The sequence below is a fragment of the Flavobacterium sp. genome (assembly GCF_031381455.1).
GTDB lineage: Bacteria > Bacteroidota > Bacteroidia > Flavobacteriales > Flavobacteriaceae > Flavobacterium.
In genome coordinates, this window is sequence record NZ_JANMXZ010000038.1 from 57,672 (window position 1) to 115,342 (window position 57,671).

General features: G+C 34.3%; 59 protein-coding genes, 1 tRNA gene and 1 pseudogene (2 of these 61 cut by a window edge). 21 read left to right on the top strand and 40 right to left on the bottom strand.

Translation table 11 applies throughout. The annotated features are described in order from the left end of the window. From RMN97_RS08975 to RMN97_RS08985, 3 genes are all read left to right on the top strand, one after another. Window positions 1–162, top strand: the end of a protein-coding gene (locus tag RMN97_RS08975; RefSeq protein ID WP_309614179.1) for a hypothetical protein. Its footprint begins 195 nt before the window's first position; 162 of the gene's 357 nt are visible here — the last part of the coding sequence; its start codon lies off the left edge, out of view; its stop codon occupies window positions 160–162. A gap of 112 nt (window positions 163–274) precedes the next feature. Continuing rightward, window positions 275–1,294 carry a phenylalanine--tRNA ligase subunit alpha gene (locus RMN97_RS08980; protein WP_309614180.1) on the top strand — a complete coding sequence of 340 codons (1,020 nt, stop codon included), beginning with the start codon at window positions 275–277 and terminating at the stop codon, window positions 1,292–1,294. 257 nt (window positions 1,295–1,551) lie between these two features. Continuing rightward, on the top strand, window positions 1,552–1,959 hold the full coding sequence (locus RMN97_RS08985; protein ID WP_309614181.1) for a hypothetical protein: 408 nt from the start codon (window positions 1,552–1,554) through the stop codon (window positions 1,957–1,959). Between the two features lie 76 nt (window positions 1,960–2,035). Here RMN97_RS08985 and RMN97_RS08990 read toward each other — a convergent pair whose 3' ends face one another. From RMN97_RS08990 to RMN97_RS09020, 7 genes are all read right to left on the bottom strand, one after another. Further along, window positions 2,036–3,031: an NAD(P)H-dependent glycerol-3-phosphate dehydrogenase gene (locus RMN97_RS08990; RefSeq protein ID WP_309614182.1), complete on the bottom strand. Its 996-nt coding sequence runs from the start codon at window positions 3,029–3,031 to the stop codon at window positions 2,036–2,038. A gap of 61 nt (window positions 3,032–3,092) precedes the next feature. Beyond that, complete coding sequence (gene nadD, locus RMN97_RS08995) at window positions 3,093–3,674, bottom strand: nicotinate (nicotinamide) nucleotide adenylyltransferase (RefSeq protein WP_309614183.1); 582 nt, start codon at window positions 3,672–3,674, stop codon at window positions 3,093–3,095. After that, window positions 3,674–4,261, bottom strand: coding sequence for a hypothetical protein (locus tag RMN97_RS09000; protein ID WP_309614184.1), 588 nt, complete (start codon window positions 4,259–4,261; stop codon window positions 3,674–3,676). The genes nadD and RMN97_RS09000 overlap by 1 nt, the downstream gene beginning before the upstream one ends. A 2-nt stretch (window positions 4,262–4,263) precedes the next feature. Then, window positions 4,264–4,833 carry a guanylate kinase gene (gene gmk, locus RMN97_RS09005; RefSeq protein ID WP_309614185.1) on the bottom strand — a complete coding sequence of 190 codons (570 nt, stop codon included), beginning with the start codon at window positions 4,831–4,833 and terminating at the stop codon, window positions 4,264–4,266. 86 nt (window positions 4,834–4,919) lie between these two features. Then, window positions 4,920–5,780: a YicC/YloC family endoribonuclease gene (locus tag RMN97_RS09010; RefSeq protein WP_309614186.1), complete on the bottom strand. Its 861-nt coding sequence runs from the start codon at window positions 5,778–5,780 to the stop codon at window positions 4,920–4,922. 91 nt (window positions 5,781–5,871) lie between these two features. Beyond that, window positions 5,872–6,765 (bottom strand): DMT family transporter, encoded by an 894-nt coding sequence (locus RMN97_RS09015; RefSeq protein WP_309614187.1) that lies wholly within the window; start codon window positions 6,763–6,765, stop codon window positions 5,872–5,874. Then, window positions 6,765–7,118: an ArsC/Spx/MgsR family protein gene (locus RMN97_RS09020; protein ID WP_309614188.1), complete on the bottom strand. Its 354-nt coding sequence runs from the start codon at window positions 7,116–7,118 to the stop codon at window positions 6,765–6,767. Before RMN97_RS09020 ends, RMN97_RS09015 begins: the two co-directional genes overlap by 1 nt. 69 nt (window positions 7,119–7,187) lie before the next feature. Here RMN97_RS09020 and RMN97_RS09025 point away from each other — a divergent pair, with 69 nt between their 5' ends. Both RMN97_RS09025 and RMN97_RS09030 read left to right on the top strand, forming a co-directional pair. Continuing rightward, window positions 7,188–7,643 carry a DinB family protein gene (locus tag RMN97_RS09025; protein WP_309614189.1) on the top strand — a complete coding sequence of 152 codons (456 nt, stop codon included), beginning with the start codon at window positions 7,188–7,190 and terminating at the stop codon, window positions 7,641–7,643. A gap of 59 nt (window positions 7,644–7,702) precedes the next feature. Then, window positions 7,703–8,845 (top strand): cystathionine gamma-synthase, encoded by a 1,143-nt coding sequence (locus RMN97_RS09030; protein WP_309614190.1) that lies wholly within the window; start codon window positions 7,703–7,705, stop codon window positions 8,843–8,845. Window positions 8,846–8,902: 57 nt separating this feature from the next. On the opposite strand, the gene RMN97_RS09035 is transcribed toward RMN97_RS09030, so the two are convergent. The 6 genes from RMN97_RS09035 to RMN97_RS09060 form a co-directional block, all read right to left on the bottom strand. Beyond that, window positions 8,903–9,796, bottom strand: coding sequence for a DUF3078 domain-containing protein (locus RMN97_RS09035; RefSeq protein WP_309614191.1), 894 nt, complete (start codon window positions 9,794–9,796; stop codon window positions 8,903–8,905). A 76-nt stretch (window positions 9,797–9,872) separates the two neighbouring features. Continuing rightward, the gene (locus tag RMN97_RS09040) at window positions 9,873–10,379 is read right to left on the bottom strand and encodes a DUF2480 family protein (RefSeq protein WP_309614192.1); all 507 of its coding nucleotides are present in this window, start codon (window positions 10,377–10,379) and stop codon (window positions 9,873–9,875) included. Between the two features lie 66 nt (window positions 10,380–10,445). After that, a complete protein-coding gene (locus tag RMN97_RS09045; RefSeq protein ID WP_121314956.1) occupies window positions 10,446–10,769 on the bottom strand; it encodes an SUF system Fe-S cluster assembly protein in 324 nt (107 codons plus the stop codon). A 43-nt stretch (window positions 10,770–10,812) separates the two neighbouring features. Continuing rightward, a complete protein-coding gene (locus RMN97_RS09050) occupies window positions 10,813–11,232 on the bottom strand; it encodes a SufE family protein (protein WP_309614193.1) in 420 nt (139 codons plus the stop codon). Then, complete coding sequence (locus tag RMN97_RS09055) at window positions 11,229–11,666, bottom strand: hypothetical protein (protein WP_309614194.1); 438 nt, start codon at window positions 11,664–11,666, stop codon at window positions 11,229–11,231. The genes RMN97_RS09050 and RMN97_RS09055 overlap by 4 nt, the downstream gene beginning before the upstream one ends. 12 nt (window positions 11,667–11,678) lie before the next feature. Next, entirely contained in the window at window positions 11,679–12,899 is a 1,221-nt protein-coding gene (locus RMN97_RS09060) for a cysteine desulfurase (protein ID WP_309614195.1), read from the bottom strand. A 214-nt stretch (window positions 12,900–13,113) separates the two neighbouring features. Here RMN97_RS09060 and RMN97_RS09065 point away from each other — a divergent pair, with 214 nt between their 5' ends. Further along, window positions 13,114–14,523 carry a serine hydrolase gene (locus tag RMN97_RS09065; RefSeq protein WP_309614196.1) on the top strand — a complete coding sequence of 470 codons (1,410 nt, stop codon included), beginning with the start codon at window positions 13,114–13,116 and terminating at the stop codon, window positions 14,521–14,523. A gap of 74 nt (window positions 14,524–14,597) precedes the next feature. Here the strand turns inward: RMN97_RS09065 and sufD are convergent, their stop codons facing one another. The 4 genes from sufD to RMN97_RS09085 form a co-directional block, all read right to left on the bottom strand. After that, window positions 14,598–15,914, bottom strand: coding sequence for a Fe-S cluster assembly protein SufD (sufD, locus tag RMN97_RS09070; RefSeq protein WP_309614197.1), 1,317 nt, complete (start codon window positions 15,912–15,914; stop codon window positions 14,598–14,600). Between the two features lie 78 nt (window positions 15,915–15,992). Further along, complete coding sequence (gene sufC / locus RMN97_RS09075; protein WP_309614198.1) at window positions 15,993–16,742, bottom strand: Fe-S cluster assembly ATPase SufC; 750 nt, start codon at window positions 16,740–16,742, stop codon at window positions 15,993–15,995. A 30-nt stretch (window positions 16,743–16,772) separates the two neighbouring features. Further along, window positions 16,773–18,221 carry a Fe-S cluster assembly protein SufB gene (sufB, locus tag RMN97_RS09080; protein WP_309614199.1) on the bottom strand — a complete coding sequence of 483 codons (1,449 nt, stop codon included), beginning with the start codon at window positions 18,219–18,221 and terminating at the stop codon, window positions 16,773–16,775. Window positions 18,222–18,305: 84 nt separating this feature from the next. Continuing rightward, complete coding sequence (locus RMN97_RS09085) at window positions 18,306–18,635, bottom strand: iron-sulfur cluster assembly accessory protein (protein WP_309614200.1); 330 nt, start codon at window positions 18,633–18,635, stop codon at window positions 18,306–18,308. 170 nt (window positions 18,636–18,805) lie between these two features. Between RMN97_RS09085 and RMN97_RS09090 the strand changes: the two genes are divergently transcribed. The 8 genes from RMN97_RS09090 (at window position 18,806) to RMN97_RS09125 (ending at window position 27,495) form a co-directional block, all read left to right on the top strand. Continuing rightward, complete coding sequence (locus tag RMN97_RS09090) at window positions 18,806–19,666, top strand: MBL fold metallo-hydrolase (RefSeq protein WP_309614201.1); 861 nt, start codon at window positions 18,806–18,808, stop codon at window positions 19,664–19,666. Window positions 19,667–19,740: 74 nt separating this feature from the next. Then, window positions 19,741–21,309, top strand: a complete 1,569-nt coding sequence (locus RMN97_RS09095) for a S8 family peptidase (protein WP_309614202.1) — start codon at window positions 19,741–19,743, stop codon at window positions 21,307–21,309. 51 nt (window positions 21,310–21,360) lie between these two features. Then, window positions 21,361–23,223, top strand: a complete 1,863-nt coding sequence (locus tag RMN97_RS09100) for a M1 family metallopeptidase (RefSeq protein ID WP_309614203.1) — start codon at window positions 21,361–21,363, stop codon at window positions 23,221–23,223. Between the two features lie 79 nt (window positions 23,224–23,302). Next, on the top strand, window positions 23,303–23,713 hold the full coding sequence (locus tag RMN97_RS09105; protein ID WP_309614204.1) for a hypothetical protein: 411 nt from the start codon (window positions 23,303–23,305) through the stop codon (window positions 23,711–23,713). A 2-nt stretch (window positions 23,714–23,715) separates the two neighbouring features. Then, window positions 23,716–24,105: a ribonuclease P protein component gene (rnpA, locus tag RMN97_RS09110; RefSeq protein ID WP_309614205.1), complete on the top strand. Its 390-nt coding sequence runs from the start codon at window positions 23,716–23,718 to the stop codon at window positions 24,103–24,105. A 61-nt stretch (window positions 24,106–24,166) separates the two neighbouring features. Next, on the top strand, window positions 24,167–25,060 hold the full coding sequence (locus tag RMN97_RS09115) for a DUF4349 domain-containing protein (protein WP_309614206.1): 894 nt from the start codon (window positions 24,167–24,169) through the stop codon (window positions 25,058–25,060). Continuing rightward, complete coding sequence (locus tag RMN97_RS09120) at window positions 25,044–26,681, top strand: S41 family peptidase (protein WP_309614207.1); 1,638 nt, start codon at window positions 25,044–25,046, stop codon at window positions 26,679–26,681. The genes RMN97_RS09115 and RMN97_RS09120 overlap by 17 nt, the downstream gene beginning before the upstream one ends. A gap of 1 nt (window position 26,682) precedes the next feature. Further along, entirely contained in the window at window positions 26,683–27,495 is an 813-nt protein-coding gene (locus tag RMN97_RS09125; RefSeq protein ID WP_309614208.1) for an OmpA family protein, read from the top strand. A gap of 76 nt (window positions 27,496–27,571) precedes the next feature. On the opposite strand, the pseudogene RMN97_RS12895 reads toward RMN97_RS09125, so the two are convergent. From RMN97_RS12895 to RMN97_RS09160, 8 genes and pseudogenes are all read right to left on the bottom strand, one after another. Then, window positions 27,572–27,634, bottom strand: a pseudogene (locus tag RMN97_RS12895) (hypothetical protein); the annotation flags it as partial. Window positions 27,635–27,640: 6 nt separating this feature from the next. Further along, window positions 27,641–28,243 (bottom strand): hypothetical protein, encoded by a 603-nt coding sequence (locus RMN97_RS09130; RefSeq protein WP_309614209.1) that lies wholly within the window; start codon window positions 28,241–28,243, stop codon window positions 27,641–27,643. Further along, window positions 28,180–29,061, bottom strand: coding sequence for a hypothetical protein (locus RMN97_RS09135; RefSeq protein ID WP_309614210.1), 882 nt, complete (start codon window positions 29,059–29,061; stop codon window positions 28,180–28,182). The genes RMN97_RS09130 and RMN97_RS09135 overlap by 64 nt, the downstream gene beginning before the upstream one ends. 20 nt (window positions 29,062–29,081) lie before the next feature. Beyond that, window positions 29,082–29,642, bottom strand: a complete 561-nt coding sequence (locus tag RMN97_RS09140; protein WP_309614211.1) for an outer membrane beta-barrel protein — start codon at window positions 29,640–29,642, stop codon at window positions 29,082–29,084. Window positions 29,643–30,051: 409 nt separating this feature from the next. Further along, window positions 30,052–30,498: a GNAT family N-acetyltransferase gene (locus tag RMN97_RS09145; RefSeq protein WP_309614212.1), complete on the bottom strand. Its 447-nt coding sequence runs from the start codon at window positions 30,496–30,498 to the stop codon at window positions 30,052–30,054. Between the two features lie 4 nt (window positions 30,499–30,502). Continuing rightward, complete coding sequence (locus RMN97_RS09150) at window positions 30,503–31,474, bottom strand: DUF4837 family protein (RefSeq protein WP_309614213.1); 972 nt, start codon at window positions 31,472–31,474, stop codon at window positions 30,503–30,505. Window positions 31,475–31,513: 39 nt separating this feature from the next. Then, window positions 31,514–33,763 carry a LysM peptidoglycan-binding domain-containing protein gene (locus RMN97_RS09155; protein ID WP_309614214.1) on the bottom strand — a complete coding sequence of 750 codons (2,250 nt, stop codon included), beginning with the start codon at window positions 33,761–33,763 and terminating at the stop codon, window positions 31,514–31,516. Between the two features lie 100 nt (window positions 33,764–33,863). Beyond that, complete coding sequence (locus RMN97_RS09160) at window positions 33,864–35,051, bottom strand: phosphoglycerate kinase (RefSeq protein WP_309614215.1); 1,188 nt, start codon at window positions 35,049–35,051, stop codon at window positions 33,864–33,866. Window positions 35,052–35,270: 219 nt separating this feature from the next. On the opposite strand from RMN97_RS09160, the gene RMN97_RS09165 reads away from it, so the two are divergent. After that, the gene (locus RMN97_RS09165; RefSeq protein WP_309614216.1) at window positions 35,271–36,419 is read left to right on the top strand and encodes a DNA polymerase III subunit delta'; all 1,149 of its coding nucleotides are present in this window, start codon (window positions 35,271–35,273) and stop codon (window positions 36,417–36,419) included. A 5-nt stretch (window positions 36,420–36,424) separates the two neighbouring features. After that, entirely contained in the window at window positions 36,425–36,811 is a 387-nt protein-coding gene (locus tag RMN97_RS09170; RefSeq protein WP_309614217.1) for a DoxX family protein, read from the top strand. A 98-nt stretch (window positions 36,812–36,909) separates the two neighbouring features. Here the strand turns inward: RMN97_RS09170 and RMN97_RS09175 are convergent, their stop codons facing one another. From RMN97_RS09175 to RMN97_RS09200, 6 genes are all read right to left on the bottom strand, one after another. Next, window positions 36,910–39,171, bottom strand: a complete 2,262-nt coding sequence (locus RMN97_RS09175) for a helix-turn-helix domain-containing protein (protein WP_309614218.1) — start codon at window positions 39,169–39,171, stop codon at window positions 36,910–36,912. Between the two features lie 99 nt (window positions 39,172–39,270). Next, window positions 39,271–39,840, bottom strand: coding sequence for an OmpH family outer membrane protein (locus tag RMN97_RS09180; RefSeq protein ID WP_309614300.1), 570 nt, complete (start codon window positions 39,838–39,840; stop codon window positions 39,271–39,273). A 237-nt stretch (window positions 39,841–40,077) separates the two neighbouring features. Next, window positions 40,078–40,923: a class I SAM-dependent methyltransferase gene (locus tag RMN97_RS09185; RefSeq protein ID WP_309614301.1), complete on the bottom strand. Its 846-nt coding sequence runs from the start codon at window positions 40,921–40,923 to the stop codon at window positions 40,078–40,080. Between the two features lie 101 nt (window positions 40,924–41,024). Next, a complete protein-coding gene (gene mnmG, locus RMN97_RS09190) occupies window positions 41,025–42,896 on the bottom strand; it encodes a tRNA uridine-5-carboxymethylaminomethyl(34) synthesis enzyme MnmG (RefSeq protein ID WP_309614219.1) in 1,872 nt (623 codons plus the stop codon). A 1-nt stretch (window position 42,897) separates the two neighbouring features. Then, a complete protein-coding gene (gene ybeY / locus RMN97_RS09195; protein WP_309614220.1) occupies window positions 42,898–43,320 on the bottom strand; it encodes an rRNA maturation RNase YbeY in 423 nt (140 codons plus the stop codon). Further along, window positions 43,313–46,696 (bottom strand): DUF4175 family protein, encoded by a 3,384-nt coding sequence (locus RMN97_RS09200; protein WP_309614221.1) that lies wholly within the window; start codon window positions 46,694–46,696, stop codon window positions 43,313–43,315. The genes ybeY and RMN97_RS09200 overlap by 8 nt, the downstream gene beginning before the upstream one ends. Before the next feature lie 134 nt (window positions 46,697–46,830). Here RMN97_RS09200 and RMN97_RS09205 point away from each other — a divergent pair, with 134 nt between their 5' ends. Together RMN97_RS09205 and gltX are read left to right on the top strand one after the other, a co-directional pair. Further along, window positions 46,831–47,862 (top strand): alkane 1-monooxygenase, encoded by a 1,032-nt coding sequence (locus RMN97_RS09205; protein ID WP_309614222.1) that lies wholly within the window; start codon window positions 46,831–46,833, stop codon window positions 47,860–47,862. A 63-nt stretch (window positions 47,863–47,925) separates the two neighbouring features. Continuing rightward, entirely contained in the window at window positions 47,926–49,446 is a 1,521-nt protein-coding gene (gltX, locus tag RMN97_RS09210) for a glutamate--tRNA ligase (protein ID WP_309614223.1), read from the top strand. Window positions 49,447–49,479: 33 nt separating this feature from the next. On the opposite strand, the gene RMN97_RS09215 is transcribed toward gltX, so the two are convergent. After that, complete coding sequence (locus RMN97_RS09215; RefSeq protein WP_309614224.1) at window positions 49,480–50,106, bottom strand: PorT family protein; 627 nt, start codon at window positions 50,104–50,106, stop codon at window positions 49,480–49,482. Between the two features lie 75 nt (window positions 50,107–50,181). Between RMN97_RS09215 and RMN97_RS09220 the strand changes: the two genes are divergently transcribed. Then, on the top strand, window positions 50,182–51,171 hold the full coding sequence (locus RMN97_RS09220) for an SPFH domain-containing protein (protein WP_309614225.1): 990 nt from the start codon (window positions 50,182–50,184) through the stop codon (window positions 51,169–51,171). A 28-nt stretch (window positions 51,172–51,199) separates the two neighbouring features. On the opposite strand, the gene RMN97_RS09225 is transcribed toward RMN97_RS09220, so the two are convergent. From RMN97_RS09225 to RMN97_RS09240, 4 genes are all read right to left on the bottom strand, one after another. Beyond that, complete coding sequence (locus tag RMN97_RS09225) at window positions 51,200–51,454, bottom strand: DUF6327 family protein (protein ID WP_309614226.1); 255 nt, start codon at window positions 51,452–51,454, stop codon at window positions 51,200–51,202. Between the two features lie 2 nt (window positions 51,455–51,456). Continuing rightward, on the bottom strand, window positions 51,457–51,810 hold the full coding sequence (locus RMN97_RS09230) for a competence protein (protein WP_409024887.1): 354 nt from the start codon (window positions 51,808–51,810) through the stop codon (window positions 51,457–51,459). Continuing rightward, complete coding sequence (locus RMN97_RS09235; protein WP_309614228.1) at window positions 51,807–52,103, bottom strand: YtxH domain-containing protein; 297 nt, start codon at window positions 52,101–52,103, stop codon at window positions 51,807–51,809. Before RMN97_RS09235 ends, RMN97_RS09230 begins: the two co-directional genes overlap by 4 nt. 279 nt (window positions 52,104–52,382) lie before the next feature. After that, window positions 52,383–54,080: a glutamine--tRNA ligase/YqeY domain fusion protein gene (locus RMN97_RS09240; RefSeq protein WP_309614229.1), complete on the bottom strand. Its 1,698-nt coding sequence runs from the start codon at window positions 54,078–54,080 to the stop codon at window positions 52,383–52,385. A gap of 124 nt (window positions 54,081–54,204) precedes the next feature. On the opposite strand from RMN97_RS09240, the gene folB reads away from it, so the two are divergent. Both folB and RMN97_RS09250 read left to right on the top strand, forming a co-directional pair. After that, the gene (folB, locus tag RMN97_RS09245; RefSeq protein ID WP_309614230.1) at window positions 54,205–54,564 is read left to right on the top strand and encodes a dihydroneopterin aldolase; all 360 of its coding nucleotides are present in this window, start codon (window positions 54,205–54,207) and stop codon (window positions 54,562–54,564) included. Between the two features lie 98 nt (window positions 54,565–54,662). Next, window positions 54,663–54,733, top strand: a tRNA-Cys gene (locus tag RMN97_RS09250). 45 nt (window positions 54,734–54,778) lie between these two features. Here RMN97_RS09250 and RMN97_RS09255 read toward each other — a convergent pair. From RMN97_RS09255 to rnr, 4 genes are all read right to left on the bottom strand, one after another. Further along, the gene (locus RMN97_RS09255; RefSeq protein ID WP_309614231.1) at window positions 54,779–55,453 is read right to left on the bottom strand and encodes a GldM family protein; all 675 of its coding nucleotides are present in this window, start codon (window positions 55,451–55,453) and stop codon (window positions 54,779–54,781) included. Continuing rightward, window positions 55,443–56,138, bottom strand: a complete 696-nt coding sequence (locus RMN97_RS09260) for a LysE family transporter (protein ID WP_309614232.1) — start codon at window positions 56,136–56,138, stop codon at window positions 55,443–55,445. The genes RMN97_RS09255 and RMN97_RS09260 overlap by 11 nt, the downstream gene beginning before the upstream one ends. Before the next feature lie 156 nt (window positions 56,139–56,294). Next, window positions 56,295–56,960, bottom strand: a complete 666-nt coding sequence (locus RMN97_RS09265) for a head GIN domain-containing protein (RefSeq protein WP_309614233.1) — start codon at window positions 56,958–56,960, stop codon at window positions 56,295–56,297. Between the two features lie 73 nt (window positions 56,961–57,033). Beyond that, window positions 57,034–57,671, bottom strand: partial view of a ribonuclease R gene (rnr, locus tag RMN97_RS09270; RefSeq protein ID WP_309614234.1) — the 3' portion only. It continues 1,543 nt past the right edge of the window; only the last 638 of its 2,181 coding nucleotides appear in the window; the start codon falls outside the window, past its right edge — the gene reads right to left on this strand; its stop codon occupies window positions 57,034–57,036.

The following is a 57,671-nucleotide window of genomic DNA, read 5'->3' on the forward strand; positions in this document are numbered from 1 at the left end:
CTCGAGCCTTATGGTTTCTACGAATTTGATTTTGTAGATAAAGATGGTTGGCCGCATTATAAAATCAAAGAGGAATTACCGCCATTAAAAGCCGGAGAACAATCCGTTTTGATGAAAGAAGCCATTGTGAATTATTTTCTGGAAAAAGAAGTAATTGAATAGGTGTATGAGGTTTATCAGGTTTATGATGGTTATAAATTGCATAAACTTATAAACCTCATAAACTATATAAACTATATAAAAACACTAAATTTGCACCTTTACAAAATGACAGATGATAGAAAAGATTAAAGAACATATTGAAGAAGCTAAAGCATTCAACACCAAAAACAAGGAAGCTTTAGAACATTTCCGTATCAAATATTTGGGTAGTAAAGGTTTGTTAAAAGAACTTTTTACCGAATTCAAAAACATTCCAAACGACCAGAAAAAAGACTTCGGGCAGGTAATCAATACGCTGAAAACCGTTGCCGAAGAAAAGGTAAAAGCCATTCAGGAAGAACTTGAAAGTAAAGAAGAAGTAAAAGGTTTTTATGGCGATTTATCGCGTCCGTCAGAACCTATAGTAATTGGTTCCCGTCATCCTATATCCTTAGTAAAAAATCAAATCATCGATATTTTTTCAACCATTGGATTCAATGTTTCTGAAGGTCCGGAAATTGAAGACGACTGGCATAATTTTACGGCTTTGAACTTACCAGAATACCATCCGGCGAGAGATATGCAAGACACATTTTTCATCCAAACCAATCCGGATGTTTTGTTGAGAACACATACTTCATCGGTTCAAGTGCGTTATATGGAAAACAACAAACCGCCAATCCGTACTATTTCACCGGGAAGAGTTTTCAGAAATGAAGCGGTTTCCTCGCGTTCACACTGTATTTTCCACCAAGTGGAAGGTTTGTATATTGACAAAGATGTTTCATTTGCCGATTTGAAGCAAACGCTTTTATATTTCACAAAAGAAATGTTTGGTAAAAGCAAAATTCGTTTGAGACCAAGTTATTTTCCGTTTACCGAACCAAGCGCTGAAGTTGATATTTATTGGGGTTTAAAAACCGAAACTGATTACCGTATCACCAAAGGAACCGGTTGGTTGGAAATTATGGGTTGCGGAATGGTTGATCCAAATGTTTTGAAAAACTGTGGCATCAATCCGGACGAGTACAACGGATTCGCATTCGGAATGGGAATTGAGCGTATTGCCATGTTGTTATACCAAATTGGTGACATCAGAATGTTCTATGAAAACGATGTTCGTTTCTTGGAGCAGTTTAAATCGAGTATATAGTCATTTCGAGGAGTTGCGAGGCACGAAGCAAAGCAATCTCATTAAGTGAGAAGCGAATGGCTTGCGAATTTTTGTGATCCCTATTCCCGCTTTCTGTTGCAATCTTTTTTGGTTTGTGCTTCGACAAGCTCAGCATGACAAACAAAAAAAGGATTTACACTGCAATCGGGGCTAAAAGACAAACCATTTTTGTAAAAATAAAATTCTTAACAACCATAAAGTAAAGTACTAAAGATTGCTTCGTACCTCGCAATGACATGAAATCCGACATCAACATCCCAGAAGTAGAAAACGTATTCTTCGCCGCCGTTCAGGAATGGAGCGATGACTTTATGGAAAACATTTGGAATGTTTATTTGGTCAATGATTCTGACTTCGATTTAGACAGCGTAATGGTCGTTTCTAAAGCTTTTGGTACTCTTGATGGTGAAATGAAGAAAACGTCGCTCCTGCGTCACGCTTTTGTTCAAATCCCAGCTGTTTCTGTGGTGAAAATTGAGATGGTTGAAAAAAGTGTACTCCAACTCAACAATGAGTTTATGGTAACCTATTTCATAGGCAACACACTTTACGACAAAAAATTTACTTTTATCAAAGATTCAATCAACGAAAAGAATATGGAAGAAGTGCCAATTTTGTTTGTGGATGGTGTTATTGTGAGGTAAAGAAGAAAAAAGAAAATAGATAATAGAACATAGAGCAATCTCTATTTTCTATTATCTATTTTCTTTTTTCTAAAAATTAATCCAATTGCTCCGTTAGTTTTTTAAAAACCGCTTTTGCTTCTTTTCCTTCATACAAAATTTGATAAACCGCATCAATAATTGGCGTTTTCGCTTTGTATTCCTGATTCAATTTATAAGCACTTTTCACGGCATAATAACCTTCAGCAACCATTGACATTTCCATCATGGCCGATTTTACGGTGTACCCTTTTCCAATCATGTTTCCGAACATTCTGTTTCGGGAAAACACTGAATAACCTGTTACCAATAAATCGCCCAAATAAGCAGAATCATTAATATTTCGTTTCATCTTATGCACTTTCTTGATGAATTTTCTCATCTCCCGAATCGAATTACTCATTATCACCGATTGGAAGTTATCGCCATAACCCAAACCATGTGCAATTCCGGCAGCAATAGCATAAATGTTTTTCAGCATTGCAGCATATTCTGTCCCGATGATGTCATCTGAAATTTTGGTTTTAATATAATTACTAGAAAGAACATCTGCAACAACTTTAGCTTTATCCGAATCGCCACAAGCAATGGTCAAATAAGAAAGGCGTTCCAGTGCCACTTCTTCTGCGTGACACGGTCCAGTTATTACACCAATATTTTCAAAAGGAATACCGTATTTTTTATTGAAATGTTCTCCTACTATCAGAAACGTTTCAGGAACAATTCCTTTGATGGCAGAGAAAATAACTTTGTCCTTTAAACTCACTGTTAACTTTTCCAATTCGGCATTTAGGAACGCTGATGGAATAGCAAAAATTATATAATCTGCATACGATACCGCTTCATTAATGTCTGATGTTAATCTGAGTTTTTTAATATCAAACTCAACGGAACTTAAATAATTTGGATTGTGTTTTTGGGTTTTTATATGGTCAATTGCCGATTCATTTCGCATGTACCAAGCAATTTCGTCCAGATTAACACATAACATTTTCGCAATGGCTGTTGCCCAGCTTCCGCCACCAATTACGGCAAATTTCGGAAATTTATTCATCTAAATAAACATTTATATCTATCAAAAATACTCATTTTAAAATCATATTTTAGAAAAATAATTACTTCTTATAAAACGCACTGCTATCAATATATTCCCAAACTTTTTGAGGTAACATTGGTGCTACATTCTTTTTGTTTTTGATACTTTCACGAATAAATGTAGATGAAAGTTCAATTACTGGAGCACCAACACGATGGATTTTTGGGTGATTCACAAACTGCTCATCTATTTCACCGGAATTTAATCTTGGATACACATAAATGTGATGATTTTCCAAAATGACTTCGTAGTTTTTCCATTTGTGAAGTGAATTCAGATTGTCTTCGCCCATAATTAAGGCAAACTCATACTTTGGATGTCTTTCTTCCAAATGCGCCAGAGTATTCACGGTATAATTGGGTTGCGGCAATTTAAATTCAATATCCGATGGTTTAATTTTAGTAAAATCTTCGGTTGCCAAAGTTACCATATGCAAACGTTGGTAATCATCTAGTAAAGTAGTCTTTTGTTTGTGTGGATTGTGTGGCGTCACTATCATCCAAATCTGATCCAAATCGGAATGCTCCGCCATGTGATTTGCAATAATCATGTGCCCAATGTGAATTGGGTTAAATGTTCCGAAATAGAGGCCGATTTTCATTATTTAGGGGAGCAGTTTTGATTGTAGAAATCTACAATTTCCATATAATGCTTTTTCCTGAATTCGCCATTAGCATATTTATCCTGAATGGCTTTACAGTCTTTGAAATAACTTTCAATTACGTTCGTAAAATTAATTTTCGAAATATACCCAAAGCATAAATACCATTGACCCAACTTATCGTTCTTTTTCTTCAGGTAATAAGTACTTGTAGAACCACCTCCCATTCCCATTCCTCCACCGGGCATGCCTGCTGCAGGTCCTGCATAATAACTCGAACTATCTGAATAAAGTGTAAGATAACCTTCTTTTTCAACCTTGAGAAGAAGAGGAGTTTTTCTGAAATCGAAATAAACATATTCGTATTTTATCTGTTCTCCTTTGTCATTCGTTAGTGACACTCCTGTAGCACCTCCATAGTCATACACATCAGGCTTTGCGGTTGGCGAAGCCCAATATTTGATATCTCCCGAAGTGACCTTAACAGTTCCTGAAATAGAAGTTCCATCCAAAAAATAGATGGTTCCCGGTGCCTTTTGAGCCAACCCAAACAAAGGGAAAAGCATTAATAAAATTAATCTTCTCATAATTATTTAATAAATTTTTTTACCAGTTCGTATGCCTCCTTTTTCGCGATATCCAAATCATAATTCTTGATTATCATATCAAATTGTGGTGCAGTAGCTAATTCTACGTGAGCTTTCGCAATACGCATATTGATTTTGTCTTCGCTTTCTGTGGAGCGTTCTTTTAATCGTCGTTTTAGTTCGTCAACACTTGGTGGTTTTACAAAAACTGCTAACGTTTCAATCGGAAATTTATGTTTGATTCGCAATCCGCCGGAAACATCAATATCAAAAATTACGTTTTTGCCTTTGGCCCAAATGCGTTCTACTTCGCTTTTCAATGTTCCATAAAAATTATCGCGATACACTTCTTCCCATTCTATAAAATCATCCGCTTTGATATGCTTTTTGAAGTCGGTTATCGACATGAAGTAATAATCTTTTCCATGCACTTCTTCACCTCGAAGTTCACGCGTCGCAGCCGAAATGGAAAACTCCAAATTCAACTCTGGTTGTGCTAATAAATATCTTACTATGGTGGTTTTTCCCGAACCGGATGGTGCTGAAAATACTAATAATTTTCCTTTGTTCATTAATGCTGAATTTATTTCAATTTCTTTTTTTGCCACGAATTACACAAATTTTCACAAATTAATTCGTGCTAATTTGTGGCTAAATATTATAACACATTCAAAACTTGCTCCTTGATTTTCTCCAACTCATCTTTCATCATCACCACCAATTTCTGCATTTCGGTGTGATTGGATTTAGAACCCATGGTGTTTATTTCTCTTCCCATTTCCTGCGTGATAAAACTTAATTTTCTTCCGTTGGCTTCTGTTCCTGCAATTGTTTCGATAAAATAGTTTAAATGGTTTTCCAAACGTACTTTCTCTTCGGTGATATCGTATTTTTCTAGATAGAAAATTAATTCTTGTTCAAAACGATTTTCGTCTACGTTTTCTTTTAATTCATCTAAAGCGGTGCGCAATCTGGTTTTTACTGTTTCAACACGTTCGGCATCATACGAAACCGCATTATTCATCAACGTCATGATGTTGGCAATACGATGCAGAAATTCCCTTTCCAAGGATACGCCTTCATCTTTTCTAAATTGCGCAATGTTTTCTAATCCTTCATCAATTACGGTTTGAATTTTTTTCCATTCGTTTTCATCAATTTCGTCACGCTCCGTTTTTAGTGCATCAGGCATTCTGACAGCCATTTTCATCAATTCGGTTTCATCTGCATTCGGAATCACGGCTTTCATTTGGTTGATATAACCTCGGACAATCGGCACGTTTATTTTAGATGAAGTTTCTTCACCAGTAATTTCAATATACAGGGAGAAATCTATTTTTCCGCGCTCCAATCTCGACGAAAGTTGGTTGCGCAGACCCAATTCCATTTCTCTAAAAACAGAAGGCATTCTGGTATTTAAATCCAATCCTTTAGAGTTCAGTGATTTGATTTCTACGGTAATTTTTTTTGTTGGTAATTGCAAGGTTGCTTTCCCAAAACCAGTCATTGATTGTATCATTGGTGTATTTTAATAGACCTCAAATATATGAAAAAGTGTTCAGTGTTCAGTGAATAGTATTCAGTTCTAAAATAGCTTTTCTGCCGACTATTTACTGTTTACTGACCACTTGCTTTTGTGTTACCAAATAAACGCCGACAAATATCAAAACTGCAGAGACTATTTTAACCAAAGTCAACTCGTCTTTTCCTAAACTGATAGCAAAAACAGTTGCGAAAAGCGGTTGCAAATAAATAAAAACAGCAACCGTAGTTGGATTTAATTCGCGCATTGAAATTAAGTTAAATAAATACGTGAAAAAGGTCGTAAATACAACTACAAAACCTATTTCCCAAAGAATAGTTGTCGGTAGTAATGCCCATTTAATTTCTTGATATTCACTCCAACCAAAAGGCAAAACCATTAACAACCCAAAGGTGTAAATCCATTTAACAAACGTAAATGCATTGTATTTATCCATTAATTTTTTAACGATAATCAGATAAAAACCATAAGCTGTTGCATTAATAAAAACCAACAGATTCCCTAACGAAGCATTAGTTGCGTTTCCGACTGATTTACCATACAGAATCAAAAATGCGGTGCCAAAAAGTCCTAATAAAATTCCGAAAATCTTTTTGAATTTTACTTTCTCTTTTATAATAATTGCAGACAAGATTAGCACAATTATTGGCGAAGTAACCATGATTACTGCTGCAGAAATGGGAGAAGTTAAACTCAAGCCTTTGAAAAATGTCAACATATTCAAAGCCACACCAAAAAAAGCTGCAACTATAATTCGGGGAAAATCTTTTCGCTGAATTTTTTCCTTTGGCCCTAAAAAAGAGATTGCCCAAAACAAGATAGTAGCGCCAGTAACACGCAGTATAATAAATCCGTAGGGTTTGACGTAGGCTGGCATTACATCTTTGGCAATCGTAAACGATACACCGTAAATTAATGAAACCAGCAAAGCGGCAATTAATGCCCAAGTTCTTTTTGACATTAAGAAAGTGCTTTTACAACTTCAATTATATATTTTTGTCCGTTACCAATGTATATCTTATCGTCGATAATAAAAACCGGGCGACTTAAAAACGTGTAGTGTTCCAAGATATATCTCTTGAAATCCACTTCGGTCAACGACTTGTTTTTCAAATCCATTGATTTATAAAGCTGTGCTTTTTTGCTGAACAAAGCTTCGTAGCTGCCAGAAAGTGCATGCATTTCTTCCAATTCATTTTCTGTAATTGGGTTTTGACGAATGTCTTGAAATTCCAATTTATCAGAATTTGGTAATGATTTTATGATTTTTCTGCAAGTGTCACAGGAAGCTAAATAGTAAATTTTATTAGTCATGGGATTTCTTTTTGCAAAGGAAATTCATTTAAAATTTATAATCTGTATTTTTGATAAAAATTTAAAATCATGGATGCCACTTTCAAAATTTGGGAAACCAGCAGAAAACTTTATCTCAAGCTAATCGAAAACTATTCATTAGAACAATTGAACAAAATTCCGGAGGGATTCAGTAATAATTTAGCTTGGAATTTAGGTCATATTATCGTTGCGCAACAAGGTTTGGTCTATCGTCTTTCAGGATTGCCAATTTATGTTAATGACGAAATGAATAATACGTATAAAAATGGTTCCAAGCCTACCGGAACAACTACACAAGCTGAAATTGATGAATTAAAAGAGCTTCTTTTTTCACTTATCGAGAAGACAAAAGAAGATTATGCCAACGGCAAATTTGTTACCTTTACCGAATATACAACTGGCACCGGATTTCATTTGGCATCAACATTGGAAGCCATGAATTTCAATAATTATCACGAGGCTTTGCACATGGGCTTTATGATGAATATTAGAAAGTTTATATAACGTTAAACTCACTCTAGCATCCAAAAAATTAAAATATCTTTGCCAAAAATTAATTCAGAATGAAATTCAATACTAAAGTTATACATGGTGGCCAACACCATGAAAAAGTTACCGGAGCAGTAATGCCACCCGTATTTCAAACCTCAACATACGCACAAACTTCACCCGGAAAACCTGTTGGTGATTACGAATATTCAAGAGCTGCAAATCCAACACGTCAGGCTTTGGAAGATGCTTTGGCTTCGATAGAAAATGGTTCTCGTGGTTTGGCCTTTTCATCAGGGTTAGCGGCAACTGATTGCTTGTTGCGATTGTTTAAAGCAGGTGACGAAATCATTGCAATGGACGATTTATATGGCGGAACGTATAGAATGTTCACTCGTATTTACAAAGACAGCGGTCTTAAATTCCACTTTGTGGACATGAATGATATTGCGAAATTCCAATCGTTAATCAATGAGAACACGAAGTTAGTTTGGGTAGAAACTCCAACCAATCCGTTGATGAAATTAGCCGACATTCAGGAAATCGCGAAAATTACTAAAGCAAAAAATATTCTTTTTGCAGTTGACAATACGTTTGCGACACCTTATTTACAAAAACCCTTGGATTTAGGTGCCGATATCGTAATGCATTCGGCTACTAAATATCTTGGAGGACATTCAGATGTCATTGCCGGAGCTTTGATTATAAAAGACAAAGCACTTGGTGATGAATTACATTTCAAACAATTTGCTACTGGCGCAACATTGGGGCCAATGGATAGTTTCTTGGTTCTACGCGGAATAAAAACATTGCATTTGAGAGTACAACGTCATTGTGAAAACGGAGAAAAAGTGGCTGCTTTTTTAAGCAATCATCCAGAAGTACAAACGGTTTATTATCCAGGATTACCAAGTCATCCGTTTCATGATATTGCCAAAAAACAAATGAGCGGTTTTGGTGGAATGGTTTCGTTCACGTTTAAATCAGGCAAAAAAGAAGATGCTGTTGCTTTCTTAGAAAAACTTAAAGTATTCACTTTAGCCGAATCGCTTGGTGGTGTTGAGAGTTTGGCAAATCATCCAGCATTGATGACACACGCTTCAATTCCGGAAGACAAACGTGCGGCAATTGGAATTACTGATGATTTAGTTCGATTAAGTACCGGCGTTGAAGATATCGCCGATTTATTAGCCGATATTGAACAAGCGTTTAGATAAAACAAAAAGCTCTCTCGTCAAAATAACAAGAGAGCTTTTTTTATACTTATAATTGGTTTATAAACCGTAATTCACACCAATTCCGATAACTTCTCTTGTTTGAAATCCGGGAAAAGCATTGTCATCATAAATCGTTTGAAACGATATATTAGTTGACAAATATTTATTGACTTTCATTACGATGTTTAGTGTATAATCAATGTCTACATTTTGACCGTCTTCTAAATAATTAGTATATAAATTCAGGATGTTCTCCGCGGTTACATTTTCTATCATATTAAATTTATAATAACCGTTCAGAGCGGCTCCAAATTCGCAACGTGAACTATCACCTTGCGCCACACCAAAGGATGGTCCCGCATCGGTGAAATGTTTATGAACCATAATCAATTTAGAAGTTGCCGGCGCAAAGTTTATTTTCAAATTATCGCTTTTCTTCCACAACATACCAATTCCCAATTGGAAATAAGCCGGAGAGAAAAAATGGGAAATTTTCATTGTATTATCTGCAGGGTCAAAACCTGAATCGAATTGCGTTTTGAAGTTGAAAAAAGCGGAGTAATACCATTCTCCGGTAGCTTTTTTACCAAGAAGCGAATTGAATTCCACCCGATCATCGGTTTTTTGGAGATCTTGCCCTTGAAGTTTAGTCAAACCGTAGTTAGCGAAAAATTTGTTGTCCCATGTCCAGGTATCGCTTTTATAATTGAAATCGTATTTCACTCCGGCATTTCCCGAAATGCTACTTTGTCCACCAGCTAACCAATTGTTGAAATTCGCTTGATTAAGTAAAAAAGTAAACATCCCTTTTTTGACCCAGCCATTAGGTTTTTCTTCTTGAATTTTAGCTACAGCTTCTTCTGTTTTCTTTAATAACTCTTTTTCGCTTACTTGAGAAAAAATACTATTCATTGAAAAAATCAATGCGCTTGCCAGTAAAATTTTTTTCATTTTTTCTGATTTTAAAATTTTTAAGGCGCAAAGATAGTAATCAATTTGTTTAATCCAAATCTTGTTAAAATCTAAACTATTTCCCTTTCTTGAATAAAGGAACCGCGGAACATGCTTCTCCATACATAATGCTTTTGGCGAAGGGTTGTAGTTTTTGAATCGCCATGATATAAGCACTTTCGGGAACAGGTTTTTTAGAACAGCCTTTTAAAATGACTGGCTTGTCTTGATATTTTGAGTAATCCAAGGTTGGAAGAATTTCTTGGTAAAGTGCCGTTTCTAAATCGGAAAGCTTGCCCATAACCACTTTTTTGGCAAAAGGAAAAAGATAAACCGTAACCAAAATGCTTGCCCAAGCAGGAATTATGGCATCTGTTGAACAATTAATAGCGACAAAATGATTTTCATATTGTTCCCAATCATGATTTTTCAAAGCTTCGCGAAAGTCTTTTTCTTTCAATAAAAAACTTTCGAAAAGCCATTGGGATATATCAATCTGCGTTCGAATTCCGTTTGGATAATAATCCTCCAAATCGAATACTTCGAGTGCTGAATTGGCAACTTTATTAATTATCTCGCCCATTTTTTTAGTTTGCAGTCGCAGTCGCAGTCGCAGTATCTGAAAACTGGGACTGAGACTGAATACTATTTAAAGCATTCCCAGTTCTAACTTTGCTTCCTCGCTCATTAAATCCTTGCTCCATGGCGGATCAAAAGTAATTTCTACTTCACAAGATTTAACGGTATCTATTTTTTTTATTTTTTCTTCTACTTCACGAGGCAAAGTTTCTGCCACTGGGCAATTTGGCGAAGTCAATGTCATCAATACTTTTACTTCATTATCTTCATTAATCATCACATCGTAAATCAATCCTAATTCGTAGATATCAACAGGGATTTCCGGGTCGTAAATGCCTTTCAGCGTTTTCACCACATTTTCTCCTAAATTGATATCGTCTTTAAATTCTTCCATAGTGTCATTGCGAGGCACGGAGCAATCTCGCTGTATTTAATTATTAATTTTTTGCTTGAAATGCCAATGCATACATTTTTATTTTTTTTATCATAGAAACCAATCCATTGGCGCGTGTTGGTGATAAGTGTTCTTTTAGCCCAATTCTGTCAATAAAATCGGTATTGGCTTCCAGGATATCGGCTGCCTTTTGATTGGAAAAAGCACGAATCAGAATTGCAATAATTCCTTTGGTCAGAATCGCATCGCTATCTGATGTGAAAACTATTTTATCTTCATTCTGTTCGCCGTGAACCCAAACTTTCGACTGACAGCCTTTGATAATATTGTCTTCGGTTTTGTATTGTTCATCAATCAGAGGCAATGATTTCCCTAAATCGATTATGTATTCGTAGCGTTGCATCCAATCGTCAAACATTGAAAACTCGTCAACAATCTCGTCTTGTATTTCTTGTATTGTCATTCTTTTACTTTAGCTAATGAAACTATTTTGTTAACTAACTTTTCAATTTCAGCAGGCGGAAATCCGTGATCAAAATCTATTGTTTCATAGTTTTTATCTTTGTACCGTATTTTCAAATTGGCAATCGCTGCTCCATCATAAAATCTTTTTTGAGTTGGGTCTTTTAATGTTGGTACTTTTTCTAAATCAATCTTTTCAAAATAGCTAATAATTTCTTTCCAATCTTTATCAGAAATGGTTATTTCTTCAGGAGATTTTTCACCATCTCTATCACTTGAAACTGAAGCTTTTTGATTGATAACAACAATTTTTTGGAAAAACCCGCGTGTATTGGCCGTGTATTGCAATGTGGCATTGGCAATATCGTTTTGAGCTTCATTGCTACAACTTTTCCCTAGGAAAATGGTCAGGAAAATCATGGTAATTGCTTTCATATTTTGTATTTTTTAAGATAACATCGTTTGTGCTTTTTTCAATGCTTCAATCATCAAATCTATTTCTTCTTTGGTATTATAAAAAGCAAAACTTGCTCTAATTGTCCCTGGAACTTTATAAAAATCCATAATTGGCTGTGCACAATGATGTCCGGTTCTGACTGCAATGCCCAGTTTATCGATAATCGTGCCAACATCATAAGGATGAATTCCTTTAAGATTAAACGAAATTACGGATGCTTTTTTATTCAAATCTTTTGTGCCATAAATTTCAAGGCCTACGATTTCTAATAACTTTTTTGTCCCATATTCCAACAATTCTCTTTCATAAGTCGCAATATTGTCAAAACCAACTTTATTCATATAATCGATGGCAGTTCCAAAGGCAATTCCGCCACAAATATTTGGCGTTCCCGCTTCAAATTTATGAGGCAAATCGGCATAGGTTGTTTTTTCAAAAGTCACCGTTGCAATCATTTCACCTCCGCCTTTGTATGGTGGTAATTTTCGGAGCCATTCTTCTTTTCCATACAGCATTCCAACGCCTGTTGGACCACACATTTTGTGAGCCGAAGTTACATAAAAATCAACATTCAATGCTTGAACGTCTGGTTTTAAATGTGGGCATGCTTGTGCGCCATCAATCAAAACCGCAGCGCCAGCTTTATGGGCTTTCTCGATTATAAATTCAATTGGATTAATTGTTCCCAAACCATTTGAAATGTGATTGCAAACTACCAATTTGGTTTTATCCGAAAGCAATTTCTCGTATTCATCTATCAATAATTCACCGTCATAATTCATCGGAATGACTACTAACTTTGCGCCTGTGTGCTCACACAACATTTGCCAAGGCACAATATTACTGTGATGTTCTAACGCAGAAACAATGATTTCGTCATCTTTTTTTATCAAAGACGCAAAACCATTGGCTACCAAGTTTATACTTTCGGTGGTGCCGGAAGTAAAGATGATTTCATAATTATGCTTGGCATTAAAATGCTGTTGAATTTTATTTCGGGCTTGCTCATAAGCATCCGTTGCCAGTTGGCTCAACGTATGAACGCCACGATGAATGTTGGCGTTGTAGCGCGAATAATAATCTACGATAGCATCAATGACAACTTGTGGTTTTTGTGAAGTCGCGCCATTATCAAAATAGACGAGCGGTTTTCCGTTTACCTTTTGATTAAGTATTGGGAAATCGGCTCTGATTTTATTTATATCTAACATTTCTTTATTTAGAAAAATTCTAAATACAAAAGTAGAAAAATTGGACTTTAAAAAGCCACGAATTCACGAATATTTATGATTTGTTTGTGCTAAGATTGAAACAAAAAAGGCACAAAAGTTCTAGAAGTAACAAAAGCTTTGCGCCTTTGTATTCTTTGTTTCTTTTGTGGTTAACAAGATTTTATTTTTATAACTTGCTTTAAAATTGATTCCCATGAAAAAATTCCTCAAAGTTCTTGCTGTCTTATTACTTATTATTGTTGTCTATTTACGTATTGCCATTTATCCACAGCTCGATTTGATTTCTGGATTTTCAGCCAAAAGTGTTGCTTCCGGGCATTTTATTGATAGTAGAAGTTTGGAAACTATTGAAAAAGGTGACAACGATATTGATAAAGTAGATTGGGCAACAAATGAAATTAATGATGTCAAAAAAAATGTTACCTCATCCGTTTATGGCTTAAAAGAGCGAAAAGCTATTTACCGTCAAGGTTTGGGAGCTACTTTAATTAATAATGATTTTGATGTTACAAAACAATATAAAGTTCCACAGCGTTATTCTTTTAAAAATGGTCGCGAATATCCGTATGGTGACATTGAACCAAAGGATACTCTTTTCTCGAATATTGATTATACCAAATTAGAAAAAGCAATTGCAAATGCTTTTGATAAGAAAGGAGAAAAAAAGAAGCAAACTCGCTCTGTTGTTGTGTTATACAAAGGAAAATTAATTGCCGAAAAATATGCTGTTGGTTTCAACAAAAACTCTAAAATTTTGGGGTGGTCAATGACTAAAAGTTTGACGGCTACTTACTTTGGCATTCTTCAAAAACAAGGTAAAATAGACATTATGAAATCGGCACCAATTGACGAATGGAAGAATGACGAACGTTCCAAAATTACTATCAATGATTTATTGCACATGAATTCAGGTTTGGAATGGGAGGAAGATTATACTAAAATTTCGGATGCGACCAAAATGCTTTTTCAAGCGGAAGATATGACGAAGTCACAAATAGAAAAATCGGCTAAATACAAACCAAATACACATTGGAATTACTCTTCAGGAACTACAAATTTGTTATCAGGAATATTGCGAAAACAATTCAAAACACATCAGGACTATTTAAATTTTTGGTATTCATCGTTGATTGATAAAATAGGTATGAACTCTATGATTGTAGAAACCGATATGGCCGGGAATTTTGTGGGTTCGTCTTATGGTTGGGCAACAACAAGAGATTGGGCAAAATTTGGTTTATTGTATTTACACAAAGGAAATTGGAATGGCGAACAGCTTTTTGATGAAAGTTGGGCGAAATATGTAGCAACGCCAACAAATACTTCAAACGGACAGTATGGCGCGCATTTTTGGCTAAATGCTGGTGGCGTTTATCACGATGTGCCGAGAGACATGTATCGTTGCAGCGGTTTTCAAGGGCAAATGGTGTTTATTATTCCTTCGCTGGATTTGGTTGTGGTGCGAATGGGATTAAGTGAAGACTTTGATTTTAATGGGTTTTTGAAGAATGTTGTTGGGAGTTTAACTATAATTGATGATGATACTTACTTGAAAGAAAGTTTAAGAAAAAAAGAAAAACTTAACCGCAAAGACACAAAGTAAAAAAATCGCAAAGTGCGCAAAGCTTTAAACCTTGCGAACTTTGCGTATATCTCAGCGAACCTTGCGGTAAAACATTACAAATCAAATCCTAAATTCACGCCCAATTTTGTTGCAATGATTTTGGTAATTCGCTTTTTGAGTTCGGGTATTTTGATGCTTTGGATGACTTCGTTGGAAAAAGCATACATCAACAAAGCTTTGGCTTCTTTCTTTGGAATACCGCGTTGTTGCATATAGAACATAGCATTTTCGTCCAACTGTCCAATCGTGCAACCGTGAGAACATTTTACATCATCGGCAAAAATTTCCAGTTGTGGTTTTGCATTTATGGTTGCTTTGTCACCCAATAAAATGTTATTGTTTTGCTGAAAAGCATCAGTTTTTTGGGCTTCTTTTTCTACATAAATCTTTCCGTTGAAAACTCCTGTCGAGCTTCCTGCCAAGATGGTTTTGTAGTTCTGGTGGCTTTCGCAGTTTGGCGTTGCATGATTTACCAAAGTATAATGATCAACGTGTTGCTTGTCACCAATAATGGTAATTCCTTTTAAAGTGGAATCGATTCTTTCTCCAAAATGATAGAAATTCAGGTTGTTTCTGGTAATGTTTCCACCAAATGAAAACGTATGCACCGAAACTCGGCTTTCTTGTTTTTGGGAAATAAACGTATTATCAATAAGGTTGGCAGATTGCAAATCATTTTGAATTTTATAGTAATCGACAATCGCTCTTTTTTGGGCAAAAATCTCGGTGACTGAATTGGTCAATACCGGATTTTCATTTAATGATTGATGTCTTTCTATGATTTGAACATGCGCATTTTCACCAACAATCACTAAATTTCTTGGCTGAACCATTAAAGCACTTTCAACTCCGGTAGAGAAGTAAATGATTTCGATTGGTTTCTCTACGACTTTGCTTTTCGGAATGTTGATATACGCTCCTTCATTGGCGAAAGCCGTATTTAACGAAGTCAAACTTTCGTCTTTGCTGGCAATTTTGTTGAAGTATTCATCAATCACCATTTTGTATTTTGGTTTATTCAATGCCGATGACATCAAGCAAACATCCAATCCATCGTGCGTTGTTGCTGATAAAAATGAACTGAATTTTCCGTCCACAAAAATGACTTTGTGTGTGTCGATTTCGTGCAGGAAAAATTTCTTAACGTCTTTGAATTCAATTGCATTTTCGTGTTTTGGAAACACAGAATAATCATTTTTTAAAATGCTATTCAGCGATGTGTATTTCCACGCTTCCTCTTTTTTAGTTGGGAAGCCTTTATTTTCAAAGTTTTTTATAGCCGAAGTTCGAACATCGTGTAACTCATTGTGCACGTCGATGCTTTCTTCGAACGCCATAAAAGACGAGATTAATTTATCTTTTAATTCCATTTTTGTTGTTCTTTTGTCATTCCGAGGAACGAGGAATCTCATAATGAGATGCTTCCTTCGTCAGCATGACAAGTTTGATTAAACTAATTCACTTTTAATCCAGTCGTATCCTTTTTCCTCTAATTCGTAAGCCAGTTCTTTTCCTCCTGATTTTACTATTTTTCCATCCATCAAAACGTGAACGAAGTCTGGAATGATATAATCTAACAAACGCTGGTAATGCGTGATAACAACCACAGCATTATTCTGACTTTTCAATTTATTTACGCCATTGGCCACAATTCGCAACGCATCGATATCCAAACCAGAATCGGTTTCATCAAGGATTGCCAGTTTTGGTTGCAGCATTGCCATTTGAAAAATCTCATTACGTTTCTTTTCACCACCCGAAAAACCTTCGTTTAACGAACGCGATAAGAACTTACGGTCGATTTCCAACAATTCTGATTTTTCACGGATAAGTTTCAGCATTTCGTTTGCCGGCATTTCTTCTTTTCCGTTGGCTTTTCTACTCTCGTTGATAGCTGTTTTCATGAAGTTCGTTACCGAAACGCCCGGAATTTCTACCGGATATTGAAACGAAAGAAAAACACCTTTGTGTGCTCTTTCTTCCGGTGCTAATTCTGAAATATCTTCTCCTTCTAAAAGGATTTCACCTTCTGAAACTTCGTATTTTTCATTTCCTGCAATGATGGAAGCGAGCGTGCTTTTTCCAGCACCGTTTGGTCCCATAATCGCGTGAACTTCACCAGCATTTACCTCAAGGTTGATTCCTCTTAATATTTCTTTGTCTTCTACAGAAGCGTGTAAATTTTTTATGCTTAACATTTTTTGAATGTGTTTTATTCTGATTTATGATTAACCTACTGATCCTTCTAACGAGATTTCGAGTAATTTTTGTGCTTCCACAGCAAACTCCATTGGCAGTTTGTTCAATACATCTTTACTGAACCCGTTTACGATTAACGCGATTGCTTTTTCGGTTGGAATGCCACGCTGATTGCAATAGAAAACTTGGTCTTCACCTATTTTTGAAGTAGTTGCTTCGTGTTCAATTATAGCAGATGAATTTTTACTTTCGATATACGGAAACGTATGTGCTCCGCAATTATTTCCCATTAACAACGAGTCGCATTGCGAGAAGTTACGAGCATTGTCTGCTCTGGCGCTTATCTGAACCAAACCTCTGTAACTATTCTGAGATTTTCCTGCTGAAATTCCTTTGGAAATAATAGTCGATTTAGTGTTTTTACCCAAATGAATCATCTTTGTTCCAGTATCAGCCTGTTGATAATTATTAGTCACGGCAATCGAGTAAAATTCGCCAATTGAATTGTCGCCTTTTAAAATCACAGAAGGATATTTCCAGGTAATGGCTGAACCTGTTTCAACTTGTGTCCATGAAATTTTTGCGTTTTTCTCACACAAGCCTCTTTTGGTTACGAAATTGAAAACGCCACCTTTTCCTTCTTTGTTTCCCGGATACCAGTTTTGAACGGTAGAATATTTAATTTCGGCACCATCCAAAGCAATTAATTCAACGACTGCTGCGTGCAATTGATTTTCATCACGACTTGGCGCAGTACAACCTTCAAGATACGAAACATAACTGCCTTCATCGGCAATCAATAATGTTCTTTCGAATTGCCCGGTTCCGGCTTGATTGATTCGGAAATAGGTTGAAAGTTCCATTGGGCAACGAACGCCTTTTGGTATATAACAAAAACTTCCATCCGAAAAAACAGCCGAATTCAAAGCTGCGTAGAAATTATCTTTTTGAGGAACAATCGTTCCTAAATGTTTTCTAACTAATTCTGGATGTTCTTTAATTGCATCCGATATGGAACAGAAAATAATTCCTTTTTCGTTTAGTGTTTTCTTGAAAGTTGTTGCCACAGAAACCGAATCGACCACGATATCCATCGCGATATTGTTCATCTTTTTCTGCTCGTCTAATGAAATTCCAAGCTTTTTATACATTTCTAAAAGTTCAGGATCTACATCATCTAAAGTTTTATTTGGATCAACTTTTTTGGGCGCTGAATAATAGGAAATCGCCTGAAAGTCTGGCTTTTGGTAATTTACATTTGCCCAATTTGGCTCAATCATTTCCTGCCAGGCACGAAACGCTTCGATACGCCAATCAGTCATCCATTGTGGTTCTTCTTTTTTCAAAGAAATAGCCCGAACAATATCTTCGTTTAAACCAATAGGAAACGTTTCCGACTCAATGTCAGTATAAAACCCGTACTCGTATTCTTTACTTTCGAGTTCAACTTTTAAATCGTCTTCGGTATATTTTGCCATTTTTATTTTTTTTAAAACCATTAAGAAATTAAATTAATTAAGACTTAATGGCTCTTAATTTCTTAATGGTTTAAATCTTTTAATTTAAAGTGAAAATGATTCTCCGCATCCGCAGGTTCTGGATGCATTTGGATTGTTGAATACAAATCCTTTTCCGTTTAATCCACCCGAAAATTCTAAAATTGTTCCTGCTAAATACAAAAACGATTTTTTCTCAACGGCTATTTTTACGTGATTATCTTCAAAAACTTTGTCGTTTTCACCAAGTTCTTTATCGAATTTCAATTCATACGACAAGCCTGAACAACCACCACTTTTTACGCCTACTCGAACGTAATCTTTGGCAGCGTCAAAACCGTCTTCCTGCATCATCGAAACGATTTTTTTACTAGCGTTATCAGAAACTTTGATCATACCTTATTTTAATTTTGTCTAAATAATAGGCAAAGTTAATACAAATATCCCTTTTTACCTCACAACCATAGATTTTTATAACTAATTTAAGAATAGAAAAAAATGATTTTGGCTTATTAAATGCTCTATAATTTCACTAATTTGCACCGCTTTTTAAACTCACTCAATCCATGAAAATATATCCTATTGAAGCGGGAAATTTTAAACTAGATGGCGGCGCAATGTTTGGCGTTGTGCCAAAAACCATTTGGAATAAAACCAATCCGGCCGACGAGAATAATTTAATTGATATTGCGGCAAGATGTATGTTGATTGAAGACGGAAACCGCTTAATCTTGATTGACACCGGAATGGGAAACAAGCAATCGGAAAAATTCTTTGGGTATTATTCGCTTTGGGGAAATCATTCTTTGGACAAATCCTTGGCGAAATATGGTTTTCATCGCGATGATGTGACTGATATTTTTATGACGCATTTACATTTTGACCATTGTGGCGGAAGTGTCAATTGGAACAAAGAAAGAACAGGTTACGAAGTGGCTTTCAAAAATGCCAAATATTGGACCAATCATAACCATTGGGATTGGGCAACAAAACCAAATCCTCGTGAAAAAGCTTCTTTCCTGTCAGAAAATATTTTACCAATGCAGGAAAGTGGACAATTGAATTTCATCAAAAGGCCAGCGGGAGATTTTCAGACGAAATCAGAATTAGATTTTGGAATATTTTATGTAGATGGTCACACCGAAAAAATGATGATTCCACATATTCAATATCAAGATAAAACTATTGTATTCTGTGCCGATTTAATTCCGACTGCTGGTCATTTGCCTTTGCCTTATGTTATGGGCTATGACACGCGACCACTTTTAACGATGCCTGAAAAATCAAAATTTCTTCATGCTGCCGTCGAAAATAATTATTATTTATGGCTAGAACATGATGCCCACAATCAAATCATAACTGTTGAGAACACCGAAAAAGGCATTCGACTAAAAGAAGTTTTCAGCTGTGAAGATATCTTAACATAGTGTTAATCCTTTCTTTAACTGTAACAAAACATTTTACTTTTACACCAATTCATAAATCACAAATAAAATAGAATATGAAAGTTTTACATTTTTTACTGATTTCAATGTTCTCATTGACAATCTTTGCACAAGAAACTACTCAATCTTTTGCTAAAAAAACACCTTTAACAGAACAACAATTACAACGCTGGAGTCATCTTGATTTAGAAAAAGATTCTATTCCAGGAATGAGTGTAGATAAAGTTTACGCTGAATTACTGAAGAACAAAAAAAGCACAAAAGTAATAGTTGCTGTTGTGGATTCAGGAGTGGATACAGATCAGGAAGATTTGAAGTCGGTTATATGGACCAATAAGAAAGAAATTCCAAACAACGGAAAGGATGATGACAAGAATGGATTTATTGATGACGTTCATGGCTGGAACTTTTTAGGTAATTCAAATAATGAGAATCTGGAAATGGTTCGTATTTTGAAAAAAGCCGATGATGGTTCAGAAGTTTATAAAAACGCATTGGCAGATTATACTGAAAAATTGGCAGATGTAACAGATTTAAAAGAAAATATAGATGTTTTATTGAAAGCAGACAATGCAGTTCGTGAAGCTTTAAAAAATGACAAATACTCTGTTTCAGAACTAAAAGATATGCCTTCCGTTAAATTCGATTTGTATGATGCCAAACGAATCATGTTGTCTTATGCTACTCAAAAAGGTGATACTTTCCACGATGATTTAAAATCTTTTCAAGATTATGTTTATGATCAATTGGATTATAATCTTAATAAAGATTTTAATGCTAGAAAACTTGTTGGTGATAATCCAGAAGATATCAATGATAGAAAATATGGTAACAACATAGTCTATTCTAAAGAACGTAAAGACAATTTACACGGAACCCACGTTGCAGGGATAATTGCACAGGGAAGAGACAACGGACTCGGTGGTGATGGTGTTGCCGACAATGTAGAAATCATGCCAATTCGTGCCGTGCCAAATGGTGATGAATATGATAAAGATATTGCTTTAGCTATTCGTTATGCCGTAGATAATGGTGCTAAAGTGATTAATGGAAGTTTTGGAAAAGACTATTCTCCTCACGCTCAATGGGTGTATGATGCTATCAAATATGCCGCAAGTAAAGATGTTCTTATTGTTCATGCGGCAGGAAATGATTCTAAAAACATTGACACAGAACCAAACTTTCCAACAGACGATGTTGATAGTAAGGAAATTGCAGATAATGTTTTAACAGTTGGCGCTCTTAATTATGAATACGGAGAAAAAGTGGTTGCTAAGTTTTCAAACTACGGAAAAAGAAATGTAGATGTTTATGCGCCGGGTGTGAAAATATATGCTACCATTCCTAGTAATAAATATAAATACCTTCAAGGAACTTCAATGGCTTCGCCAAATGCTGCGGGCGTAGCTACTTTAATTCGTGAATATTATCCAAATTTAAAGGCTGCTCAGGTAAAACAAATTTTAATGCAATCAGGAACTTCATTGAATCTTGAAGTGATTGTTGATGACAAGAAAATTAAAATTCCTTTTTCAGACGCCTCTGTTTCGGGAAAAATAGTCAACGCATACAATGCTTTAAAAATGGCTGAGGAAATGACGAACTCACTCAAGAGCAACCCATAATTATAAACTGAAAGGAAGCGTAAAACCTTCCTTTTTTTATTTTATTTAAGCATGAATATCAAATTTCTATTTGGTTTTATTTTATTAAGCATCACTTCTTCTTTTGCACAATCCAAAGGATATTGGCAGCAAAAAGCAGATTATACTATGGAAGTGATGATGGACGTGAAAACCTATCAATACAAAGGAAAACAAAAACTGGTTTATACCAACAATTCTTCAGACACGCTACGCCGTATGTATTATCATTTATTCAATAATGCTTTTCAACCGGGAAGCGAAATGGACATGCGTGCTCAAACTATTGCTAATCCGGATGGAAGGTTTCTTACTAAAACTAAGGAAAGTCGAATTGCTAAATTACAGCCTAACGAAATTGGTTATTTGAAAATTTCTAACTTTCAGCAAGATGGCGTTTCTGCCAATACAAAAGAAGTTAGTACCATTCTTGAAGTGACGTTGGCAAAACCAATTCTTCCCGGAAAATCAACAACGTTGACTTTAGACTTTGATGGTCAGGTTCCGGTTCAGATTCGTCGTTCGGGTAGAAATAATTCTGTTGGTGTTGCCCTTTCAATGGCGCAATGGTATCCAAAAATGGCAGAATTTGATTTTGAAGGTTGGTATGCTGACCCATATATTGCCAGAGAGTTTCATGGTGTTTGGGGCGATTTTGATGTTAGTATTACCATTGACAAAAATTACATTCTTGGAGGAACGGGTTATTTAAAAAACAATAACGAGATTGGTTTTGGATATGAAGATCAAGGCAAAAAAGTAAAAAAAGATCCGAAAGGAAAAACATTAACTTGGCATTTTATAGCGCCAAATGTACACGATTTTACTTGGGCTGCCGACAAAGACTATCTTCACGATGTGGTGAAAGGATCAAACAATGTTGACCTCCATTTTCTTTACAAAAACAATCCAAAATACATTCAAAACTGGAAAGACCTTGAGCCGTTGATGGTAAGAGTAATGGATTTTTACAATAAAATAGTTGGCGATTATCCGTACAAACAATACTCTTTTATTCAAGGCGGCGATGGCGGAATGGAATATGCTATGTGTACCTTGATGCTGGGAACCGGAACAGCACAAGAAATGTTGAGTGCAGCGCCACATGAATTGGCACATTCCTGGTTTCAGCAGGTTTTAGCTTCCAATGAGTCGAAACATCCATGGATGGACGAAGGTTTTTCAACCTATATTGAATATTTAGCGCTGAATGAAATTCCGATTAAAAAAGCAGAAAATCCTTTTAAATCAATCTATTCAACTTATTACGAATTTGTAAAAACCGGGAAAGAACAGCCCATGTCAACACATGGAGACAGGTACGATATCAACAGAGCCTATACTGTTGGAACCTATTACAAAGGCGCACTTTTCCTAACACAATTAGAGTATTTAATTGGCATAGAAAATACTCGAAAAACTTTGAAACGTTTTTATAACGATTTCAAATTCAAACATCCTACACCAAACGATATTAAGCGAACTGCCGAACGCGTTTCGGGGGCGAATTTAGATTGGTATCTAACCGATTGGACCGAAACTTTGAACACGATTGATTATGGAATTAAGAATGTTGAAGGCGCAACCGATGGCGTACAAAGAACAGGCGTTTCTTTAGAACGAATCGGCAGAATACCAATGCCTATGGATATTTTAGTAGAATATAACGATGGCACAAAAGAAAGTTTTTACATTCCGCTGCGAATGATGAATTTTGAAAAAGAAAACCCAACTCCGGAAATTAAAAGAACTATTTTAACTGACTGGACATGGGCTAATCCAAATTATTTCTTTGAAATTCCAAAAGCAAAAACTTTCATTAAAAAAATCACCATTGATTCAAGCGGTTTAATGGCCGATGTGAAAAGAGATAATAATGTTTACGAAGTGAAGTAAATGAAAAAGGGAACTTTAACGTTTGCTTTTTTTCTAGAATAGAATTTGTAGATTTACCCTCGATAAAATTTTTAACAAAATGAGAGCTATTCAACTTCTTATCGTTTGCCTTTTTTTAAGTTTTGGAAATATTGCTTCGGCGCAACCCATTCTTTTTCAAACCAGCAGCGTAAGTTTTACAGATAAAAAAGATAATGGTCAATGGAACGAATGGTCCGATTTTGTTGATGCTAAAGTTTTGATAACACTTAATCCTAAAAAAGATTTAATTACGATTAATTCTTCCGAAGTGCAGTCTTTCAAAATCAAAGCTTATGGAGAAATTACAGATAATGATGAAGTAAATATTGTTCCGTTTGAATGTGTCGACAATAAATTTTCGAAGTGTAACATCTTAATCATTACCAAGAAAAAAGAAAACAACAGAGTGCAGTTTTACATCACTTACACTGAAGTTAAATTTGTTTACAATATTTACCCTGTCAAATAGCAATGGATTTTTCTTATCCAAAAACCGAAAAACTAAAAAGCAAAAGAATTATCGATTTACTTTTTACTGAAGGCAAATCGGTGAGTAAATATCCGCTGCGTTTGGTTTATGTAAAACATAATTTTGAGGAAGATGTGCCTTTAAAAATTGGCGTTTCGGTATCCAAAAAATATTTTAAAAATGCCGTTGACCGAAATTATTTCAAGCGTATTTTACGAGAATCCTATCGATTAAACAAACAGCTTTTGGTTGAAAATGTAGATGCTAAATATTGCTTTATGTTTTTTTATCAAACCAATGAACGATTGTCTTATCAGGAAATAAACCAAAAAACCATTCAGCTTTTTGAAAAGTTTATCAGAATTATTCAAGACGAGAATAATGAATCCTAAAACACTTCAACACAATAAATAAGTACTTTTTTACGTTTTATTACTACTAAACTTATTTATTATGAAAACTCTCCCTATATTTTTTTACGTTTTTGTTTTTTTATTTGTTTCCTGTAAACAAGCAGACGCTGAAGCTGTTGCCGATAAAGACATGGTGATCTATGCTGCAGCGGATTCTACTGCGGTTGAAGCGGTTGATACTGCTGTGGCAGATGAATCTTATAATGAGTATAAGGTTGCAGCAGCGAGTCTTAAATCTATTCCAAAGGAAGAAGTATCTATTGAAACCAAAATCATCAAATCGGGTAATTTGCGATTTCAAACTGATGATTTAGAACAAACTTATAGTCAGATACAAAGCGCAGTAAAAAAATACAAAGCTTTGATAAAAAATGATTCACAAGAAAATAACGATTATCAGTTTTCGAGAGCCGTCAACATCAGAATTCCAAATCAGCATTTTGATAAATTTATTGCCGATATATCGAAAGGCGTAAAATATTTTGACATAAAGGATATTACTTCACAAGATGTGACAGAGGAATATATTGATGTTGCATCAAGGATAAAGACAAAAAAAGTATTAGAACAACGCTATTTGGAGTTGTTAAAAAAAGCCAATAAAGTTTCAGAAATGCTCGAAATTGAAGGACAGCTTTCAGAAATCAGAGAAGAAATTGAAGCCAAGGAAGGAAGATTGAGATATCTTCAAAACAAAGTGTCCATGAGTACTTTAGACATAACTTTTTACAAACCCATAGCACAAGGCCAAAAAGCAACGGTTTCTTATGGTGGAAGAATTGGCAACGCAATTATATCGGGCTTTAACAGTATTTCAAATTTCTTTATTGGGTTGTTAGGAATTTGGCCAGTAATTGTTACATTAGTTGTCGTATTCATTCTAATCAGAAAACGATTTAAAAGAAAAAATAAAAAAGATGTTATCGAAAATTAAAAAAAAATATTTTATTCCGGCAATTCTGAGTATTTTCCTCTTTGTTGGTGTCAGTTTTAAAGACGATTTCTTCGAAATTTCAAAACAAATTGAAATCTTCACCACGCTTTTTAAGACCATTAATCAAAACTATGTCGATGAAACAAATCCGGCGGAATTGATGGACAAAGCCATCAAAAGCATGCTGGCTGATTTGGATCCATACACCAATTATTTCAACGAACAGGATGTTATCAAATTCAAAATAAATAACACTGGCGAATACACGGGAATTGGCGCGATGATTACCCGAAAAGAAGACAAACTTATCATCAAAGAACCCTACAAAGGATTTCCGGCTGATAAAGCTGGATTAAAAGCCGGTGATGAAATTACGCAAATTGGCGATGTGCTTTTGGCCGATTTCAAAGACGATGCTTCGCAATTGATGAAAGGTGCAAAAGGCACTAAGATTAACATCAAATATTTGCGTCAGGGAAAACAAATGACAACAGATTTAATCCTTGATGAAGTGGCTGTAAAAGCTGTCCCTTTTTACGGAATGGTTGATGACAAAACAGGTTATATTGTATTATCGCAATTCAACCAAAAAGCTTCGTTAGAAACCAAAGAAGCATTAGAAAAACTGAAAACGGATGGCGCCACGCAAATTGTTTTAGACTTACGCGGAAATCCGGGTGGATTATTGAATGAAGCCGTTAATGTTTGCAATCTTTTTGTGCCCAAAAATGAAATCATTGTAACCACAAAATCTAAGAATTCTAAATACAACAATACTTATAAAACTTCGCGTGAACCTATTGATACCGAAATTCCATTAGTGGTCATTGTTGATGGTAAAAGTGCTTCGTCTTCAGAAATTGTTTCCGGTGCTTTGCAGGATTTAGACCGAGCGGTAATTGTTGGAAGCAGAAGTTACGGAAAAGGATTGGTGCAACGTCCCATTGACATGACTTATGGAACGCAGGTTAAAGTTACCATTTCCAAATATTATACACCATCCGGAAGGTGTATTCAGGCATTGAATTATTCGCATAAAGACAAAAACGGAAAAGCCATCAGAACAGATGAAAAAAATTATAACGCTTTCAAAACCAATAAAGGAAGAACCGTTTATGATGGTGGCGGAATTTTACCAGATATCGTTCTGGAAAACACAAAAACAAGTTCCATCGCAGAAGCCTTGCAAAAAAATGATGGGATTTTTAATTATGTCACGTATTACTATTACAAAAACCCAACGCTTGGTGATAAAATTCCAACGATTACGGATGCTGATTTAGCAGATTTTAAGGCTTTTCTAAAAAAAGAAAAAATAGCATTTGATACCGAAACGGAAGTGGCTTTGAAAAACACTTTAGAAAAGGCGAAAAAAGAAAATGTTGATACTGCCATTGCGGCTGAATACCAACAATTACTTTCAGTATTGGAAAAAAGCGAGGAAACATTGATAGACAAAAATCAAAAAGAAATCAAGAATCTGATTTTGGATGAAATTATAAAACGATACCAATACAAAGAAGGATTGTATCAATATTATGTCAAAAGCAATTATGAAATTAAGAAGTCTATTGAAGTATTAAACGACAAATCACAGTATAAATCGATTTTGAAAATTTAATATGAAGTTTTTAAAGTTTTTGCCGATTTTATTTTGCTTTGCTCTTCAAGCTCAAGAAGAAGTTGTTCATTCTGTTTATTTTGAATTTGACAAATTTACTTTGAATGAAAAAGAAGTTAATGAAGCCATTGATTTTATCAAAAAAACCGATTCAACTCGTATTGACGACATTCAAATTTTTGGTTACACCGATGATGTTGGAAAAGAGGCGTATAACTTTAAACTTTCTACAAAACGGGCGAATGCCATTCAGGATAAATTCATTGAAAACGGCATTAAAAGTAAAATCATTGTAACCATTGAGGGCAAAGGACGGATTTTGATTGAGGATGACATTGTAGAAAATCTTCCGGAAAAACGTTCTAAAAACCGTCGTGTTGATGTGGTCGTTCACTTGAAACCTTTACCAAAAATTGAAATTCCGGGTTTTTACAATACCGTTCAAAAGAATCACATTCTTGGCGATCACATTTATTTGGATAACATTTTATTTGAAAGGGGAAGCAGCAAATTGCCATTTAAATCGAAAACAGAATTGGATAAAATTGCGCGTTTGCTAATGAAATATAAGAACCTTCAATTTGAAATTCAAGGACATGTGTGCTGCACGCCGCCATATCAAAAAGAAGCCATTGATTTAGATACCAGAAAACGTCAATTGTCAATAAACAGAGCTGAATCGGTTTATAAATATTTACTATTTAAAAAAATAGCCAAAAACCGTATGACTTTCAAAGGTTATGGGAATACCATTCCGCTGGGCAAAGGTGCAGATTACGATAGAAGAGTAGAATTGGTGATTTCTAAGATTTAAATGAACTAGAGATAATTTTATAAAAAAGCAGTTTTGGTTTCCCAAAACTGCTTTAACTAATACATAACCAAAATTTCTATTTAACCACTATTTTTGAAGTGATAAGTTCATCATTAGTTTGTACTTTTAGGATGTAAACTCCTTTCTATACCGTTGATATATCAAAATAATTTGATTTAAATTCTAGGATTTTTAATCCATTTAAATCAAATAATACTGCTGATTTTATTTGAATATCGTTGGTGCTGCTTTTGGTTTCTGAATTGGTTATATCATCTAAAACATAAATGTTATGTTTAGTCGGGACAACATTCATTTTATGTGTCCCATCGCCAGCAGAACTATATGTTTTTGAAATGGTTGTAGAACCACAATCGTTTGTTGCTGTGATGTTAGCAGTAACTGTCCAAGCAGATGTTGGAGAACCATGGGCTTCAGCAGTTAAACCATAACCAGTAATCGTTCCATTTCCTGAAGTTTTGACCCATGTAGCTGAAGTTATTCCTTGATTTTCTGTAGACGGTACATTTACAATAGCTAAATCATAACCTCCGGTATTCGCCACTTTGGTAACATTAAAACTTGGGCTACTTCCAATTCGAATGCTTTTGGTTACATCAAGATACTGATTGCAAGCATTTGTTATTCTTGCTACAAGATTAAAAGTACCATTACTTACTTTATTTACGGTAATACTTGTTCCGTTGTTGAACTCACTGTAGCTATGGCTGTATTTGAGGAAGACCACGTTACTGTATTAGTGCCCTGATTAGAAATACTATAAACCCCAGATGTAGCTGGTGTGCAAATAGAATTACCTCCTGAAATTATAGCTGCTGTTTGTGTAAATGGTGCGCGTGTAACTATGCAAGTCTTTGTTGGTTGTGCAACACCGTTTAGCACAGGGGTTACTGAAACATTTGTTGGTAAATTACTTCCTGAACTAGGACTTAATGTAATTGAATTGGTATTAGAGGTACTGCCTGACCAACCCGAAGAAGAATAAGACCAATTATAAGTTAAAGTTGCGCCATTTGGAATATTAGCAGGTGTGACTGTAAATGTTTTTGCACTTGTATCACCGCAAGCAAGGCTTAAACTAGTAGGTAATAGTGAAAACGTTGGAGAAAGTGTTTTAGTTATTGTATAACTGCAAGTTGTTTGATATTCTATATTGCTACTTGATTTAAAAATGGCAAATAAAGTGCCGCCACTTGTGTTAAAATCACTTTCACTCATAGTTATATCTCCGCTAGATGTATAGTATGTGTCAAAACTAGTAGGCTGAACTATTTCGTTTTTTCTTTCAATTCTTGAACCTGATGAACCAATTGAATAAACATATAAATTACTAACTCCAACAACTTGATTTGTTGGTTTTGTCAAGGTTATACCAAATTGTACTCTAACTGTTGGATTGGTGCCAAAATCAATATTGCCACAATTACTTATTGGGGTTCCGCTTATATAGGTCATTCCTGAAACAGCAACATTAACTTGACTATATGTTGTGATTGTATACATCAACAAACAAATTGCTATTATATTTTTTAATATACTTTTCATTATTTTAAGGTTTTAAATTATTATTTTTCTAAATGTATTTGAAAACCTAATCCAATTTGAATGTTATTATACGTTGAACTTGCTGATCCATTTGGAATTAATTTTGAAGAATTATAATCAAGTGTTATTTCAAGTCCAACACTATTGTTAAAAAAAATTACAGGACCTGCTTTAAACCCATATCCATTGGATTCTGATTTGTTACTTCCTGATTTAGTTTCTCCAAAAACATAATTTGCTTGGGCAAAAAAATTGATGCGTTTATCTTCTTTTAAAAAATAATATCTAACAAAAGGACCAACTCCGTATGCAAGGCTATTGTCCGAATCTTTTGGTTTAGTATATCCAATACTGAAACTAGTCCCTGCTACAAATTTGTTTGCAAAGAAATAACCGACATTTGGAGAAATGTTAATGCCGATTCCTTTATTAGTAACGTCATTGCCATTATTTTTATACTTTGTCTCATAAGAAGACAAATTACCATTTCCCCCAACCATCCAATTTCCTTTGGTGATTTGAGCGTTTGAAGTGATAGAGAAAAGAACTAATGCTATACAAATTGATTTTAAGGTTTTCATAATGTTTATGCTATTAAATGTTTATTAAATTGTTGTTTTTCCATATTTTTGAAATGTTAAATTAAACTTTTGTGAGAAATCGTTTTTTTTACTGTGAGAGCTGTCCGCCTAGCGGATGGCTTTCTCTTTTTTAGAGTGATACTTTAATTCATGATTTTTCTTTTAAAAATTAATATATAGACAACCTCGCTATGATTTCATAGAGGTTATTAGAGACTAAGCCAATACTGTATTTTTGTTTATAATCAATTTACTTTTAAAAAAGCAGACTGAACGTTCATAAAAAACTGTAGTGGTATTTTATTTTATGAACTAATAGAGATTCAAATGTAGGGGAAAGAAATTTACAAAAAACAAAAAAATCTTACATTTTTTATTTTTTATTTAATTTGTGCTTAAAAAATAGAACTTACTCTTTTTTCATTTCGATATGTGGAATATCGTCTTCAAGATACATTTCGCTGGTTTGAATAAAACCGTGACTTTCGTAGAAACTCTTCAAATATAATTGAGCTGAAATGGTAATTTTAGTTTCACCAATCTGATGTTTCATAAAATAAATGGCTTCCCGCATTAAGATGTGACCGAGTTTTTTGTCACGATAACTTGGCTTAACGACAACTCTTCCGATGGAAGCTTCCTCAAAATAATCTTTTGGTTTAAACAATCGGGCGTACGCTACTGTTTGTCCATTATCTTCACCAATTAGATGTAATGCTTTTTGATCTTTGTAATCAATATCCTGATAGACGCAATTTTGCTCCACTACAAAGACTTCACTTCGCAATTGAAGCAAATTGTATAACTCAATTGGAGTTAGTGCTTCAAATCGCTTTATTTTCCATTCTAAATTCATGCTGCTATTTTTTAATTTGTATGGATTTAATAATCGATTCTAATTCAAACATCAAATCGCGCTTTTCTTTTGATGGCGCGTAACAAAATCCTTCTAAAACCAGAATGCGCCTATGGGCTTTATCAAAAATAGCATAACTAATAAATGGTCCGGACATGAAATCGTTTTTCATTTGCCACGTTCCTTTGGTTTCATAGGTTTTATTTCCGAACAAAGTTGTTTTTGAAAAATAGGGCGAATAGGCTTCTTCTGTTACCATTTTTGTTCCGGGAGCTGAACCGTGTATCCATAATTGCCCTACAGAATCTCTAATTTTTACAATATCGTTAACCGCATAATTAGGCCTGATGCTTTTCCACGGAATTTGATAAATGATTAAGCTGTTGTTACCGCTGGTAATTTCACTTTTGAGCCAAATGAAATTTCTTCTTCGCATTACATATTCGTATTTCGAAGGAATCAATAAATCAATGTTGAATTTCTTTTGGATTTTTTTGCTGTCGAGTAACGAATCTTTGATGATTTTTTGATTGTGAGTAATTTCGATGGCGCGCATTTTTTTTATAATGTCAGGTGCATTTTTTTGAAGAATTTCTAATATTTCAAAAGATGTTTTTCCTGAAATATGAAAGGCGTTTTGTGGCGAGGCAAATTCATTTTCCTTGAGTTCAAACTTATTCTCATTTCCTTTTTTGATAATAAGAATATTTCGGCTAGCCGTTGAAAATCCTTCGAAAAGCTTTACCGGGTATTGATTGATGGTAAATAATGGTTCTTCTTGCGGTAAGCCTAATACCGGCGAAGCAAACTTGTTTCTGATACTGTCGCCAACTTCTCCGTTCCAAAGTTGGTCGTCAATGATTACTGCAATTGTATTTATGGCCGCGGAAGAATCGTCGGGTAACTTGTCTTTTTTTAATGAACAAGAGCTCAAAAGACAGGCAACAAAAAGCCATAAAAAAAGGGTCTTATTCATAACTGAAATAAAACCCAAATTTATAGAAGATTTTCGGAATTAACCGTTAATTTTTAATTTCATACCGGCTTTTAAACTTTCGTTTTTAATTCCATTCCATTTTTTCAAATCTGAAATTGAAACGCCAGGATATTTTTTAGCAATGCTAAATAATGAATCGCCTTTTTTAACATAGTATAATTTTACTTCATTTCTATCATTAACGGCAATATTTTCTTTTTTAGCTATTGTGCTTTTGGTGTCTGATGAAACTACATATCTTTTTCCAACGATTAATTTTGCTCCAAGTTGAACCGTATTATCTTCAATCTTGTTCCAGTCTTTAATGTCTGAAATTGAAACATCAAATTTTCTGGCAATGCTACCTAAGGTTTCGCCTCTGTCAACAATGTGTTCCGTGATTTTAACTTCGGTTTTATACGTTGTTTCTTTTACAGGTTCTGCATCATTATTAACTAATGCCAATTTAGAACCTTGTTCAACATTCAAATCGTTTAGATTATTCCATCTTTTTAAATCTTCTAAACTAACATTGAATTTTTTGGCAATGCTGAATAAATTATCACCTCTTTGAACTTCATAAAAATCACTTGGGTTTTCATTTGCTTCATTTGAAGCAACAGCCGTTTCAACAGCATTTCTATCTGCTTTTATTTCTTTTCTAACTGAAGTTACAACTCTTTCGTTTTTAATTATTTTTAAGCTTTTTCCGGGAACTATATTGCTTCCTTTTAAACGATTCCATTTTTTCACCTCGGCAACGGAAACTCCGTATTTATCTGAGATTTCTCCAAGATTATCGCCTCTTCTAACTTTGTGATATTTTACAACATCTTTATACGAAACCACTTTTTCTTCTTTATATGTTTTAGCTGTATTTGATGCTAAAACTGTAGTTTCTTTTACAGAAGTTGTGTCTGGTTTTGTGATTTTTTTGTCATTGGTTGCAACCGCTTCCGTAGTAATGATTTTTAATCTTCTACCCATTGGTGCTTTGTTGCTACGCAAATGATTCCATTTTTTAAGTTCTGACATAGTGATGCCATATCTATCTGAAATCTCACTTAAACTATCGCCTCTTCTAACTTTATGGTATTTAACTCTTGAAACTGTTCCATCATTATCAGAGAAATTAGAGTTGTTTGCCAGCCTTTCATAAGGTCTTTCTCTTTTGCTTGATTCATATTGAACGAAGGCATAAATCTTATCTTCGTTGGAAGTGAAAACAGCCACTTTATTTACTGGTAGTGTTAAATAATGATTTTCACCTGTGATAAATGGGATTACTTCTCTCTTGTATGATGGGTTTAGAAACTGCAATTCCGCCACAGGAACATCCAGCAAATCTGAAATTTGTTTGAAAGTCATCGCATTTTTTATCATCACAGTATCTGTGGCAAAATGATTTGCGATAGCTCTATCAGGTTTTATTCCGTGTTCTTTGTGGTATTCAAAGATGTACATTGTTGCTAAAAACGCAGGTAAATATCCTTGTGTTTCTTTGTGAAGATATGGTCGTATGTTCCAGTAATTTTGTTTTCCTCCTGAACGACGGATAGCTTTGGCAACATTTCCAGGTCCAGTATTATAAGAGGCTAAAACCAAATCCCAGTCGCCAAAAATAGCATACATGTTTTTCATGTATTGAGTAGCGGCCTTACTTGCTTTCAATGGATCGCTTCTTTCATCAACATACGTATCAACCTTCAGTCCGTATTGTTTTCCCGTTTGGTACATAAACTGCCATAAACCAGTTGCGCCTACTCTGGAAACCGCTCTCGGATTCAAAGCTGACTCAACAACAGATAAATACTTAATTTCTAATGGAATGTTTTGTGCCGCTAACGACTCTTCAAACATTGGGAAATAGTATTGTGAAATACCTATTAATCTCTCGAAAGATCTTTTTCTATTCTTTAGGAATGATTTGATTACGTTTTCCAAACCAACATTGTATTCAATGTTAAATGGGGATTTCTCGTCCAGTTTTTTCAATCTCTCTTTCAAAAGTTCTGTAGGCAATTCGTAATCCACTTTTTCATCAACATTAATGTTCTGGATGTCAAAAGCCAATTCATCATATAAGTCCAAACTTGCCAATTCCTTCATCCATAAACTGTCAATGCATGATGCAATGTTGTCTTGAACAAAAGTTGCCTTGATGGAATCCAAGACTTCTTTTCTGGAAAGCGGTTCTTTTTTTACTGATGTAGCAACGATAGTATCTTGGGCAAAAATTGCGGAAGAAGCTAGCAGTAATGCTAATGAGGTTAGGTTTTTTATGGTCATAACTTTATTTTATAAAGTGATATATTTCAAATCTGTATGTTATTAATTAAGTATAATTAATAACGTTTTTTATTATTTTTTATTGTGCTGCTTTAAAATTTTAACTTAAAATGGCAGCAATTCCAGGTAATACTCTTCCTTCTAACATCTCCAACATGGCTCCACCGCCAGTTGACACATAACTCATTTTGTCTTCCAATCCGAATTGTTTCACCGCCGCAACTGAATCTCCGCCGCCAACAAGTGAAAATGCTCCGTTTTCTGTTGACTCTGCAATATAATTTCCTAATTCAATTGTTCCGTTAGCGAAATTTTCCATTTCAAAAACGCCTAATGGACCATTCCAAAGAATTGTTTTTGAATTCATAATCACTTCTTTGAAATTTGCTAATGATTTTGGCCCGGCATCTAAACCTTGCCATCCATCTGGAATTTGCCTAACATCAACAACTTGAGTTTTCGCATCATTTGAAAAAGCATCTGCTGCAACAACATCAACCGGAATATGTATCTGAACGTTTTTTTGTTTGGCCAAATGCAAAATTTCTAAAGCCAATTCTTGTTTGTCATCTTCACAAATTGAGTTTCCAATTTTTCCGCCTAAGGCTTTTATAAAAGTGAATGTCATTCCGCCACCGATAATCATGTGATCCACTTTGTCTAAAATGTTTTCAATAACTGTAATCTTTGAAGAGACTTTTGAACCTCCAAGAACTGCTGTTACCGGTTTCACTGAATTATTTAAAACTCTGTTTAAACTTTCTATTTCTTTGGCCAAAAGCAATCCAAAACATTTGTGATTTGGAAAGAATTTAGCAATTATTGTTGTCGAAGCATGTGCTCTATGAGCTGTTCCAAAAGCATCGTTCACATAAATATCACCTAATGAAGCTAATTCCTTAGCAAAATTTTCGTCTCCGTCTTCTTCTTCAGCATAAAAACGAAGGTTTTCTAATAAAAGAACTTCGCCAGGTTTTAAATTTTTAGCGGCATTTGTAGCTATTTCTCCTCTACAATCTGAAGCAAATTGTACATTTACTCCCAACACTTCTGTTACTTTTGCCACAATATGTTGTAGCGAATATTGATCTTCTTTTCCTTTTGGTCTTCCTAAATGTGACATCAAAATTACACTTCCACCATCAGCTAGAATGGTATCTATAGTTGGCTTTGCGGCTTCAATTCTGTTAGCATCTGTCACATTGAAATTCTCGTCTAAAGGCACGTTGAAATCAACTCTTATTATTGCTTTTTTGGCGTTGAAATTAAAATCTTGAAGCGTTTTCATTTAGTAATTTAAAAGGTATGAATCATTGCAAATATAATAAAAATTAGTTTCATCGATGTTTTTTGTGCTTTTATCGATGTTTTTTAACTAAATTTTAAGTGTTAAAATCTTTGTTTTCAAATAAATAACAATTTGTTTAGCCGCTATTTCTACCTGAATTTGTTTTGAATATCATTGTCTGATTTACTAATAGCAAAATATTTCTTCTATATTTGCTTTATGCAGTTTTCAGATATTCTTGGTCAGGATTACATAAAAAATCATCTCGTTAAAAGCGCGTTGTCGGGAAGAATTCCGCATGCACAATTGTTTGTTGGCCCGGAAGGTTCTGGCACTTTAGCCATGGCAATTGCTTATGCACAATTTGTTTTGTGTAATAATCAAGGACACGAAAATAGTGGCGGAAACGAAAGTTGCAATCTAAAGTTTCAATCGCTTTCGCACCCTGATTTGCACTTTGTTTATCCAAATGTTACTAATGACGATGTGAAAACAAAACCAAAAAGCGCTGATTTTATTATGGATTGGCGCGAGTTTGTTTTGAAAAATCCTTACGGAAGTTTATTTGATTGGTACAAACATTTGGGCGTACAAAACAAACAAGGTGAAATTCGTGTCGAAGATGCTCAGGATATTTTAAAGTCTTTGGCCTTAAAATCCTATGAAGGTGGTTATAAAATTATGATTGTTTGGATGGCTGACAAAATGAATATTGCTGCGTCCAATAAATTATTAAAATTGTTGGAAGAACCGCCTGAAAAAACATTGTTCTTGCTAATTTCTGAAAACGAAGAAGATATTATTCAAACCATTCGGTCACGATGTCAAGTGCTTCATTTTGGTGCTTTGCCTGAAGCCGAAATTTCGAAAGCGTTAAAAGTCAACTATTTTTTAGACGATTCTTCAGCATCAAAAGTAGCACATCAAGCACAAGGAAATTATAATAAAGCGCTTCATATTGTGAAAAATGATACCGAAGATTTTCCTTTTGAAAAATGGTTTGTAGCATGGGTTCGAGCAGCTTTCAGCGCAAAAAAGAATGCTTCGGCTATTCAAGATTTAATTTTATGGAGTGAAGAAATTGCAAGTTTGGGTCGCGAAGGGCAAAAGCAGTTTTTGAATTATTGTATTGTCATGTTCCGCCAAGCTTTGATGCACAATTATGAAACCAAAAATCTTGTTTATGTTGAACCACAAGTGGAAAATTTTACTTTTGATAAATTTGCTCCATTTGTAAATGGGAACAATATTAATGCTATTTTTAGTGAACTTTCAGCTGCGATTTATCATATTGAACGCAACGGAAATGCCAAAATTATATTAACTGATTTATCTATAAAACTTACTCGATTAATCCATAAAACGTAACCATCATGACTAACACAGCTTCGATACTTGTTTTGCTTTTTCTTGCAGTAACTTTTGTGCAATCGGCCTATGATAAAATCTTCGGCTGGCAAGGAAATATTGATTGGCTTAAAGGGCATTTCGCCAATACTTCATTATTGAAAAATAATGTTCCATTAGCTTTGGGAACTATTCTTATTCTAGAACTTATAACCGGTGTTTTAACTTTGGTTGGTTGTGTAGAATTATTGATTAATGGCGGAAGAACATTTGGTTTTTATGGCGCTGTTTTTTCGTGTATTACATTGATTTTATTGCTTTTAGGTCAAAGATTGGCCAAGGATTATGACGGTGCTCGAACCATTGCTATTTATTTTGTTCCAGCGGTTTTAGCAGTTTTTTGGTTGAGCTAATTACCGATATATCATCATCTACCGATATATCATCCCTAAAGGGATTTTAATATTGGTTGATTTGTTTTGCTATCCGAATTTAATCCCTAGCGGGATAATTACAAACTTGCTTTAAACATTTTGAGTTCATCCCAAGTGAATTTATCTCCGTATTGTTCTTTCAATCCATTGAGGGTTTCTTCCTTGTAACCTTTAAAAGCTTTGGCTAATTCCTGAATTTTTTCTTCTGGTAAAACATCGGTAATTGAGATGGTTTCTGTTTCTATGAGCTTAGCAATATGACCGCCAATTGTTTGGGTTGTTAGCTTTCGAATCGCTGCTATTTCTTTAATAGAATTCTTTTCCAACCACAATTCATAGGTTTCTTGAACGGTTGATTTTTTGGGTTCTTTGTATGTCTTTTTCTTTTTGGTGTAGCGTTCTAAATCGACTTCATCTTCAATTAAAGTCACGTTTAAATTTTTAAATTCTTCCCGAATGGTTTCCATTTTTCGGATTTTGTAATATTTAATTGCTTCAGAAGATAATTTTTCTTTAGAAATTGTTTCGCCTTTCACTACTGTTTCTATTAGCAATTTGGCTTTCATTAATTGTAAAACCGATTTGACTTGTAGCGTTTCTAAAACCACTAATTCATCATAAAATGCTTTGACTTTTTTTATCCGAATTACTTCTTCTATTTTCCATAGAATTTCATAAACTAAATTATCTAATGGTTGTAAAAAATAAGAATACGCGGCTTGAATTCTTTCGTAAACAAATTTAAAATCGACTTCTTCTCTGAAAAGTGTATTCAATTGCGAAATAAATTTTCGGGATGGTTCCGAAAGACTTTCAATTAGTTCGGTTTGTTTTTTTGCCCAAACAGCATGTTTTGATTTGGCCGATAATTCTGAATTTTCGTTATAACTAAACTGATGATTGCGCCATTCTTGAGCCAAATCTGCCCAATCGAAACTGGATTTTAAATAGTTATGGATAAAATTTTTGGTTTCATGTTTCAAGGAATTTTCCAGAAGTGCTTCGCTAGCTTTATTTTCGGCATATTCCATCACATCTTGATCGCTTGAAATACCATTCATTTGCAATGGAGAAAGCAAAACCAAACCGTTTAAAGAGCGCAATCGGGAAAGTGCCACATAGGCTTGTCCGGGAAGAAAAACTTGCGAAACATCTAGTGCTGCTTTTTCAAATGTCAATCCCTGACTTTTGTGAACTGTGATTGCCCAAGCTAATTTTATCGGATAATGTGTAAATGTTCCGAGAACTTGTTCATTGATTTCTTTGGTGTTTTCATCTACATAATAGCGGATGTTTTGCCATTCATAACGCTCCACTTCTATAGTTTTATTTTCTTCGGGAAAGTGAACCATGATTTCTTCATCTGATAGCGATTTAATAACGCCCATTTTACCGTTGAAATAATTTTTATCAAAGGACAAATCGTTTTTGATAAACATGACTTGAGCTCCAACTTTTAGTTCTAGTTTCTCTTCTAACGGATAGATTTTTTCTGGAAAATCGTCAACAATTAATGCTTTATAGACCTTAGATTTTCCTTTTAAATCGAGTAATGATTGCGAATTTATAGAATCGGCTTTGACGTTATGTGTTGTTAAAGTGATGTAACCTTTGTTTGCTTTTAAATCAAAATTGGGTTGAACAAATTGATTGAGAATTTTAATATCGCTTTGCGAAATTTGATTGTTTCTTAAATTATTCAAAACCGAAATAAACTGCTCATCGGTTTGTCGGAAAATTTTAGACAATTCGATATACAAAGGTGGATTTTGCTGAATAACATGTGAATGAAAAAAGAATTTCCCTTTATAATACGAACGCAAGGTTCGCCATTCTTCGTCACGAATTATTGGTGGCAATTGCAATAAATCGCCAATAAAAAGCACTTGAACTCCACCAAAAGCTTGGTTTTTTCTTCTTACAGATTGTAACATAAAATCGATGGCATCCATCAAATCAGAACGCAACATACTGACTTCGTCAATGATTAGCAATTCCATATTTTGAATGACGGATTTTTTCAATCCGCTCATTTTAAAATGTCTGCGTAACGTTGCTTTGGTTTCGAATTTAGAATTTTCTAAAAATTGAGGAGTAGAATTATCGGGAATGAATCCGCCGAAAGGTAACTGAAACATCGAATGAATGGTAACTCCGCCAGCGTTTAATGCGGCAATTCCTGTTGGAGCGACTACTACACAATTTTTGTGTGTAGATTTAATTATCTCTTTTAGAAGTGTCGTTTTTCCGGTTCCGGCTTTTCCCGTAAGGAAAATAGAGCGATTGGTTTGATTGATAAATTGCAATACATAGTTTGCTTCGACTGATAATGATTCCATGGCGTATAATTTAGAAGCAAATATAAAACATTGTATTTCAACATACAACAAAAAAAACCTACAAAATTGCAGGCTTTTTATCTTACAAAATAAATTTTGTTATTTCTTTTCTTCTTTTGGAGTATCGTCCTTTTTACCGGCAGCTTTATATTTATCGTTGACGTTTTTGATTATTTCAGCAGTAATATCATAGTTGTCTTTTGCATATAAAATTGATGGTGCCGCTTCGCCTGATCCGTAAATATAATCGTATCCTTTTTCTTTACCGTATTCTTTCAGCATTTTTCTGTAGCCGCTAACTAAAGAATCTATTTCAGCACCGCTTTCTTGTTGCAATTGTTGTAGCATTGCTTGTTGAGCATAGTTTAATTGTTGTTCTCTTTGCGATAATTCAGCACCTTTTTGTTGAGCCCAAGCTTGTCCGTTTGCTTGTGCATTCTGCTTAAAACTTGCCGCTTCTGATTTAAAACGAGCAACTTCAGCCTCTAACTGATTGCCCATTACTTTTGATTTTTCTTTGTATTTCGCTCCGATGTCTTTCGCTTCTGTAGATTCATCCATTAATTTAGAGGTATCAATGTAAGCTGTTTTAAATTCTTTTGTTTCTGTTGGTTTATTACAAGAAATAATTGCAATTGCGAATGCAAAAAGGATAACTGTTTTTTTAATCATGATTTGATAAATTTAATTTCGGTTTCAAAAGTATAAAAATAATATTCAATTAGCTAAAGGTTGAATTTCTGTATTTTTTGTGTTATAAGTTTTAGTTATTGTAAAAATATTATTAATAATGTCTGGCTATAGTTTTTAACTTCAAATAAAGCCGTTTAAAAGCATTTCTTGTTTTAAATAGCTTGTTGCTTATTCTTGCTTTGTTTAGTTAAATGATGCGCTTTAAATTGATTTTTACTTGTTTTTTATAACGTAAATGTGTGAAGAATACTCTTTGGTTTGTTGAGCACTATGATTTGATTTCAATCCGACAAAAAAAGCTTTGATGAAATTCATTTTTCCGGTTTTGTATTTTTCAGATAATAAGCTTACATAAAAACTGTCAAATTTCATTGGAAGCACATCAACCAATTTCATTTCTTTTTCTGTAAACAATTTATCAATTGCTGTTTTTGAAAAATGCCAAATATGTCTTGGCACATCAAAAGCTGCCCAAAACCTTCCATAATAATTTGCGTCAAATGATTTGAAGTTTGGTACTGCTATCAAAATAGTTCCGGTTGGTTTAACTAATCTTTTCAATTCCAAAATATATTCTTCAAGATTTGGGACATGTTCTAATACATGCCACATCGTAATTACATCAAAGGAACGACTTTCTAAATCGGAAAGGTTGTCTGCAAAATTTACTCCTTTACTTAAAGCAATTGCTTTTGCTTTTGCACTTGGTTCTATTCCGGTTGTTTGCCAGCCATTATTTTTTGCAACAACTAAAAAATCTCCGGTTCCTGCTCCAATGTCTAAAAGTTTTCCTTTTTCAGATTGTGAGTTAATTAATTTTAATTTGTTTTTAAGTGCAATATTTTTTATCAAATGGTACATTCTTTCAAATAAAGAGCGCTTTCCATCGGTATGCGAAATATAATCTTCACTTTCGTAATAGCTTGGTAATTTTTCTAGACTTGGTTTTGGAAACGTGATTAATAAATCATATTCGGGATTGTGATGCAATTCGAAAATTTCTTTTGAAACAGAATAGTCTCTAACTTTTTGAAAAAAAATATTGTTTTGAAAACTCATATAAAGGCTGTATTGATAAGGCTTAGCAAACTTGGTTTCACGTGGAACGTGATTAATATTAGATTTCAAATATTTAATATCAGATATCTGAAATTTAAAATTTACCTGCCCATGTAAATTAATAAAACAGAAATGTCAGCCGGAGAAACTCCACTGATTCTTGATGCTTGTGAAATGGTTACCGGACGGATTTTGCTGAGTTTTTGTTTGGCTTCTATCGACATTGATTTGATTTTATTGTAATCGAAATTCTCCGGTATTTTAATATCTTCTAAACGGATTAACTTTTCGGCATTGTTTCTTTCCTTTTCGATATAACCTGAATATTTAACCTGGATTTCTGCCTGCTCGATTATTTCTTTATCTAAATCATTTTCGGCAACGTAATTCTTAACCTTATCGAATTTTAGAAAATCATCTAATTCAATTTGTGGTCTGGAAAACACTTTAAACATTTTATCCGACTGGACCATTGCAGAACTTTCTTTGGCTTCCAGAATTGGATTTGCTTCTTCTGGTGTAACACTGGTTTCTTTGAAAAAAGTTACCATCTTTTCGCTTTCGTTAAACTTATGTTCCATTCTGCGTAATCTTTTTTCTGAGGCTAAACCAATTTCATATGACTTTGGCGTTAATCTAAAATCAGCATTATCCTGACGTAACAACGTTCTGTATTCCGCACGAGAAGTAAACATTCTGTATGGTTCTTCCGTTCCTTTGGTAATCAAATCGTCAATCAAAACTCCGATATAAGCTTCATCACGACGCAAAATCATCGGTTCTTGTTCTTTTACTTTTAAAGCGGCATTAATTCCAGCCATCATTCCTTGAGAAGCTGCTTCTTCATAACCAGTAGTTCCGTTAATTTGTCCAGCGAAAAACAAACCCTCTACAAGTTTAGTTTCAAGCGTGTGCTTTAATTGCGTTGGCGGAAAATAATCATATTCTATAGCATAACCCGGACGGAAAAATTTAACCTTTTCAAATCCTTCTACCGAACGCAATGCTTTAAACTGAATATCTTCAGGTAACGAAGTAGAAAAACCATTTACATAAACCTCAACAGTATTCCAACCTTCCGGCTCGACAAATAATTGGTGTCTTTCTTTATCCGCAAAACGATTAATCTTATCTTCAATAGACGGACAATATCTTGGCCCAATACTTTTAATTCTACCGTTAAACATAGGCGAACGATCAAAACCTTCACGAAGAATGTTATGCACTTCATTTGAAGTATAGGTCATGTGACAAAGCATTTGATGTATCAAAGGTTTTGTTTCATCCGAATAAGAGAATTTATCAGGGACTTCATCTCCCGGTTCTTCTCTCATTTTAGAATAATCTAAAGAACGACCATCAACTCTTGGCGGTGTTCCTGTCTTCATTCTTCCCGCTTCAAAACCGACTTTGACTAAATCATCTGTAATTCCATAAGCAGCACTTTCTCCTGCTCTTCCTCCGCCAAATTGCTTATCGCCAATATGAATTAATCCGTTAAGGAAAGTTCCGTTTGTAAGCACAACTGTTTTGGCTTTTATTTCAATTCCTAAAGAAGTTACAATTCCTTCAATTTTATTATTCTTAATCAAAAGACCCTTGACCATTTCTTGATAAAAGTCAAGATTAGGCGTTCGCTCCAATCGCAATCGCCATTCTTCAGCAAAACGCATTCTGTCCGACTGCACTCTTGGCGACCACATTGCCGGTCCTTTTGATTTGTTCAACATCTTAAATTGCACAGCTGTATTGTCTGAAACAATTCCAGAATAACCACCAAGCGCATCAATCTCCCGAACGATTTGTCCTTTGGCAATTCCGCCCATCGCAGGATTGCAAGACATCTGCGCAATGTTTTGCAGACTCATTGTCACCAACAAAGTGCTACAGCCCAAATTGGCTGATGCTGCCGCTGCTTCACAACCCGCATGTCCTGCACCTACTATTATTACATCGTATTTTTCTAAAAACATTTTAGTTGTGTTTCACGTGGAACATCTTCATTTTTTCTTCTTCCTTTTGACGCATAAGTTTTTCGTCGTCCTCGCTTTTATCTTTGTAGCCACAGTAGTGTAAAACGCCATGTACTAAAACGCGTTTTAGTTCTTCGTCAAAACCAACATTGAAATCAATGGCATTTTCACGTACTCTTTCTATAGAAACGAAAATATCTCCGTGTAGTTCGTTTCCTATAGAATAATCAAAGCTGATAATGTCTGTTAAGGTGTCGTGATTCAAATATTGCTGGTTAATTTCAACTAAATAGTTGTCGTCGCAGAAGATATAATTAATATCTCCTTCGCTCTTCATTTCAGAGCTAATGACTTTGGAAAGCCAGTCCAAATAAAGCATTTCGTCTTCTAGTTTGAAATCTAACTCGTAATTAAAACTAATCATTGGTTTTAAAATATTCTTGAACCCTTTGGTTAAAATTGGAGCGCAAAGGTAAGCTTTGTCTATTTAAAATTTCAATACTATTTAAATATTCTTGTAGCTTACTCGGTAATGCAGTAGCTTGGTTGTTAAATTCTTTCTTATTTGTTTCCGATTGCCGTTTACTGTCTTGTCCTTGTTGTTGAACCGCTTTTTCTAATTTCAACAATTCATATTTCACATTCAAAATCTTTTGAAGTGTTTCGTTATTAAATCCTTTGTTTAATAATTGCTTCTCTATCTGCTTCATTTGATCCATGGCATTCTGACCATTGCCTCCAACGCCTTGCTTCTTTAATTCTTTTTCTAAAGCCTCCCGCAACTGTTGTTGTTCCTTATAAATTTCCATTATAGCTTTGGCATCACCTTCGCCGTCTTGACCATTTTCTCCACCTTTTTGATTTCCGCCTTGACCTTCTCCTTTACCATTCTCGCCTTTTCCGCCCTTTTGCCCATTACTCCCCTTTTGCCCTTCCTTACCTTGACCTTCTTTTTCTCCTTGATTCCCTTCCTGACCTTCGCCCGGTTTGTCACCTTTCTTCATTCCCTTTTTCATCTTTTCACCCAAACCTTCTTGTTTCTTAATAATGTCTGGCAATTGCATTCCGGAACCTTGTCCTGGCTTTGGTTTCCCTTTACCTTGTCCTGGCATTTGCATCTGCATCTGCATTCCGTTTAGAATATCACTTAATAAATCGGCAAGCTTATTGGAAGATGAAACTGCATATTGCTGGTGAGAATTCCCTTTAGAAACATTGGCTTCTGCCAAAGTCTCAATTGCTTTGTCTACATTGTATTGAACGCTTCCAATTTCCTTAGTAATACTTTCCCCTATTTTTGGATTACGTAATGACATGGTAAACAAACTATCATCAACATGTTTGAATTGTTGCTTTAAATCTTGCTGAATTTTTAAATTTTTATTAAAGGACGGAGCACCGCGTTTTAGATTTTTAAACTGTTTCATTACATCTTCTTGAGAAAACGAATACGCCAAGAGATTGTCCAAAATCTGGCGCAACATGTCTACGTCTTCCTCTAATTGCTCCTTTTCTCCTGATTCCATTTGTTCTTGCATTTGCTGCGACATTTGTTTCATCTTTTTGGAAGCGCTCTTTTGTTTTGGCTTGGCTTTGTCTTTTTGCTGCTTTTGCAACTGTTCTTTGGCGTCTTTTAAATCTTCGTCTATACTTTTCTCTTTGTCTTCCGATTTAGGCAAATCCATCGGAGCTTTTAGTTCTTTGTTGTCTTTTTCTAAATCTTTTAATTCTTCCTTGATTTTATCGAATTCCTTATTGATTTCATCTTGTTTCTCCGCATTGTTTTCATCTGATTTATCAGCTAGCTTCTCTTGTTTTTCAGCAAGTTTATTAATTTTATCTGCTATTTGTTGGGCTTTTTTCTCCACATAATAGCGTTTAGTCAACTCAACCAATTGCTCTAAACTCTTAGTCTGATTTTTACTGGCTTGTTGGAATTTCTCCATTTTCTCAAACAATTCTTCCTTACTGATTTTGTCATTCAGCTTTTGAAGTTCTTCTAATAATTTTTTATTCTTTTCTATTTCTTCTTTTGATTTCTCTAATCTTTCCTGAAGCAGTTCCTTTTTTTCATCTTTCTTCTCAGATTTGAACTGCTCTAAATTCTCCTTCATCTTTTCTGAAAACTCTTTCATCATTTCGTCTTGTTGCTTTTGACGCTGAATAAAATCGTTTACTTTTTGCTGATCTTTGTATTCTAAATTATCTTTTTCCTTGCCCATTTTTTGCAATTTATCCAACTCTGAAAGCTGTTTGTCTTGCGCTTTAAGAGATTTTGCTAATGAATTGATGTTTTCATTTTGCTGTTGCATCATTTCATCTTGTTTTTCTGTTTCGGTTGCAATTCGGTTACTAAAAACAGAAGATTTTGTGCTTTTGTAACTATGAATAGCATCGTTATCAAAAATCTCGAAATAATATTCATACGAAACACCTTCTTCTACCAGAAGATTACTCGGAAAAGAAAACACAAACTGATCGTAAACATCTCTCTTAATAGCAATAGCGGCTTTTTTAGCTGAATTCGGACTGTCTTTAGGATAGTACACAATTTGCAATTTAGACAAGCCATAATCATCTGAAACTTGTCCTAGAACAAAGTTCTTATTGACCTTTAAACTGTCTGGCGCATTGTTTACATTGATGGTCGGAAACTGATCTTTGATTACAGAAATTTGATAATTCAGTTTTTCATAATTCTGAACCTTATTGTTCGAAGTCAAAATTTGATAATCTACATTCTGAAGAATACTTTTTGACAACGAAAAAATATTATCATTTTTGGCAAAAGTGTAATGTGCATTTTCATTTACCCAATCCACTTTTTGTGTAGCCAGTGTATTCATTCTCCAAGTAACTTGTGTTCCTTCGGGAATAATGGCATTTCCTGTTCCTTTTATAACTTCAGATTTTTTATTCAAATAATTTGGAAAATTTAACACCATTTCAAAATTGGCGATAGATGGAACGGTAACCACTTTCAATTCATAATCGTGTGACGAAACATCATTAGCTTCAATGTGAAATTCTATATCTTCTGATGGCTTCGGAATGACAAATTCAAATTCTCCCTGTTTGCTGCTATCCATAAAATAACTTTCATCACCAATGAAAATCATAGCGTTTTCGGGAACTATTTTACCAATGGTTCTAACCTTTAAAAGGAAATCTTTGTTTTGTTCTGTTTGCAGATTTTTATTCAAAACCTCAAACTCAAAAGGTGCAGGCGGCAAAAATTGCCGCTTAAAATGAACAACACGATTCAAGCTTTGAGAAATCAAATTGCTATTTCCTGAAAGATAAAAGAAGGCAAAAAACAAAATCGGAATTATCGCCAAAGGCAAATATTTCTTGTTATTTCCAAGGTTTATGGCGTTTCCAAAAGGAATTGGTTGCAATGTGTTTGCTTTTTGATCAATCGATGCCGCTAACAATTCCGATTTGTTCCTGTCATAAGAAAGCTGTAAAAAATTAGTCAACTTATCTTCTATTTCACCGAAATGATTTCCAATGATAATCGAAGCTTCTTCGTAATTAATACCTTTTTGAAGTTTGGATAATTTGAATAACGGAAAACAAATAAATCTAAAAAACAGAAAAAACTCAACTAAAACAAAGGTGCAAAACAAAACTGTTCTCGCCGCTGGCTTAAGCCAGAGAAAATATTCAATGAACAAAGTGAATATAAAATACAGCAAGCCAATTCCGATAAAGAAAATAATTCCCTTCAGCAGTTGATTGGTATAATACTTATTAATAAAGCTTTCTAACTTTTGATATATAATCTTTGAATTCTCCAATTTTTGCAATTTCTTTTTATAACCGATAAATGTACAATTTTTAGCGAATACCAAAGCGTTAAAAATTTGCCAAAGAAAAAAGCGCTGAATTCTATAAAATCTTTGCTAATTTTATATCAAAAATCAAACTGATTATGAAATATTTATTAGCGTATTGTGTTCCGTTAATTGCATTTATAGGTGTTTATTTTGGTGATTTCTGGAGTTATGCCGGAGTAGTTTTTGCTTTTGGCATTCTACCCATATTAGAATTACTATTTCCAACAGATGAGAAAAATTATACTGAAGCTGAAATTGAAAGCAAACTAAAAAATCGCTTTTTTGATATCCTTTTATATCTAAATGTTTTGATTGTCTATGGTATGCTGTTTTTTGTTTTGCATAAAGTTATAACTACGAAATTATCCATAGCAGAAATCATTGGAACCGTATTAAGCTTAGGTGTCGTTTTGGGTTCTAACGGAATAAATGTCGCTCACGAATTAGGCCATCGCGAAAAAGTAGTAGAACGTATTATTGGAAAATTGCTTTTAATTCCGTCTCACTACACTCATTTTTTTATCGAACACAATCACGGACATCATTTACATGTTTCTACACCCGAAGATCCTTCAACAGCAAAATACAATCAATCTTTATATACTTTTTGGATACAAACTGTTTTTGGAACCTATCGAAAAGCCTGGCAAATTCAAAAGAAACTAAATCAAATTGAAAATCGTTCTTGGTTTTCCTTTAAAAATGACATGCTTTGGTTTTCCTTAATTCAAATTAGTTATCTGATTTTTATTTACTTTTTCTTTGGAAGTATTGGTTTTGTTGTGGCCTTATTTGCTGGAATTGTCGGTTTTCTTTTGTTGGAAACTATCAATTATATAGAGCATTACGGTTTGAAAAGAAATCTTTTGTCTTCAGGAAGATATGAACGCGTTAGTGAAAAACATTCCTGGAATTCAAATCATATTTTAGGAAGAATTATGTTGTATGAACTAACTCGTCATAGCGATCATCATTATAAATCTCAGAAGAAATATCAGATTTTAGAATATCATGATACTTCTCCACAAATGCCCTTTGGCTATCCAACCAGTATGGTTTTATCTTTGTTTCCGCCTCTTTGGTTTGCTATAATGAACAAAAGAATTCCATTAGAAATGAAATCCTAAAAACTTCTAACTTCTGACTTCTAACTTCTGACTTCTGATTATCTTTGTCGAAAATTTAAAGAAATGTCAAGACCTGTTAGAGTTCGTTTTGCTCCAAGTCCAACCGGACCTTTACATATTGGAGGTGTTAGAACTGCCTTATTCAATTACTTATTTGCCAAAAAACATAACGGTGTTTTCTATCTTAGAATAGAAGATACCGACCAAAATCGTTTTGTTCCCGGTGCTGAACAATATATTTTTGAAGCTTTGGAATGGTTGGGAATTTCACCAAGCGAAACCGTTGGGAAGAACGAAAAGTTTGGACCTTACCGTCAATCGGAAAGAAAAGAATTGTATAAACAATATGCTGACCAATTGATTAATTCAGGTTGGGCGTATTATGCTTTTGATACTGCGGATGCTTTGGACGAGTTAAGAAGAGAAACTGAAGCAAACGGCAAAACCTTCATATATAATTGGGAAATACGGGAGAAACTTTCCAACTCTTTTACTTTATCTAAAGAAGAAGTGAAAAGAAGAATCGAAAATGGTGATGATTATGTTATTAGATTTAAAATACATGATCCAAAAGATGGAGTACATGGAATAATTTCTACAACAGATATTATAAGAGGTCATGTTACTTTCAAAAAAGAATTACTGGATGATAAAGTATTGTTCAAGTCTGACGGTATGCCAACTTACCATTTAGCAAATATTGTAGATGACCATTTGATGGAAACCTCGCATGTGATTCGCGGTGAAGAATGGTTATCTTCTCTTCCTTTGCATTTATCTATGTATAATGCCTTTGGTTGGCAGGCTCCGGAGTTTGCGCATTTACCATTGATTTTAAAACCTATCGGAAACGGAAAATTATCAAAACGCGATGGCGATAAATTAGGTTTTCCTGTGTTTCCATTGGAGTGGAAATCAAAAGAAGGAATATCCTCAGGTTACAGAGAAATAGGTTTTTTCCCGGAAGCGGTAATTAACTTCCTGGCATTATTGGGCTGGAATGATGGAACTGAGCAAGAGTTATTCTCATTGGAAGAATTAGTAGAAAAATTTGATTTAAACCGAGTTCATAAAGCCGGTGCTAAATTTGATCCTGATAAAAACAAATGGTTCAATCATCAATATTTGCAAAAGCAAGATGATGAGAGTTTGGCCAAAAGTTATGCTCCTATTCTTTATGAAAAAGGAATTGATGTTGATTATACTTCATTGGTAAAGATTGTTTCGCTGGTAAAAGAACGAGCAAACTTCGTTTCAGAGTTTTGGGACATGAGTAGCTTCTTTTTTGAAGCACCAACATCCTATGATGAAAAAGCGTCCAAAAACTGGAAAGAAGACACGCCAAGAACAATGCAGGAGTTAATTTCTGTGTTAGAAAATATTAGCGATTTCACTTCGGCTAATATTGAATTTGTGGTAAAAGACTGGATGACACAAAACGAAATTGGAATGGGAAAAGTAATGCAGCCTTTTCGCTTGAGTTTGGTTGGAGCCTTAAAAGGTCCGCATCTTTTTGATATTGTTGAGTTGATTGGAAAAGAAGAAACCATCAAACGATTGGAGAAAGCAATCGATAGTTTATAAAAAGAAAAGTGCCGAATTATCGGTACTTTTTTATTAGAAATAGAAAATTACATTCCCATTAATTACAGAAGCGTGTCCGCTGTAACCAGCATCAAGTTTTCCGAGCATGTTATTTATGCCATATTGATAAGAAACATTTAATCTCACGTTTCTAACTCCGGCTGTAACACCTATAAGTGGATAAAAACTAAAATTGCTAATATTGGTTATATCCTTTGCGGTGGTTTCCTCATCTCCTTTGATAAGATAGTCTTCATCTGTTTTTTCTACAGCAAGTTTTCCATTGATTTGAACCAGTGGGCCAAATTCAAAACTCAGATGGTTTTCGATAATTTTATAACTCAACTGAAACGTTATGTTAGCACAAGGCAATTTAAAATTGGTCTCTCTATCGTTAAGCGTTTGGTTTAAAGTCGCCACTTTAAAGTTGTATTCACTAAACTGAATTCCATATAGTGCATCCCAATCATTAAAGGCATTTCCTCTCATAGAAAGCCCAACATTCCAACCTGTTCCGGGCTTTGATTCAAAATCTGAAGTATTTACACTAAATTGATTTAATCCCAAAGTAACTCCAATCATATTGGAATCTCTATATCCGTATTGTGCAAATCCAATAGTTGTCGTAAACAACAAAAGGATTGAAATTTTTTTAATCATGAATTCGTAACTTTTTATTTGTAACAAACATACATTTTTTTCGTACAACAACTTTACTAACTAAAATTTTAAATTATGCCAACTATCTTTTTTATTTTTTTATTCTTAGGAATCATTATTCTTTTTTCATCCTTTTTCACTGTAAAACAGCAAACCGCAGTCGTTGTTGAACGATTCGGAAAGTTTTTAAGTATCCGAAATTCCGGTTTACAACTCAAACTTCCAATTATTGACCGAATCGCCGGTCGTGTGAATTTAAGAATCCAGCAATTAGATGTTATCATCGAAACACAAACTAAAGACAATGTGTTTGTCAAAATGAAAGTTTCTGTTCAGTTTAAGGTAATTCCTGAGCACGTTTATGAAGCGTTTTATAAATTGGAATATCCTCATGACCAAATCACAGCTTATGTGTTTGACGTAGTTCGTGCCGAAGTTCCAAAATTGATTTTGGATGATGTTTTTTTAAGAAAAGACGATATTGCTATTGCTGTAAAACGCGAATTAAATGAAGCAATGACGACTTATGGTTACGATATCATCAATACTTTAGTTACTGATATCGACCCAGATATTCAAGTAAAAAATGCCATGAACAGAATCAATGCTGCCGAAAGAGAAAAAACGGCTGCTATGTTCGAATCGGATGCACAACGAATCAGAATAGTTGCTAAAGCAAAAGCCGAAGCGGAAAGCAAAAAATTACAAGGTCAAGGTATTGCTGACCAACGTAGAGAAATTGCGAAAGGTTTGGTAGAAAGTGTTGCTGTTTTAAACGAAGTTGGAATCAATTCACAAGAAGCGTCGGCTTTGATTGTAATTACACAACATTACGACACGCTTCAGGCAATTGGTGCTGATACAAATTCGAATTTGATTTTATTGCCAAATTCTCCACAAGCTGCAAGTGATATGTTAAACAGTATGGTTACTAGTTTCACAGCATCAAACATTATTGGCGAAGAAATGAAAAGACAACCAAGAAAAGTTAAGAAAACAGGAAATCATACGTCCTTAGATTATAATCCGTCTGACACTTCTAGCCCGGAAGAACCAGCAAAATAAAAGTAGTTATATTTAATAAAAAAGAGGCTTAATCGCCTCTTTTTCTATTTACATACCAATTGATTACAAACGGAATCGCAATCTTTAAAATCGTTCCCAACATTCCTGATGTTGCTTTTTGATAGATGTCACTAATTAACGAAACTGTTTTAGAAGGAAGAAAACTTTCCTTAGTCTTTTCGATACTCAACATTATTTTTTGATAATGGATTTCTCTTTGCACTTTCAGAATTTTTAAGTCGTGATCGATTTCAGCGTAAGATGAATATTTTTTGGGTTCCATAATTAATCTTCGTTAAAAAATATTTCAGAGAATTTCTCCAGAACCGGACCTTCCACAATTTTGTCTTTCACCAAAAATAAAAGGAAAACCAATATCAGATAAATTCCGGCTATAATCAAAAATCCTAAAACATAACTGTCAAGTAAATGTCCTATTGCTAAAGCTCCGGCAACTGAAACAAAAAGCAGAACAATCATTAGGCAAATGGCAATCAGAAAAAATTTGACTGCCAAAGTCGTTGACTTCATGGCTACTTTGAAACCCCAAAGTTTATAATAAGCAATATTGCTTTCTATATAAGCTTTGGTATTTTCCTGAATGTCTTCAACGTTTTCTTTTAATTCTTCCAACATTATTTATGAAGTTTGGCGTTTTGTTTTTTAAGCTCGGCTAATTTCTCTTCCAAAAAGGTAATTGCTTCTTCGGCTTTATAACTCGATTGCGAAAGTAAATCTTCAACCGTGTCTTTCAACTCATCTTTAGTTTTTGAAAATTTCTCTTTGGTTTCATCTTTTAAATCATCTAAGCCTTCTTTTATTTTTTCTCTGGTTTTTGCACCTTTATCCGGAGCAAATAAAATTCCGATTGCCGCTCCAATTGCCGCACCTGCAATAAGTGCTAAAATCCCATTTCCGTTTTTAGTTGACATGACTTTTAAATTTTAATTTAGTGAATTTACAAAAATTACGTCAGACAAGTTGTTAAATTGTGATTAAACAGGGAAAACTTATTTTAAAGCGAAATAATGGAAGTTCTATAAATGAATGGTAATTTGACTTGTCATATTTTTAAAATTGCCATAAAATCAATTTATGAAAGCCGATTTTAATTGCTAAAAATTATATGTTTTATAATTAGTATAAGTTTTATAAATAATAAGAAAGCCCGCTAATAAGCAGGCATTCTATTGATGAAATCTATTTTGAAATTATTCTTTACTTTCCACTTTTGCCCAAGTATCTCTCAAGCCAACTGTTTTATTAAAAACCAATTTTTCTCCCGAGGCTTCGGGAGAAGAATCTTTATCAACACAGTAATATCCCAAACGTTGAAATTGGAAACGCTCTCCATTTTTGGCTGTTGCCAAACTTGGTTCTAAATATCCTTTAATTACTTCCAACGAATTTGGATTAATGTATTCTTTGAAATCAACCTCTTTATCTCCATCCGGATTTTCATGTGTAAACAATCGATCATAAATACGAATTTCCGCTTCAATCGCATGATTGATAGAAACCCAGTGAATCGTTCCTTTTACTTTTCTTTGAGAAGCTTCCGTTCCGCTTCCGCTTCTGGAATCTTCATCATAAGTACAATGAATTTCTGTTATATTTCCGGCTGCATCTTTTACAACGCTTTCGCCTTTAATGATGTACCCATTTTTCAAACGAACTTCTGTTCCAAGTGTCAATCGGAAAAACTTCTTGTTGGCTTCTTCCTGAAAATCTTCTCTTTCGATATACAATTCTTTTGAAAAAGGAACTTTTCTAAAACCTAAGCTTTCGTCTTCCGGACTGTTTTCTGCATCTAAAATCTCTTCTTTCCCTTCGGGATAGTTGGTAATAACCAGCTTCACCGGATTCAAAACCGCCATTACTCTTGAGGTAGTTTTGTTCAATTCTTCTCGAACGCAAAATTCCAAAAGAGAAACATCAATCAGATTTGTACGTTTTGCAATTCCGATTGTATTTGCAAAATTCCGAATCGCCATTGGTGGATAACCGCGTCTTCTCATTCCCGTAATCGTGCTCATTCTCGGATCATCCCAAGAAGTAACATGCTTTTCTTCTACTAATTGCAGCAGTTTTCTTTTTGAAACAACTGTATGTGACAAATTTCTACGAGCAAATTCTCTTTGTTTTGGACGCACTTTGGTTTCATCATAAACCTGGTCTAAAAACCAATCGTATAATTCTCTGTGCGGCAAAAATTCAAGCGTACAGAATGAATGTGAAATTTGCTCCAAATAATCACTTTCTCCATGAGCCCAATCGTACATTGGATAAATACACCAATCATTTCCGGTTCGGTGATGATGTGCATGCAGAATTCGGTACATAATTGGGTCTCGCATCAACATATTATTGGCACCCATACTTATTTTGGCACGAAGAATATGTGTTCCGTTAGGAAACTCGCCGTTTTTCATTCTTTCAAACAAATCTAAATTGGCTGAAACTGAACGGTCTCTATAAGGCGAATTGGTTCCGGGAGTTGTTGGTGTTCCTTTTTGAATAGCCATATCTTCGGAAGACTGACTGTCAACATAAGCTTTTCCTTTCTTGATAAATTCAACTGCCCAGTCATATAATTGCTGAAAATAATCAGAAGCATAACATTCATTACTCCATTGATAACCAAGCCATTCAATATCTCTTTTGATAGCATCTACATATTCCTGCTCTTCTTTTGCGGGATTCGTATCATCAAAACGCAAATTTACTGGCGCCTGATAATCGATTCCTAATCCAAAGTTTAAACAAATCGCGCTGGCATGACCAATATGCAAATATCCGTTAGGTTCAGGTGGAAAACGAAAACGTAATTTGTCGTTTGACAAACCTTTTTTCAAATCTTCTTCTATTATTTGTTCAATGAAATTAAGCGACTTTTCTTCTGTTGACATTATTTTCGTAATTTTAGCAAAGATAAAAATTTAGATGATAGATAATAGAGAATAGACAATAGAAGCGCTATAATTTAAACTATACAGACTGAACACTAATTACCGAACACTGAACACTATAAAAATGGGCACCATAAAACTTCAAAATATTAGAACTTTTTCATTTCATGGATGCTTAAAAGAAGAGTCTTTAATTGGTTCTGATTATCGTGTGGATTTAGAAATTAAAACCGATTTAAGAAAATCTTCTTCTTCTGATGAACTTAAAGACACCGTTGATTATGTGCTTTTAAATCAAATAGTTGTAGAAGAAATGGCTGTTCGTTCTAAATTATTAGAGCATGTAGGTCATAGAATTATTTCTAGAATTTTTGGTGAAATTCCCTCTGTTTCGAGAATTCTTTTAGCGGTTTCAAAACTTAATCCACCAATTGGTGGTGATGTTGAAGCGGTTACCATTGAAATGGAGGAATATAGAAGTTAGAAATGATTACGAATTTCAGATTACGTATTACGTATTCTAAAAATTATCAATTATCAATTGTTAATTATCAATTGTTTTATATATTTGCCGCCATACTTGGCATCGTGGCCGAGCGGCTAGGCACCGGTCTGCAAAACCGTCTACTCCGGTTCGAATCCGGACGATGCCTCAAAAGAGTTACTAGAAATAGTAGCTCTTTTTTATTGCTGCTTTTTTAGAGTATTCTTATTACCATTGGACTTATTAATATGCAACTAATCGAAATATTAACCTTAACCTTTATATCAAAAATTACTATCTCATCTCCCTTCGATGCATACTTGTTAATATCATTAAAAGTCTTTTCGTCAATTTTGTTGCCTTGAATAATAATAGTTTCCCTGCCTGGAATCTTAAGACTGAACCTATTTACTGTATGGACAATATTTAGGTTTTTGTCCCCAGAGATTACTCTAATAATAGCATCTTTAAATTGATTCTTATTAGCCAATATTACGGAATCGCTTTTTGTATAATTAAAACAAGTAATTGATCTTTTTACATTTCTTATCTCAAAAACATATTTCTCAACAATTTTTTTATTGTTCTTTAAAACAATATCAATTTTTATAACTGTTTCATTACCAGCACCAGGATTAAGTGTGTAAATGTTTTTACCTTTTTTGATGACATCCCTACCTGAAACAGTAAATGATTTGGCATTTGGAACATCAATAAACATTTCGTTAGTCATTCCTCTAAAAAGAACCTTCACATCTTTCGGTGTAATTAAATCATTTTCGGTATGTCGAACAATAGAAAGTGTATCATTCTGCCCATAAAATGAAAGTGTATAAAAAATCGAAAAGAGTAATAGAATTCTTTTCATAATAATTATCTTATTGCTCATTCTCCAGCTTTTCAAAAGCCTTATTGACGATTTTTTGCTCCTTTGGAAACCAGCCTTGACTAAGTAGAAATAAACCCGAAACAATCAAAACAATGCTAATAATTTTTTTTATTAAAAGAATGTTTTTTGGATTGAGTTGGTTACGTAATTGCTTTGCCAACAGTATTTTGAAAATATCAGTTATAAAATAAGTAACAATTAATGTGGAGAAAAAAGTCAACATTCTGGATGTTTTTAATTCCAGCTGCGGACCGATAGTTATAAGAATTGCTAACCAAAATCCGAGTACGCCAATATTGATGAAATTGAGAAAAAAACCTTTAATGAACAAAGAAAGATAATTGGTTTTGGCTAACTCCGTTGGATCGATTTCGTCGAGTTTGGCTTTTTTGGCTTCCTTTCTGTTATTCACAAAAGAAATAATGCCATAAGTCAACATTACTAATCCACCGAAAATGAACAAAGCCGGGTCATCTTTAATACTTTGAATTAATCGGTAACTACTAAAAAAAGCAATGGTAATAAAGACAATATCAGCTAAAACCACACCTGCATCAAAAACAATTGCGGCTCTGAATCCTTTAACAACGCTTGTTTCGAGTAATACAAAGAATACTGGTCCAATCATAAAACTTAGAAAGAAACCAAGCGGAATGGCGGATAAAATATCTTGAAGTAAAATCATTGTTAAAATTTTGACTCTGCAATTTAGAATTTAAAATGGAAAATCGAAAATCGAAGATTATAAAATCGAAGATTATAAAATCGAAGATTTTCATCTGTTCGCCTTCCAGGCACGGGTCACAAATTCAAAAAAATTTTGCGCGTGAGTAAATTAAATCTACTTAGCCTCTTCAATTGTTCCGCCTGCTACAATCTTTTTGTTGATTTGTTTTGGCTTCCCAAAAATAGTAATCTCACCACCGGCTCTAACTTTAGCATCAACACTATTTGTTGCAAAAATAGCTGCTTCACCACCAGCATTACAAGAAACTGTGGTTATTTGTGACTCTAATTTTTCCGCTTCATAAATTCCACCCGAATTAACCAAAACATCCTGAATATCCGCGTTTCCTTCGAGTAAAACCTTTGACCCATTTGCTGTTCTAACATTCAATTTTTCAACATCTAAAATCAATTTTATTTCAGAACCTTCTTTAGCAATAACATCAAATACAACCGAACTAATTTTATCGCCACAAGCAATTCTGGAACCTTCGTTAGCTTCGACTGCAGTTATTTTTACATAATAAACTGTTACTGAAATATTATCACCATCCAATAACTTAGTCATTGGCATTCTTATTTTTAATTCACCTATTTTATTGATCAATTCTACATCATCGGCTCCTTTTCCATCCAATTGCACAATATTTTCATTGCCTGGAATTAACATTACATCTATTCTATCAAATGAAGTTACTTTGGTAAAATCACCTGGTTTTTTTTCAATTTGTCCAAAAGCTATTGAACTGATTGCTAATAAACTATAAACTAATTTTTTCATTACTTTAAATTTTAGAAAGCACTTCGCCCTTCGACTGCGCTCAGGATGACACGCTCAGTGTGACAAATTGTTATTATTCATTCCTTCTAATAAAATAGAAATCCAATTGTTTCTTAACTAAATCTGCGTTTTTTACTTTCACAAAAACTTCATCTCCAAGCTGTAAAATACTCTGCGTTGCTTGACCGACCAAAGCATATTGCTTTTCATCAAACGTATAATAATCTTCTTTTATTTCACGAATTCGAACCATTCCTTCGCATTTGTTTTCGATTATTTCAACATAAATTCCCCATTCGGTAACTCCGGAAATAACGCCAAGAAACTCTTGATCTTTGTGATCCTGCATGTATTTTACCTGCATGTATTTTACCGAATCTCTTTCGGCTTGTGCTGCCAAACCTTCCATATCGCTTGAATGGGCACATTTTTCTTCGTAATCATCCTGATTTACACTTTTTCCTCCATCTAAATAATATTGCAATAATCGGTGCGCCATAACATCAGGATAACGTCGAATTGGCGAAGTGAAATGACCATAATAATCGAATGCCAATCCATAATGCCCAATATTTTCAGTAGAATATTTGGCTTTACTCATACTTCGAATCGTCAACGTATCAACTAAATTTTGTTCTTTTTTCCCGTTGACATCATTCAATAATTTATTCAATGATTTAGAAATATCTTGTTTGGATTTCATGTTTATCG

Excerpts from the sequence above, each read along its gene's own strand:
- RMN97_RS09100 (WP_309614203.1), top strand. The coding sequence starts at position 21,361 with ATGAATATCAAATTTCTATTTGGTTTTATTTTATTAAGCATCACTTCT.
- RMN97_RS09065 (WP_309614196.1), top strand. The coding sequence starts at position 13,114 with ATGAAAAAATTCCTCAAAGTTCTTGCTGTCTTATTACTTATTATTGTT.
- RMN97_RS09030 (WP_309614190.1), top strand. The coding sequence starts at position 7,703 with ATGAAATTCAATACTAAAGTTATACATGGTGGCCAACACCATGAAAAA.
- RMN97_RS09085 (WP_309614200.1), bottom strand. The coding sequence starts at position 18,635 with ATGATCAAAGTTTCTGATAACGCTAGTAAAAAAATCGTTTCGATGATG.
- RMN97_RS08980 (WP_309614180.1), top strand. The coding sequence starts at position 275 with ATGATAGAAAAGATTAAAGAACATATTGAAGAAGCTAAAGCATTCAAC.
- ybeY (WP_309614220.1), bottom strand. The coding sequence starts at position 43,320 with ATGATTAGTTTTAATTACGAGTTAGATTTCAAACTAGAAGACGAAATG.
- gmk (WP_309614185.1), bottom strand. The coding sequence starts at position 4,833 with ATGAACAAAGGAAAATTATTAGTATTTTCAGCACCATCCGGTTCGGGA.
- RMN97_RS09115 (WP_309614206.1), top strand. The coding sequence starts at position 24,167 with ATGAAAACTCTCCCTATATTTTTTTACGTTTTTGTTTTTTTATTTGTT.
- RMN97_RS09140 (WP_309614211.1), bottom strand. The coding sequence starts at position 29,642 with ATGAAAACCTTAAAATCAATTTGTATAGCATTAGTTCTTTTCTCTATC.
- RMN97_RS09175 (WP_309614218.1), bottom strand. The coding sequence starts at position 39,171 with ATGGAATCATTATCAGTCGAAGCAAACTATGTATTGCAATTTATCAAT.
- RMN97_RS09215 (WP_309614224.1), bottom strand. The coding sequence starts at position 50,106 with ATGATTAAAAAAATTTCAATCCTTTTGTTGTTTACGACAACTATTGGA.
- RMN97_RS09125 (WP_309614208.1), top strand. The coding sequence starts at position 26,683 with ATGAAGTTTTTAAAGTTTTTGCCGATTTTATTTTGCTTTGCTCTTCAA.
- sufD (WP_309614197.1), bottom strand. The coding sequence starts at position 15,914 with ATGGAATTAAAAGATAAATTAATCTCGTCTTTTATGGCGTTCGAAGAA.
- RMN97_RS09040 (WP_309614192.1), bottom strand. The coding sequence starts at position 10,379 with ATGGGCGAGATAATTAATAAAGTTGCCAATTCAGCACTCGAAGTATTC.
- RMN97_RS09150 (WP_309614213.1), bottom strand. The coding sequence starts at position 31,474 with ATGAATAAGACCCTTTTTTTATGGCTTTTTGTTGCCTGTCTTTTGAGC.
- RMN97_RS09050 (WP_309614193.1), bottom strand. The coding sequence starts at position 11,232 with ATGACAATACAAGAAATACAAGACGAGATTGTTGACGAGTTTTCAATG.
- RMN97_RS08985 (WP_309614181.1), top strand. The coding sequence starts at position 1,552 with ATGAAATCCGACATCAACATCCCAGAAGTAGAAAACGTATTCTTCGCC.
- RMN97_RS09025 (WP_309614189.1), top strand. The coding sequence starts at position 7,188 with ATGGATGCCACTTTCAAAATTTGGGAAACCAGCAGAAAACTTTATCTC.
- mnmG (WP_309614219.1), bottom strand. The coding sequence starts at position 42,896 with ATGTTTTTAGAAAAATACGATGTAATAATAGTAGGTGCAGGACATGCG.
- RMN97_RS09205 (WP_309614222.1), top strand. The coding sequence starts at position 46,831 with ATGAAATATTTATTAGCGTATTGTGTTCCGTTAATTGCATTTATAGGT.
- RMN97_RS09165 (WP_309614216.1), top strand. The coding sequence starts at position 35,271 with ATGCAGTTTTCAGATATTCTTGGTCAGGATTACATAAAAAATCATCTC.
- RMN97_RS09120 (WP_309614207.1), top strand. The coding sequence starts at position 25,044 with ATGTTATCGAAAATTAAAAAAAAATATTTTATTCCGGCAATTCTGAGT.
- RMN97_RS09255 (WP_309614231.1), bottom strand. The coding sequence starts at position 55,453 with ATGAGCAATAAGATAATTATTATGAAAAGAATTCTATTACTCTTTTCG.
- RMN97_RS09235 (WP_309614228.1), bottom strand. The coding sequence starts at position 52,103 with ATGTCAACTAAAAACGGAAATGGGATTTTAGCACTTATTGCAGGTGCG.
- RMN97_RS09220 (WP_309614225.1), top strand. The coding sequence starts at position 50,182 with ATGCCAACTATCTTTTTTATTTTTTTATTCTTAGGAATCATTATTCTT.
- RMN97_RS09020 (WP_309614188.1), bottom strand. The coding sequence starts at position 7,118 with ATGACTAATAAAATTTACTATTTAGCTTCCTGTGACACTTGCAGAAAA.
- RMN97_RS09160 (WP_309614215.1), bottom strand. The coding sequence starts at position 35,051 with ATGAAAACGCTTCAAGATTTTAATTTCAACGCCAAAAAAGCAATAATA.
- RMN97_RS09240 (WP_309614229.1), bottom strand. The coding sequence starts at position 54,080 with ATGTCAACAGAAGAAAAGTCGCTTAATTTCATTGAACAAATAATAGAA.
- RMN97_RS09095 (WP_309614202.1), top strand. The coding sequence starts at position 19,741 with ATGAAAGTTTTACATTTTTTACTGATTTCAATGTTCTCATTGACAATC.
- nadD (WP_309614183.1), bottom strand. The coding sequence starts at position 3,674 with ATGAAAATCGGCCTCTATTTCGGAACATTTAACCCAATTCACATTGGG.
- RMN97_RS09265 (WP_309614233.1), bottom strand. The coding sequence starts at position 56,960 with ATGAAAAAATTAGTTTATAGTTTATTAGCAATCAGTTCAATAGCTTTT.
- sufC (WP_309614198.1), bottom strand. The coding sequence starts at position 16,742 with ATGTTAAGCATAAAAAATTTACACGCTTCTGTAGAAGACAAAGAAATA.
- RMN97_RS09010 (WP_309614186.1), bottom strand. The coding sequence starts at position 5,780 with ATGATACAATCAATGACTGGTTTTGGGAAAGCAACCTTGCAATTACCA.
- RMN97_RS09135 (WP_309614210.1), bottom strand. The coding sequence starts at position 29,061 with ATGAAAAGTATATTAAAAAATATAATAGCAATTTGTTTGTTGATGTAT.
- gltX (WP_309614223.1), top strand. The coding sequence starts at position 47,926 with ATGTCAAGACCTGTTAGAGTTCGTTTTGCTCCAAGTCCAACCGGACCT.
- RMN97_RS09045 (WP_121314956.1), bottom strand. The coding sequence starts at position 10,769 with ATGGAAGAATTTAAAGACGATATCAATTTAGGAGAAAATGTGGTGAAA.
- folB (WP_309614230.1), top strand. The coding sequence starts at position 54,205 with ATGGGCACCATAAAACTTCAAAATATTAGAACTTTTTCATTTCATGGA.
- RMN97_RS08990 (WP_309614182.1), bottom strand. The coding sequence starts at position 3,031 with ATGAATAAATTTCCGAAATTTGCCGTAATTGGTGGCGGAAGCTGGGCA.
- RMN97_RS09185 (WP_309614301.1), bottom strand. The coding sequence starts at position 40,923 with ATGAGTTTTCAAAACAATATTTTTTTTCAAAAAGTTAGAGACTATTCT.
- RMN97_RS09055 (WP_309614194.1), bottom strand. The coding sequence starts at position 11,666 with ATGAAAGCAATTACCATGATTTTCCTGACCATTTTCCTAGGGAAAAGT.
- RMN97_RS09105 (WP_309614204.1), top strand. The coding sequence starts at position 23,303 with ATGAGAGCTATTCAACTTCTTATCGTTTGCCTTTTTTTAAGTTTTGGA.
- RMN97_RS09060 (WP_309614195.1), bottom strand. The coding sequence starts at position 12,899 with ATGTTAGATATAAATAAAATCAGAGCCGATTTCCCAATACTTAATCAA.
- RMN97_RS09090 (WP_309614201.1), top strand. The coding sequence starts at position 18,806 with ATGAAAATATATCCTATTGAAGCGGGAAATTTTAAACTAGATGGCGGC.
- rnpA (WP_309614205.1), top strand. The coding sequence starts at position 23,716 with ATGGATTTTTCTTATCCAAAAACCGAAAAACTAAAAAGCAAAAGAATT.
- RMN97_RS09170 (WP_309614217.1), top strand. The coding sequence starts at position 36,425 with ATGACTAACACAGCTTCGATACTTGTTTTGCTTTTTCTTGCAGTAACT.
- RMN97_RS09225 (WP_309614226.1), bottom strand. The coding sequence starts at position 51,454 with ATGGAACCCAAAAAATATTCATCTTACGCTGAAATCGATCACGACTTA.
- RMN97_RS09145 (WP_309614212.1), bottom strand. The coding sequence starts at position 30,498 with ATGAATTTAGAATGGAAAATAAAGCGATTTGAAGCACTAACTCCAATT.
- RMN97_RS09155 (WP_309614214.1), bottom strand. The coding sequence starts at position 33,763 with ATGACCATAAAAAACCTAACCTCATTAGCATTACTGCTAGCTTCTTCC.
- RMN97_RS09035 (WP_309614191.1), bottom strand. The coding sequence starts at position 9,796 with ATGAAAAAAATTTTACTGGCAAGCGCATTGATTTTTTCAATGAATAGT.
- sufB (WP_309614199.1), bottom strand. The coding sequence starts at position 18,221 with ATGGCAAAATATACCGAAGACGATTTAAAAGTTGAACTCGAAAGTAAA.
- RMN97_RS09015 (WP_309614187.1), bottom strand. The coding sequence starts at position 6,765 with ATGTCAAAAAGAACTTGGGCATTAATTGCCGCTTTGCTGGTTTCATTA.
- RMN97_RS09260 (WP_309614232.1), bottom strand. The coding sequence starts at position 56,138 with ATGATTTTACTTCAAGATATTTTATCCGCCATTCCGCTTGGTTTCTTT.
- RMN97_RS09000 (WP_309614184.1), bottom strand. The coding sequence starts at position 4,261 with ATGAGAAGATTAATTTTATTAATGCTTTTCCCTTTGTTTGGGTTGGCT.